This window comes from Rossellomorea oryzaecorticis, from assembly GCF_045897515.1.
GTDB lineage: Bacteria > Bacillota > Bacilli > Bacillales > Bacillaceae_B > Rossellomorea > Rossellomorea enclensis.
On record NZ_JBJOSA010000016.1, the window covers coordinates 1 to 57,671 of the forward strand.

The window sequence follows — 57,671 nt, forward strand, 5'->3', positions numbered from 1 at the left end:
TTAAAACGGGAAAACGGATGAACAGAAGGGTTTTAGAAAGCGACTTTTTCAGTGGTCCCTACCTGTCCCCCCGACCCACCACGGTCCAACCGGAATACCCCAAGGGACCCCAAGCCCACCCCATCCTACCCATCAACCTCCCATCGCTTTACATTACTACGTTTACACTGCCATCCAAGGAAACAATTCTCTCGTTTGAACAGCTCCAGCAAGGTGTAAAACCTAACAGCAGCACCCTGAGAGCTTGTTTATTTATACAAATTTTATTCATAAAGGAGAGTAACCCTTGGCAGAAAAGAGAATTCACAAACTATTTATCATTCTTTTATTTGGACTGATCGTGAGCATGTTAATCGTGGTCCGTAAATATGCGCATGGCGGGGTGGACTATACCCTGGGCGTGTACGGCTCAATCATGATTACATATTTACTTGGAAAGATGCTTCTTTCCTTTCGGTACAAGCCCAAAAACGGGACGCCACCTGACTTAAAAGTGTCAGTCGTCATCCCTTCTTATAATGAGAAGCCCGATGCCGTCATCAAGACGGTGGAGAGCATCCTACACCAGGATTACCCTGTTCACGAGATATTCTTTGTGGACGATGGCAGTAAAGATATTTCAGGTTATGAAGCCATTCTTCAGCTGAAAGAAAGCCGGAACATCGGAAACCTAATTGTTCACCGTCTGGAAAAAAATCAAGGGAAAAGGCATGCCCAGATCTGGGCGTTCAAGCGGGCGACGGGTGACATCATTTTCACCGTCGATTCCGATGGATATGTGTATCCGGATGCCACCCGCGAATTGCTGATTCCTTTCCACGACCCGGAAGTGCAGGCGGTGACCGGCCATATCAATGCCAGGAACCGGACCGATAACTGGTTTACAAAATTATTGGATATGCGCTACGAGAATGCCTTTCGAGTAGAAAGGGCCGCTCAGTCCGTGACGGGAAATGTCCTTGTCTGCTCCGGACCGATCAGCTGCTACAGGCGGGAAGTCATCATGGATAACATCTATGACTACGGCAATCAGACCTTCCTTGGGGAGCCTGTTCAATTCGGGGACGACCGCTGCCTGACGAACTACGCGATCCTCCGGGGAAAGACCGTCTATCAATCAAATGCCATGTGCCTCACGGATGTCCCGGATACCGTCCGTCAATTCATCAAACAGCAGATCCGTTGGAATAAGTCTTTCTTCCGTGAAAGCCTGAATGCGTTAAAAGTAGGATTGAAGAAACCGAGGACCCTCATTTGGGTGCTGCTGGAGCTGTCACTTTGGATCCTGTTCGGATTCGTCCTGCTATTTGCCTTTATTTTTAAAGCAAAAACGATCGGCCTGCTGCTGATGTTCTATTATTTCATCTACATCTGTCTGTCGGCTTATGCGAGAAACATCTACTATATCCTGAAGCACCCGATCGTGTTCCTGATGGCCCCTTTATACGGCCTGATTCACTTGGGACTGCTGTTCCCATTACGGATGTACGCACTTGCTACGCTTAAATCGAATGGATGGGGCACACGCTGACCCACCGATAAAAGGAGATTATATACATGAGTGTCAATCAACAAGACTTACTATCTATCTCACCCAATCATAAAGACTACCTTTATCATAAAATCAAAAACAAAACAGCCCGCATCGGAGTGATCGGGCTGGGCTATGTCGGCCTCCCCACTGCCTTTGAAAAAGCGGAAGAAGGGTACGACGTCATCGGTTTTGACGTATCTGATCTTAAAGTAAAACAAGTTAATGGCGGGAAGAATTATATCAATGATATTGATGACGCAAAGTTTAACGAAATTACAAAAGCAAGGAAGAAACTAAGCGCGACTACTGATTTTTCGAAACTGAACCAGGTGGACGTCGTACTTATTTGTGTACCGACCCCAATCGACGAATACAAGCAGCCGGACCTATATTTTGTAAGGTCAGCGACTGATTCGATTGCCGCGAATCTGCATCCCGGCATGCTTGTGATCCTGGAAAGCACCACGTACCCGGGAACGACAGAGGAAATCATGATGCCTTTATTTGCAGAAAAAGGATATACCGCCGGAAAGGACCTTTTCGTTGCCTATTCACCTGAACGAATAGATCCGGGTAACCGGAAGTTCGGCATTAAAAACACTCCTAAAATCGTTGGCGGGGTGACTGAACACTGCACATCGCTTGCTGCCGGATTTATCGGGGAGGTTGCCTATCCCGTTTCTTCCGTTAAAGTGGCTGAAATGGCCAAAGTCTATGAAAATACCTTCCGCTTCATCAACATCGCGTTTGCCAACGAAATGGCCGTGCTGGGTGAAAAAATGGACATCGATATGTGGGAAGTCATCGAGGCTTCAGGCACCAAACCATACGGATTCATGAAGTTCTTCCCCGGCCCGGGTGTCGGCGGACACTGCATTCCGGTGGATCCGTATTACCTGACATATAAGGCAAAAGAAATGAACCAGAACACCAAACTGATTGAACTGGCAGGCGAGATCAACAACAACATGAGTGAAGTCGTAGTCAACCGTGCAATGAAGGCACTCAATGAGCACGGAAAAGCGATTAACGGAAGCAAAGTAGTGTTATTGGGAGCAGCATACAAAAAAGACATTGGCGACATGCGTGAATCACCAATCCTGCCAATCCTTGATGAACTGGCAAACGCAAACGCCGAAATCAAAGTATGCGACCCTTTCATACACCAAGTCCCTATTAACAACAACATGCATCCAACAGTCAACTACTCAAAAAAACTGCTGCAAAACGCAGACCTGGTCATCATCGGAACCGACCACACCTGCTTCAACTACAAAGAAATCCTGGAACAATCCAAAATCGTCCTCGACACCAGGAACGCCTGTAAAAACATTGGGGAGAAGTATACGAATTATATTAGGTGAGCCACTTGGCTCATCTTTTTTCAAATGGGTCATGGGGTCTGGTCCCCGAGCCATGGGGACAGGTACCGTGACCCACCCGAACTTTCAAAGAGCCAGGGGGACAGGAACCGTGGCCCTCTTACTCCGACCCACGGCGACCAAGCCCGCCCCCTCAAATGAAATCACACAAAAAAGACTGCCTTTTCACTTTGAAAGGCAGTCTTTTTCTTAGAGTAAAGTGGGAATCTTCACTATTTAACTCATTAATCTATTCAAGATCTTTTCCAACTTCCCTGACTATCGCTTCTGCAGTCTGTTCGTCAATGATGAGGACATTGATGTAGCCGCCTCTTAAGGCTCCAAGAACGCTCTCCATTTTGTGGGATCCTTCTACAAGGGCTATGACGTTTTCCAGGGCCTTTAATTCCTCCAGTGTGATACCGATTACCTTATCAATCAAAGAATCACTTACCGGGACACCTTTTTCGTCAAAGAACCTGAATCCGATGTCTCCAACCGCTCCTTTTTTTCTAAGCTGGGAAAGGTCGGATTCTTTAAGGTAGCCCATTTTGGTGAGCGTAGACCCTTTGTGGGGATTACCGATACCTATCAGGGCCATGTCGACTTTGCGTCCGATTTTCAATACAGATTCAATATCCTGCATTTCCATTAACCGATTCTTCAGCTCTTCGGTTTCCACGATGGCAGGTGCGTATAGGTAGGAGCAGCTTCCATTCATTTTTTTGGCCAATTCATTGGCCAGTTGATTGGCGTGGATCTCCACGGACTGATTTCCCATTCCTCCTTCCATTGGTACGACCCTGATTCCATCCCTTCTTTCATATGGGTATTCCTGTACAAGATATCCTAAGGTTGTTCCCCATGAAATCCCGATATTTTTAATTCCCTTCATATTGTGGGAAATATAGTTGGCTCCAGCTTGGCCTACTGCCCGTTTGGCCATTTCATCGGTCATCCCGAGGCTCGGAACCACTACGGCATGATTCAGGTTAAAATGTTTTTCCAGCTGCTGTTCCAGCTCCACGGTGTGAACGCTTTCATCTTTAATGTAGATTTCTACAATGCCTGCGTCTTTTGCTTTCTGGATCATTTTGGATATGACCGGTCTTGATACATCCATTTTTTTAGCAATTTGCGCCTGAGTCCAGCCCTCTTTATAGTATAGGCTGGCCACTTTCACCAACTGCCGTTTCTCTTGCCACTCTATGTTCATCACCCTTTACTAACAGGTGTAATAGATGAAGATCATCCATTACACCTTAACGTTCTACTATGATTATGCCTGTATTTCCTTCTTTAGTCTATCATACATGGTATCTACATTAATGCCTGTTAATAAAGGGACTCCATCAATGACTCTTCCTTTTATGTTATCGGGTACAAGAGTGGTAGAAATGACGATATCATAATCATCTATACGGCTTAATTCTTCACTGATCTTTGACTGATATACTTTCACATCCCGGTCCAGGTTATTTTCTTTGAGCCAATTGTTGACCTTCCCAACGACCACTGTTGAAGTGGCGATTCCTGTACCACACATGATTAATAATTTTTTCATTTTCCTCTACCCCTTTGAAATTAATGATTTTTTTGACCATAACTGGTTTGATAATATTGATGCGAGACTTGAATGATGTCGTTATCCAAGGATGCCAACCCAGGGTTGTGCAGGGTGGCATAATGGGAATACTCAGCTACTTCTTCTAATATGACTGCCGCCTTCAATGCGGACTCCACATTTTTCCCTACCGTGAATACTCCATGATTCCTTAATAAAATGGCTGGAGATTCCCCGATATTGCTGACAATTTGTTCGCCGATTTCTTCTTCACCGATTGCCGCAAAGCCCGAACATGGAACCCCTTTACCAAAAATGTTAGCAGCCGTAGTGGCGTATGCCGGCAAGCTTTCACCTCTAATGGCGAAACTAGTGGCAAAGGGAGAATGAGTATGAACGATACTATGAATATCCTGACGGTGACGGTAAACGTACAAATGGCTGGCTGTATCAACAGATGGCTTTAAATCTCCTTTAATTACGTTTCCATCGAGATCGACCACCACCATTTTGTCTGCTGTCAGCTCTTCAAAATGTACGCCGCTTGGTTTGATGATCACCAGATTCCGATTTGGAATACGAAGGCTTACATTGCCGCTGGTCCACTTAACCAGACCGTTTTCTTTCAAGGCTTTATTTGCTTCACAGACTTTTCTTTTGAGCTCTTCCAAGGAATAACCCTCCTTACTCCTATCTACATTCCTAAATCGTTGTTATTGGTCACCGTTCTCTTCGGCTTAATTTTGTTCAGGTAAATCAAACCGCCCATAGCTACTGCACCGATAATCGTGATTCCTGTCCAGCTTAGTACTTTTGCCAGCCCTACAAACAAGTATGTCGTCCATACTGCTCCGTCGACTAATGCAGATACACTTGTACTGTCTCCAATATCGAAATTAGCATTTAAAGCAGCTTCAGTAATCAATGGTGCTGCCCAGGAAGCGATAAGGAGTCCGACCGCCATATAAAAAGTTCCTGCTACGACAGTCCTTACAATGTTCCCATTAAAAACAGGTGTCATCAAACAGATAAGGAAAGGAATTGTCGCTAAATCCCCAAATGGCAGAACGGTATTGCCAGGCAGAACGACTGCTAGGAAAAGCGTGATCGGCACAATGATCAGTGCAGAAGATAACACGGCGGGATGACCGACTGATAAGGCACTGTCCATACCGATATATAAATCACGGTTCGGCAGTCTTTTTCTGACAAATTCACTGGCAGCTTCCGAGATAGGAGAAAGTCCTTCCATCAGCAAGGCAACCATCCGCGGCATCAAGAGCATGACCGCTCCAGTCGAGACTGCAAGCTGAAGAATTTCTGTCACGTTGTATCCTGCTAAATATCCTATGACTAGCCCTATTAATACGCCCATCACCGTGGTATCACCGAAGATCCCCAGTCGTTTTTGGATTGTCTCAGGGTCAGCTTTCAGTTTGTTGAAAACCGGAATCCGGTCAAACACCCAATTCATCGGTAAAGCCAATAAATAAGAAGGAGCTGAAGCCCCGTGCGGGAACGTGATGTTAGGAAAACCGTAGAATCTGGAGATATCCTTTGCAATCAGATCTCCCAAGAAGAAAACAACGATGACATGAATCGCAATGGTGTAAAGTCCCAAGTAGAAGTTACCAGTCAACACATACACAAGTGAACCTGTAAAAGCACAATGCCAATAATCCCAGATATCAACATTCAGTGTTCTAGTTAATCCGAAGATCAGCAGCAGCACATTCAACCCGATCCCAACCGGGATGGCAAGACTCCCGAGTGCGGTCCCGTAAGAAATGGCAGCTGCTGCCGGCCATCCTACGTCAATGGTTTTCAGTGAAAACCCAAAGTTATCGACCATCGCCTTAGAAGCAGGTCCAAGACTATCCGTCAGTAAACCGATAACCAAGTTTAAACCGATGAACCCTATACCGACTGTTAATCCGGCTTTAAACGCTTTGCCGGGCTTCGTACCCAGAATAAGACCAAATATGAATAATAATATCGGCAGCATGACCGAAGGACCTAAATCAACAAACCATTGCAATACCTCCATGTTTCTCGTCCCCTTTTCTTCATTTTTTATTTATCACTACATTAACCCTGCAGCCTCCAATACATTGTTTAATTCATCCTGGCTGCTGCAGGCTGAGAAACTGTTAACCAAATGTTCCGATTGGAATATACCGATAAGTTTCTGAAGTGTGTCTAAATGATCATTCGGATTCTTAATTGCCAGGAGAAAAATAAGTTTCACTTGAACAGGCTCATTACTCCCCATCGCCTTGAACTCTACCGGGTTTTCCAGGGAAGCAAACCCAATTTGAGTCTGGAGAACATTTTCTGAGTCTGCATGAGGGATCGCGATCCCAAATGGCAGCGTTTGAAGTCCTGTAGGAAACTCCCTTTCTCTCTCTATCACGCTTTGTTTATACTCATTTGTTACCAGCTCTTTTTCTTCCATCCGGCTGACTAACTCTGCAATGACTTCTTCTCTATCCTTGAAATTTCTATTAAACAATGAGACTTCTTTATCAAAGAACATTTTCTCCCCCCTTGAACCTTCACTTCTTATAAATAGCCAATAAATAAAGCGCTTACAAATAATTTACATTTGTTCATGTATATTACTATTGTAAGAAATTTATGTTTTATTATGACTGCTGGATTTCATGTTCTATGGTGATCACTTTACAAAAAACAATTTAGTATTTGAAAAACTCTTATTCTAGTGATGCACCCCTTTCCCAAGCCATGAAGCTGCAGCTTCATATATACTTTCAGAAACAGTCGGATGTGGATGGATCATGGACGCCATTTCATCAACCGTTCCTTCAAGGTGAATGAATGCAGAAGGTTCACCAATCATTTCTGTCACATGCGGGCCAACCATTGTCACCCCTAGGATTTCTCCATGGGTTGTATCTGCAATCAATTTCACAAAGCCTTCCTTTTCATCCAGGGCCAGAGCCTTACCATTCCCGGAATGGTCGACTTTGACCACTTTGAAAGAAAGACCCTGTTCCTTTGCTTCTTCCTCTGTTATCCCCACACTTGCAATTTCAGGGCTGGTATATACGCAGCGCGGAACGACGTTGTATTGAACCTGGCCGGTACCCCCTGCTGCGTTTGCAGCGGCAGTCAACCCTTCGGCACTTGCAACATGTGCAAGCTGCCAGCCCCCGATGACATCACCAACTGCATAAACAGAAGAATCACTTGTCTTCAATTCAGAATCGACCTTGATATAAGGACCATTCATTTTAAGGTTCAAAGCTTCCACCGGGGAAGTCTGGGGACTTCTGCCAACAGAGAGTAGAATGGCATCAGCCAGAAGAGAATCATGCTCCCCTCCCGCCTTCTCGATTCCGACAGTCTGCTCGCCGGAGCTGGAGACAACCTCTTTCACCCTTGTATTCGTTAAGATCCGGATGCCTTTCTTTTTTAGAGACTTGGCCAGAGCACTGGATGCATCCGGGTCTTCACTGGGAACAATTCTGTCCCCCATCTCAACAATCGTGACCGGTACCTTTAAGCTTGAAAATATACAGGCAAACTCAACGCCGATTATCCCGCCGCCTACTATGACAAGCGACTTCGGGATGGATTCTATTGAAAAAATGGTGTCACTTGTATAATGGACTGCGTCTTGGAGCCCCGGAATCCCGGGAATGATCGGACTTGAACCTGTAGCAATAATCAGCTTGTCATAAGAAATACGCTCTTCCCCGTCACTCATGCTGATAAATAGTTCCCCATTTCCCCGTGCCGTTCCAAAGCCATTGTAGACATCAATTTTTCCCTTTTTTAATAAAAACCCTATCCCGTTCCTAAGTTTTTCAATGACCTGGTCTTTTCGTTGGAACATTTTCGCGAGCGATAACGTTACAGGTCCCGTTTCAATTCCCCAGCTTTTTGCTTTTTCAAGGTTATCTATTACTTCTGAATGCCTTAATAATGTTTTAGAAGGAATACACCCCCGATTAAGACAAGTGCCTCCTAATTCACGGGCCTCGACGATTGCTGTCTTCTTCCCGAGTTGAGCTGCCCGTATCGCCGCTACATATCCCCCGGGACCGCCGCCTAATACGACAATGTCATATTTTTTCACAGTTATCGACTCCTTAGACAAGTAGTTCAAAAGGCTGTTCGAGAACAGTCTTCAAATCTGTTAGAAAGGCAGCCGCCGGTGCACCGTCAATAACACGGTGATCGAATGATAAACTCACACTCATCATCGGCCGAAGCTCAATCTTTCCGTTTACACCGGCAGGCTTTTCCTGAATTCTGCCGACTCCCAGGATGGCTGATTCCGGTTGATTGATGACAGGGGTGAACGCATCAACCGCGTACATTCCAAGATTGCTGATTGTAAACGTTCCGCCTTTCATATCGTCAGGCTTCAATTTATTTTCCCTTGCAGCTTTCCCCAATGTTTTACATTTCTCAGTCAGAGCTGCCAGGCCTTTTTGATCTGCCTCTTTAACAACCGGTACAAGCAGGCCATTTTCAACTGCGACCGCAAGCCCTATATTGACTGATTCATGATACGTGATGTAATCCCCGTCCAGAGAAACATTGATGCCCGGATGGTCTTTCAAAACGTGAGCAGCCGCTTTCACGATGATTTCCGTGTAAGAAATCCGATAGCCGGTTTTCTTTTCAATCTTGGCTAATAGTTGTTCTCTCATCTTTATGGCCGCTGCCATATCCACTTCACTGGTTAAAGTAACATGGGGAGCGGAAGCCTTACTCTCTACCATTCGATTTGCAACTATCTTGCGGATGCCTTCCATTTTCACACGCGCAGGCTGTTGTTGTGCAGATGGTTCTTGGAGCTGCCGTTCAATATCTTTCCTGTAGACTTTCCCGCGGGGTCCCGAACCTTCGACGTCTGCTACGCTCACTCCTTTTGCCTTGGCTACTTTCCTGGCAAGCGGTGTGGCTTTCTTTACTTCACGTCCGGCATGCAAGAAGGCTGCAACATCTGTTTCGTGAATCCTTCCATTCGGACCGGAGCCTTCAACTTCCAAGAGTGCGACTCCCGATTCCCTCGCAGCTCGTCTTGCGGCAGGTGTTGCCCTGACTTTTCCTTTCTCTCCACTGGTTATTTCTTCTTCGGTTCGAACCTTCTCCGGAGCAGGTTGTGAACTCTCATTCACCTCTTGTTCAGTACCGTCCGACTCTCCAGGAGGAGCATCCGGCACTTTTTCTCCTTGAGTGCCTATATATCCAATTACATGATTAACGGCCACTTCATCATCTTCTTTAAAATAGCGCTTAATCAGTGTCCCTTCCTCATAAGCCTCTACTTCAATATTGATCTTATCTGTCATGATTTCGAATAACGGATCACCAATCTCCACAGAGTCCCCTTCTTCTTTAAACCATTGAAGAACCGTACCGACCTCCATGGTGGAACTGAGTTTCGGCATGAAAATTTCCTTGGCCATTTCTCTCCCCCTCTCTCTACACTTGGTTTAGCGTTTCTTTTACCGCATGTATGATATCTTCAACTTGCGGAACAGCTGCCTTTTCAAGTTCCGGATTATACGGGATAGGGACCGCTTTCCCGCCGAGGCGCTTAATGGGGGCATCAAGATAATCGAACGCTTCGCTTTCTGCAATCATGCCGGCAATTTCTCCACCAAAACCACCCCGTTTTACCGCTTCATGAACCACGATGACTCTGCCTGTCTTTCTCACTGACTGAACGATTGTTTCTTCATCCAGCGGCACCAGCGTACGAGGGTCGATGATTTCAACACTGATTCCTTCCTTATCCAGTTTCTCTGCTGCTTCCAGCGCTTTATGAACCATCATAGCAGTCGCTACAATCGTTACGTCTTTTCCTTCCTTTTTCACGTCTGCTTTTCCTAATGGGATGCTGTACTGCTCTTCAGGCACATCGGATTTGGTTTTATAACATAATTTGTGCTCATAAAAGATGACAGGATTGTCATCGTCCATTGCAGCTTTCAAAAGACCTTTTGCATCATAGGCAGTAGATGGCTGGACCACTTTTAAACCTGGAATATGAGTCATCCACGCTTCAAGACTTTGCGAGTGCTGGGCAGCAGCTCCAGTCCCTGAACCTGCCGGGGTCCTCAGCACCATGGGCACCTTTCCTTTACCACCGTACATATAACGGATTTTCGCAGCCTGATTGACCATATTATCCATCGCAATGGTAATGAAATCGGAGAATTGAAGCTCGAGGATCGGTCTCATCCCGGTTAACGCAGCCCCCACTGCCGTGCCTGAAATTGCCGCTTCAGAAATAGGAGTATTCCTCACTCGTTCTGGTCCGAATTCTTCAATCATTCCCCGAGTGACTCCGAAGGCTCCCCCATATACACCAATGTCCTCTCCAAGGATGAAGACGTCTTCGTTTTGTCGCATTTCCTGACTCATTGCTTCCCGCACTGCTTCTAAATATGTGATTTCTCTCACGCTTGGCTCCCCCTTATGCGTATATATCTTCCATTAAGGTATCAAGTGTCGGTTTAGGACTATTTTTGGCAAATTCTACAGACTCTTCAATCGATTCTTTTGCTTCATTTTTATAGAAATCCGCCTTCTCTTCAGTAAGAATCCCTTCTTCGATCAAAACCGATCGCAACCTCATAATCGGATCTTTTTGTTTCCATTCTTTTTCTTCTTCCCTGGTCCGGTACTTTTTCGCATCACTTTTCGAATGCCCTTTCCAGCGATAGGTCTTGGCTTCAATGATGGAAGGCCCTTTTCCGTTCCGGGCATATTGCACCGCCTCATTGACATTGTTCATGACGTCAAAGATGTCATTCCCATCGACTACCTTACCTGGGATCCCGTAGCTTTTTGCCCGTTCTGCAATATGTTCAATGTTTACCATGTCTTTTACCGGGCCAGACATTCCGTACTGGTTATTTTCACATATGAATACAACCGGAAGCTTCCAGATGGAAGCCAGGTTGACAGCTTCATGAAAACTGCCTTCATTCGAAGCTCCGTCCCCAAAGAAACAAAGGACAACATAGCCCAGTTTTTTCATCTGAGATGTCAGGGCTGCACCTGTCGCAATCGCAAAACCCCCGCCTACGATCCCATTCGCCCCGAGGTTTCCGATATCCAGGTCTGCGATGTGCATCGAACCGCCTTTTCCTTTACAGTATCCGGTTGTCCGTCCGAACAATTCAGCCATCATCCCATTAACCTCGGCACCTTTCGCAATACAGTGACCATGTCCTCTATGCGTGCTTGTTATTTTATCTCTTTGGTCGAGGACAGCAATCGCACCTGCGGCTGATGCCTCCTGTCCGACAGCTAAGTGAGTTGTTCCATGAATCATCCCTTTAGCAAAAAACTCATCTACCTTTTCTTCAAAATAACGAATCAGCCACATCTGGCGGTATAGATCCACTAACTTTTCTTCCGTGATCTGCTTAGGGATATCAACTGTTTTCAACATCTATATTCCCCCTCTTTTTACATTTGTTCTAAATTGGTACATTTGTAAACATCATAAAACCCATATCTCCAACAGTCAAGTTAATTTACAGAATTTTTATTATTTTCCAAACTTATCACCTTGGAGAAAGCTTACAACATAGGTGATTAAACATAAATCTCAAAATTTACTTAGTTAAAGAGTTCCATTTAAATTCTTTTAAAATTTTAAAAATTCAAAAATATATATTGATTTAATCTGTAAGCGCTTTTATAATCGAATTCAAAGGTAACGATATAGAACATATGTAAAAGGAGTTGGGGGAATGAATACTTGGGGATGGTTCATTGCCATCTTTATCGGGATGTGGCTGATACAGTTCTTGCTGACAAAGCTTCAGATGAAGAACTATCAAGCAACGATTCGTCGAATGAGCAAGCGGCCTTCTGGTTATCTTGGTGTCGGCATACAAAAACAAAAGATCGGCATCGGGGTGATCGCCATTGTTGTCACGAACGAAAATGGCACCATCGAAGAATGTGAAGTGATGCAGGGTGTCACGGTTTTCACTAGATTCAAACCATTTACAGCATATGAAGGAATGCATATTAACAAACTGAAGCAACAGTTAAAAGACGAACCAATCGATCAGGCTTTTAAAATGGCACTTGATAAGATTCAAAGTCAAAGAAAGAAAAAACAAGCAGGATAAAGAGGAGGAATTATTATGGATTTCCTGGTCATGATAGCAGAAGGCTTTATCGGGATGTTCCAAAAAGGCGGCGAAACTTTTATGGGGCTTCTCACCGGCATTATCCCGACCCTTATTTGTTTAATTACTGCAGTCAACGCAATCATCAAAATGGTTGGTGAAGAACGCATCAATAGACTCGCACAAAAATCCACCAAGAACATCATCTTGCGCTATACTCTCTTCCCCGTTCTGGCGGTATTCTTCTTAACAAACCCAATGGCCTATACTTTCGGTAAATTCCTGCCGGAAAAACAAAAACCGGCTTTCTACGATTCAGCCGTTTCCTTTGTTCATCCGATTACTGGATTATTCCCGCATGCGAACCCGGCAGAGCTGTTCGTCTATATGGGGATTGCCGCAGGGATCACTGAACTTGGCCTGTCACTCGGACCGCTCGCAATCCGTTTCTTCATTGTAGGAATCATCGTCATCTTAATCCGCGGCGTGGTCACTGAATTCCTGACCGTCCGCATGATGAAATCCAAAGGCATGGACACGACAAACAATAACTCGATGAGTGCATAGAGAGGGGGAAAACGAAATGAGTCAATATCAATCCGTTCAAATTTCAAAAGGTCCGGGAGGCTGGGGCGGTCCCCTGGTCATCCAGCCAACTGACACTAAAAAGTATGTCGTTTCTGTTACAGGCGGAGGCATCCATCCGGTGGCTGAGAAAATTGCCGAGTTAACGGGAGCTGAAGCCGTGGACGGTTTTAAGAAATCATATGAGAAGGAATCCATGGCCTGCGTCATCATCGACTGCGGCGGCACAGCGCGCTGCGGCGTTTATCCAAAGATGGGCGTGCTGACGATTAACGTCAATGCCACTTCCCCATCCGGTCCTTTGATGGCGTTCATAAATGAAGAGAATTTCGTTTCGGGTGTAAAGGAATCAACTATTTCTCCGTCAGATCAAGAAGATGCCGCTACAGGAGAAGCATCAGCTGCTGCCGAACCAATGAACACCCCACTCACCCAGAAAAAAACTCCTCAAGAGTTAAAAGAAGAAGCAAAACGGAAAGCGGCTCAATACCAGCAGCCTAAGAAAACCAATATCGTTGAAAAAGTAGGGCGCGGTGCAGGTAAAGTGGTCGGAGTCTTCTACCAGGCCGGCCGTGAAACGATCGAGCAGGTCATCAAGAACATCCTGCCGTTCATGGCATTTGTCAGTACCCTGATCGGAATCATCCTTTACACAGGGATAGGTGATGTGATTGCGAACGTCGTATCCCCGCTCGCAGGGAATATCGTTGGGCTTCTCATCATTTCAGTCGTATGTGCGATCCCGATCCTTTCCCCGCTGCTCGGCCCGGGTGCCGTCATTGCGCAGGTGGTCGGTGTACTCATCGGGGTTGAAATCGGTAGAGGCAACATCCCGCCTGAATTGGCACTGCCGGCATTATTCGCCATCAACCCTCAGGTTGGAGCGGACTTTGTACCGGTTGGATTAACACTCGGAGAAGCAACTCCGGAAACAATTGAAGTCGGTGTACCGGCGGTTCTTATGTCCCGCTTAATCACTGGACCACTGGCAGTCGTCATCGCATACCTATTCAGTTTCGGACTATACAGCTAATACACACAGGAGGTCATCACGTGGAGGGAATTATGATCAACAAATATCAATCAACCGTAACAGAAGTCGGTGCAGAGGCAGAAATCTTCTTTTCAGAAAATATGATGGTCATCTTCAATGACACCGCGCCGGCTGATCTGAGAACAATCGGAGTGATCCATAAAGAAGCACATCTGCTTGAAGACGTTGAAGCAGGTGATGTTCTGGAAGTAGCCGGAGAAGCCTATGAAATCCTGTTTGTAGGCAGCAAGGTGAATGACACACTGAAGGAGCTCGGTCACTGCACCATCATGTTCAACGGTGAAATCTCGGCTGATCTTCCGGGGACCATGACGGTGGAAAAGAAGCTACTTCCAAACGTAACAGTAGATTCAGAGATTCGTATTGTCAAAAAATAAAGGAGCGAGGTGAATCCTATGTTAGGAATCAATCGAAAGCTTGAAGAATTAGAACGCAGTGGAGAATTAATTAAAGTCGGTCTTGTCGGGGCAGGTCAGATGGGCCGCGGCATGATCTCGCAAATCGAAAGCATGGCAGGGATGAGGGTCGTCATCACCGCAGACATCCAAATCGATAACGTCACCAATGCTTATGTAAAAGCAGGCGTCGATGCCAAACAAATCGTCGTTACAAGTGAAGAAAAGAAAGCTGCCTCTGCGGTAAGGGCAGGGAAAGTTGTCGCCACCACGGCCGCAGGACTCGTGACCTCCCTTCCCGAAGTAGATGTGGTCGTAGATGCAACAGGCGTTCCAAACATAGGAGCCAAAATCGCCTGGGACACCATCCTCAATAAAAAACATATCGTCATGTTAAATGTAGAAGCAGATGTAACAGTCGGCCCGCTGCTCAAAAAGATGGCCGATTCATGCGGTGTCGTGTATACCGGCTCTGCAGGTGACGAACCAGGTGCCATTATGGAACTTTACGATTTCGCGGATGCACTCGGTTTTGAAGTAGTCGCGTTAGGAAAAGGAAAAAACAACCCTCTTAACCTGGCGGCTAATCCTGAGTCTGCGGCCGAAGAAGCTGCGAGAAAAGGTGCAAGCCCCAAAATGCTTGCCTCTTTCCAGGACGGCACCAAAACAATGGTTGAGATGACGGCAGTCGCCAATGCCACCGGCTTCCTTCCGGATCAGCCCGGCATGCACGGGTTTACTGGTTCAGTGGCTGAGCTTCCGGAGATATTCAAGCTGAAGGAAGACGGAGGCCAGGTGAACAATAAAAAGATTGTCGAATACATCAACGGTGTGGCACCGGGCGTATTCGCCATCATCTCTTCTGAAAAGGAAGAAGTCAATCATGAAATGAAATACCTGAGCATGGGTGAAGGACCGAACTACGTCCTCTACCGCCCTTATCACCTGACCAGCTTGGAAACCCCCATCTCAATTGCAAGGGCCCATATCTATAACGAAGCAACGATCGCTCCGTGGGAAGGGCTCCAGGCTGAAACGGTCACAGTCGCAAAAAAAGACCTGGAAGCAGGAGACTATCTTGACAGCATCGGCGGATTCACCGTCTACGGACATATTTTAACCGCTTCTGATGCAAAAGAGAAAAAAGCACTCCCACTCGGTTTGGTGGATCAGAACGTACAAATAAAGAGGAACATCAAAAAAGGGGAGATCATCACATATGATGATGTCGTTCAAATGAAGGAATCAACGATATGGCGGCTGCGCCGTATGCAGGACGAAACGATTGCTTCCGCTGCATCCTGCCCGGTAGAAGTGAACGCATGAAGCAAAGGGTGGATATGAGGTTTGTCTCATATCCATCCTTTATATTCTGAACTTTTTGTTAATAAAGTGAACAAACACCAAAAAACAAGATATACTATAAGAAATGGGGATTGCAGAATTTCCCTCTTTTTGGTTTAATGGAATATAATTCTATTCTGTCTTATATTCAAAACTCGAGAAGGTGGTTAGTATGAAAATAAAACAAATGGAAGCAGATTTATTTTGTGTACATTGTAAAGAAGAGGTCGAGCACCGCATCACATACGTCAATGAGAAGATCAAAAGCGTAGAATGCCTCGAGTGTCATCATAAAATGGACATCAACCTCGATGTAAACCGGGAATTCTACAAAGAAATCTACAAGCGCATCGCCACCAAGCCCGAACGCATCACAAAAGAGTACCAGGCAGACCTCAGCCATTTCTTATTTTCACTCCCTGTCCGCGTCGTAAGCAAACCTTATCGGATTTTGAAAGATATCAATGACTCCAGAAAAGTGATTAAAGGATTTAAAAGAAAAGGTTCTTAATATAGCAGATAGCTGGGTCCATCAGTTGAATGATGGGCTTTTTTGTTGTGGGTCATGTGAGCCAAGGGGTCTGGTCCCTTGGCCCGCTTCATGATCCATGGGGTGAGCCACGGGGACAGGAACCATGACCCACCCGCCTTTTCAAACGAGCCACCGTACCTGTCCCCTTGACCCACCCACTAATAACTTATTTTAAATTTTGTCTGGGAAGTGTAGGTGCTATTTGCTCGAAGAACAATGTCTCCAAAATCTTCAAACTCGATTGCACCTGGAGCAGCCTGAGTTTCAAAGGTAATCCCCCCATGTTGAACTAACTGCTCTCCGTGCATAAGCGGAGGCACATCATCCATAACATTTGCAGTATACACGACTATCGCTGGTTCTTCTGTATAGACCTCAATTGTTAGTTTTTCGTCAGGACTAATCAGCCTCGCAGCGATTTGGTCAAGTCCGGAGCTTGTGAGGAAAAATGGGTGATCGATCCCCTTCACCTTTTTAACCTCTGCATTATCTGAATCAAAGGTGGTTTTTAGTTTCTTCGGAGTTCGGAAATCATAGGATGTGCCACTAACGCTACACTTTTCGCCTGTTACCGTGGTATCTTCATTCACCGGTGCGAATTCATCAGCTGATATTTGTAAAGAATGATCATTGATCGGATTACTTGGATGTCCTGTTAAATTAAAATATACGTGATTGGTTGGATTGAAAATTGTATCTTTATCAGAAATTGCTTTATAGCTTACTGACCAAACATTATCATTGTCCAAGGTATAAGTTACTTTTATTTTTATATTGCCCGGAAAGCCATCCTTTCCATCAGGTAACTCGGTCGAAAAGATAATGGATATACCCTGATCCATCTCGATTACTTCATGAGACCAATACATCAAATCGAGCCCCGAATATCCTCCGTGTAAAGTGTTTCCTGACTGATTAATAGATGTTTGGTAGCGTGATTCATCTATCGTAAATTCACCATTTTTTATTCTTCCAGCGACCCTTCCTATCGTTGCTCCGTAGTATGATTCTTTTTTGTAATCCTCAATCGAATCAAATCCCAATATAACATTCTTACGCCCTGAATCCGTTGGGACAAAAAGGTTGATAATTCTAGCACCAAAATTTGTGACTTCAAGCGTCACTCCGTTATCATTTTCAATAGTAAACAGGAAAGCTTCATCACCAAATGGCCTTTGTGATACTTTCATTCTCCTGCCCCTTCCTCAAACGCTTTCAAAAATGAAAAAGTTGATTTAATAGTATTCCTAACCACCTTAAGGAGTTCAATTGTATCAGGATGACTAGCCGAACATCCACTGCAATTTATGTTAGTTTCTTTAAATTACAACCTTCATAGACCTATTTCCGCACTTTTCCCATGGACTTGTCTATCTTGTCCGATTTTTTCAATTTCCTCTAAACTACGACCGCGAGTTTCAGGAACACGTTTCCGGATAAATAATACTCCCAGTAAGCAAATAACACCGAAGATGGCAAAAACAGCTTCCTGAGCCATCGCAGCGGTCATGATTGGGAATAGCAATCCAACCAAGAAGGAACCGATCCAGTTAAAAGATGAAGCTAATCCTGAAGCACTTCCTCGGATGGCCAACGGAAAAATTTCACCAACTATCACCCAAGTTAATGGAGCCCAGGTGAATGAATAAAGTGCTACATAGATACTTAAAAATACAACCACCATCATCGGGTCTGCATTAGGAATGATTGCATTCAATATTGCCGGCAGAATAAAGGATAGCCCCATAATCGTTCCGCCAACCGTTAATAAAGTTCTGCGATTAAATTTATCAGCAATCACTAAGAATAGTAATGAACCCAGTACGAGAATAACTCCCTGGATAATTGGCCACATTAACGCTGAACTTGCTTCATGCCCTGTTGCATTTTCAACAATCAATGGAATGTAATAGAAAATTGCGTTTGCCCCCTGGAATTGTTGAAACGCAGCAACGCCGACACCGGCAATTACTAAATAACGGTATTTATCACTTAATAGCGTACCCCACGAGACCTTTTGATTTGTCTTTTTTTCTTCTCTGGCAGTTTCTTGAATCTGTTTGATTTCTGTATCAATCTCTTTCTTGTTTGAACGAATATAGCTCAGCACCCTGCGAGCTTCATCAAGTTTATTGTGCTTGATTAAAAAACGGGGTGATTCGGGTAACCTCACCATGCCAAAATATAAGATTATAGCAGGGACGGCAGCCATACCAAGCATCATCCTCCAGGCCATTGTCGCTGGTAAATCTTTTAATAAAAAATCGACAATGTAGGAAAGCAACATCCCAGAAACGATCATGGTTTGATTAATGCCTGATAGTCGTCCTCTTAAACGTGCTGGAGCCATTTCCGACATATAGGCTGGAACCAACGCAGAAGCAGCACCTACGGCCAATCCTAATAAGGTACGAGCAACAATCAGAAAAAGTATCCCATTATGCGGCGCTATTCCAGACAAAATGGATCCAACAACAAAGATCACAGCAGATATTAATATCATTTTGCGCCGTCCCAACCGGTCAGAAAGTTTCCCTGCCAGGACACCTCCAAAAATCGCTCCGAACATTACCGAAGAGGTAATCCAACCAATATGACTTGCGTTTTCAAGGTTCCAATCATGCTGCAAAAAAGGTAAAGCACCAGTCATAACGCCGATATCGTAACCGAAGAGAATGCCTGCGAAAGCACCGAAAAAGTATATGAAGCGACTTGAAATTTTCTTTTCATTAAGCAATATAGTTCCCCCCTCAAGGTTTCAAAAAATCATAATGTTTATAAACTCCACTGCTAAAATATAGTTTCACACCGATTTATTAAGCGTTTTCAATTGTTCTCAAAAAAATAATCCGCTCACAAAATGGAATTGTTTTATTGATGGTCTCCCAATCTTCCACTTTTTATCACCTCCAAGGAGCCCCCTCCTCAGAGGTGATAAGTGTTTTACTTGATCGTTACATACTCCAGATCAACCATTTTTGCATAAGCAATAATTTGATCTGTTGTCAGGTTTAATGAAACAACTGTATGGTGGCCGCCGCCATTTTCTATCCAAGTTTTTACCCCATCCTGAAAGTTTGGTTTAACCTCCCAAAGCACGCGGGCTACCGGAAGTTTTGGAGCTGGTACGGTTGGCTCAAAGGCAGAAATTTCGTTGATCAAAAGTTTGTAATGAGTACCAAAGTCAACCATTGAAACAACGACACCGTCCCCCGCTTTCCCGTCAAACACTAATCGTGCTGGATCTTCTCTATCACCAATACCTAGTGGAGAAACAGTGATTTTTGGTTTATTGCTTGCAAGAGTTGGATCTACTTCAAGCATATGTGATTGAAGAATTGATTCTTGGCCAGCTGCCAACTCATATGTGTAATCTTCCATAAAGCCTGTGGATTGATTATGACTCATCACTTTTAGTAAACGATCGAGCGCTGCCGTCTTCCAATCTCCTTCTGCAGCAAAGCCGTATCCTTGCGCCATTAAACGTTGAACAGCAAGACCAGGAAGCTGTTTCATTCCATACAAATCTTCGAAATTAGTAGTGAATGCATTGTAACCGCCTTCATCAAGGAAACGTTTAATCGCGATTTCATAGCTTGCTTGTACTTTTACACTGGCCTCCCAATCTTCTTTACTATACGTTCCATAATCAAACTCATAATGTTCTGCATATTCTTCAAATAGAGCATCAATTTCCTCGTCTTTGACAGCATCCACGTATTGGACAAGGTCTCCAATGCCGAAGTAGTCCACGGTCCATCCAAATTGAATTTGTGCTTCCACTTTATCTCCTTCAGTCACTCCCACATGACGCATATTGTCACCGAAGCGAGCGACCTTGAGGTTAAAACTCTCATTAAAAGCAATAGCTACGTCCATCCACTCTGCAATTTGCTTTTGGACTTCCGGACGTTCCCAATAACCGACGACCACTTTGTTTTTTTTATTCAAGCGGGCATTGATAAATCCATACTCTCGATCACCATGAGCAGCTTGGTTAAGGTTCATGAAATCCATATCGATTGATTCCCATGGAATACTTTCATTGAATTGTGTTGCTAGATGAAGTAATGGCTTTTGTAATAGTTTTGTTCCGCGGATCCACATTTTGGCAGGGGAGAAGGTATGCATCCAGGTCATAACACCTGCAACCTCGTCGCGATAATTAACTTCTTTCATTATATTTGTAATCTTATCTGCACTAACAGCTAAATCTTGCAATACAACCGGGTAAGGTAACATACCGCTTTCATTCAGTGCATCTGTCATTGTTTGAGCGTGTGCTTTGACCTCCGCTAATGCTTCTTCCCCATAAAGATGTTGCGAGCCTACGACAAACCAAAATTCTTTCTTTTCTATTGCTGACATAGTAATCCTCTTTTCTTTATTTAAGAATTTGTATTACTTTTGCCCGTAATAGGCATTTTCTCCATGTTTTCGTAAGTAGTGTTTATCTAAAATACGCTGTGGTAACTCTTGAGCAAAATGATTTAATTCCCTTGCAAATAAATTCATTTTCGAAATTTCCTCTAGTACCACACTATTCATTACCGCTGATTTCACATCTTTTCCCCAAGTAAAAGGAGCATGTCCATGGAGTAAGACACCGGGAACTGCTAAAACATCTAAGCCTCGCTCTTCAAACGTTTCGATGATAACTTTGCCAGTTTCAGCTTCATAACCCCGATCAATTTCTTCTTGAGTTAAAAAACGTGCACAGGGGACGGGACCATAGAATGTATCTGCATGAGTGGTCCCCATCGCTGGCACATCCAAACCTGCTTGAGCCCAGATCGTTGCCCATGTTGAATGTGTGTGTGCAATGCCGCCGATTTCTGGATAATGCTCATAAAGTACTGCATGAGTCGGTGTATCGGACGAAGGATTTAAATCTCCTTCTACGACATTGCCTTTTAAATCAACCACTACCATATCACTGGCTTTCATGGTTTCATAATCGACGCCACTTGGTTTAATCACGAATAGGCCGCTTTCACGATCAATCGCACTTGCATTTCCCCACGTGTATTTCACCAGACCCTGCTTTGTTAATTCTAAGTTCGCTTGAACCACTTCTTCTTTTAATTCTTCTAACACTTCAACCCCTCCAGTTTTCCACTAGATTATCTACAGCGGTCCGCTCAATCACTAATCCTTCTTTATATCGTTCGATAAATTTCCCAAAACCCTCCACATCAGATCGATCCGGATGAATTTCTTGTACCTCAATTCCGGAAAAAACTCTTTTATCGAGGAAATCTTCTAAACTTTCATCTTTCTCTTTGTTCATCATGTAAGAAGCTAGAATAGCAATCCCCCAGGCACCACCTTCTCCAGCTGTATCCATAACGGAAATCGGAGTATTCATGGCAGCTGCCACCATTTTTTGACCGACAATAGGGGTTTTAAATAAACCACCATGTCCCAGGATGCTATCAATGGTTGCATTTTCTTCCTTAATCAAACTGTCCATTCCAATTTTCAAAGCACCAAAAGCAGTAAAAAGATGGGTTCGCATAAAGTTGGGTAAGTTAAAATTACTCTCAGGCGAACGAACAAATAGAGGGCGGCCTTCCTCTAACCCCGTTATATTCTCACCTGAGAAGTATCCGTAGCTGAGCAATCCACCACCATCCGGATCAGCCTCAAGCGCCAGATTGAACATCACAGTGAATAACTCATCCGTTTCAACCTTTTGCCCCATTGCTTCATAAAATTCATGGAACAATCCCATCCAGGCATTGATATCACTTGAGCAGTTATTCGCATGAACCATTGCAACCGGACTTCCGTTTGGTGTAGTAACCAAATCGATTTCCGGATATACCTTTGAAAGTTCCTTCTCTAACACGATCATGGCGAAAACTGAGGTTCCTACTGAAATGTTTCCTGTACGTTTCTTTACACTATTCGTAGCAACCATCCCTGTCCCGGCATCACCTTCAGGCGGGCAAAATGGGATACCTGGTTGTAAATTTTCTGATCTATCGAGAAATTTTGCTCCCATATCCGTCAATTCACCGGCTTCCTCGCCAGACAGATAAACTTTAGGAAGGATATCTTCCAGCTTCCAGGAATAACCTTTGGAAGCGATTAATTCATCGAACTGCTTCACCATCGAGGCATTGTAGTCTTGTGTTAATTCATCAATCGGGAACATTCCCGAAGCGTCCCCAATTCCGATCACTTTTTTACCAGTCAGTAACCAGTGAATAAATCCAGCTAATGTAGTGATATAGTCAACGCGCGGTAAATGTTTCTCCTCATCTAAAATCGCTTGATAAAGGTGGGCGATACTCCATCGTTCCGGAATATTAAATTGAAACTCATTCGTTAATTCATTGGCTGCAACACTGGTTGTTCCATTACGCCAAGTCCGAAATGGAACAAGCAGCTCCCCTGTGTTGTCAAAAGCCATATAGCCGTGCATCATTGCAGAAATCCCAATGGAGCCGATGTTCCGAATAGTAATTCCATATAGCCGTTCAACTTCTTGTTTCATTTCACTATAAGCTGTTTGCAATCCGGTGATCACGTCTACCAAGTTGTACGTCCAAATTCCGTTTTCCAATCGGTTTTCCCAAGCATAACTCCCAGTTGCAATCGTTTTAAAATCTTTATCGATCAATACTGCTTTAATACGTGTCGACCCAAATTCGAGTCCAAGTGATGTCTCACCTCTAGTAATCTTTTGCTTAATATCTGTTCGATTATTTTTCAAGGTACTCCCCCTCTGACAGCGGTTTCAATTTCTTCAATGGTAAGGAGGCGCCTTTCCATTTTAATTAACGTTAATTGCCACTTCAGTGTAATATTTGTACGTACATATGTCAACACTTAAAAATATATGTACGTACAAATATTCAAATGGTATGTCTTTTATTCACTCATTAATATAGGCAACAATTTATCACTGACATTTTATAAAAATGCAAGGAACCATATCCCTTGTCTCAAACATGAGGAAACATATAAATCCTTTTGAAATCATGATATAATCTGTACGTACAAATAATTAAAAGAACAAATTTTAATGGTGAACAACTATGAAAAAGGTGATTGAAATGAAACCAAAATATCAAATCCTCATTGATGATATAAAAAGTAAGATCCTTTCAGCAGAATATGACATAGGAGAACGAATTCCTACGGAATCCTCCTTGCAGGAAATCTACAGTGTGAGTAGACAAACCGTTCGAAAAGCTATTTTAGAACTATCAAATGAAGGGTTCCTAAAAAGTGAAAAGGGATCAGGGACTTTTGTAAGTAATCAATATCAGGCAAAATCCAGCGGAAAATCCAATAATAAAACAATAGGGGTAATAACCACCTACATTTCAGATTACATTTTTCCCTCTATCATTCGTGGTATTGAAGGAAGGTTGAACGAAGAAAATTTTTCGTTACTGTTAGCCAGTACAAATAATGATATAGAACAAGAAAAGAAGGCTTTGGAGATGATGTTGTCATTCGGGGTGGATGGGTTGATTGTCGAACCTACGAAAAGCAATCTGTACAATCCAAATATCGCTTATTACCTATCATTCAAGGAACATGATATTCCTTTCACCATGATTAACGCTTATTATGAAGAATTAGAGGTGCCTTTCTTTTGTCTTGATGACGTCAAATCCAGCTATATCGCTACAAAAGAGTTGATTTCTAAAGGACATACACAAATCGGACTCATTTCAAAAATAGATGATTTACAAGGAAAGTATCGAATGAAGGGCTATATTAAAGCGCTCGGAGAAGCAAAATTACGGTTTCAACCAGAGCATGTGCTTTCTTTCGATACAGAAACAAAACTGGACTTATACACATACTTAAAAGACTTTCTAACCAATAATAGAGACGAATTGACTGCCATTGTTTGCTACAATGATGAAGTTGGATTAGAAGTAGTAAATGTATGCAGTCAACTTGGTATTTCTATCCCAGAGGAGTTGTCAATAATTGGCCAAGACAACTCCTATATTGCAAGAAACGCTAATATTAAATTAACAACATTAACACACCCACAAGAACAAATGGGGCGCGACGCAGCAGATTGGATTATAAAAAAACTACAAGGAAACAAGGATTTGCCAAACGAAACCTATTATCAACCAATATTAATAGAAGGCGTTACTGTAAAAGAGTTAGAATGAAAATCAGATCCTCTATAACTGGGTCAAGGGGTTTGGTCCCTCGACCCACCCCGATATAAAACTCCCTCATGGCGAATATACTCAAAGAAAAAGACAAAATCTCAGGGGGTACAGCCATGAACACTTATATCGAAGTGGATCCGGGGATCGAATTATATGTAGAGGATTCCGGCAGCGGTGATCCGATTGTTTTTATTCCAGGGTTTACGTTTACGACGGAAGTCTTTTCCGAGCAGGTGAAACATTTCTCAAAAACTCGCCGGACGATTGTGATTGATCCCAGGAGTCACGGACGCTCCACCATGACGGTTCACGGAAATGACTATGTGACGCATGGAACGGATCTTCAGAAGGTTTTGAAGCAGTTAAACGTCATCAACCCTACCCTTGTCGGCTGGTCTTTTGGATGCCTGACGGTTTGGGAGTATATCCGCCAATTTGGTACCGGTGACATAAAATCGCTAGTCCTAATCGATATGCCGCCAAAATCTTTATCTTTGCATGAAGACCAGGATTGGGTGGAAGGCCCGCTGGATGACATGGCAGCCGCTTATACGAACTACCTCAGAAATCTAAAAGGGCAGCGTGATTTCATTTCTGCTTACGCCACCGGAGTCATGGTTCAACGGGAACTGAAGCAAGAAGAGCTGACATGGATCGTCGAACAATCACTGAAGACACCTTACTACATTGCCGCCAATCTGTTTTCTTCCGGGCTTTTTTCCGATTATCGGGTCGAGGCTTCGGAGAGCAGTGCAACAGTCCCGACCCTATATGTCGTGGCAGAGCACTGGGCAGTAACGGCGACCCCCTATATAAACAAGCTGGCTCCTAAAGCGTCGGTGGAAGTTCTGGGAGGACATCTTATGTTTTGGGAACATAGTGAAAAATTTAATGAGATGGTGGAGTGGTTTTTGAAAAGAATTATCTAATCATTTTCTTACTACATTTCTCCCGTTCTTCCTCGAACAAAAAGCCACACAAAAGACTGCCTTTTTTGCTTAGAAGGCAGTCTTTTCATTGGCATTATGTTAAATTGTTTTATTTGATATTCTCAATATAATTAGAATCTTCGTCTTGTTACGGGCAAAACTTCCACTTCAAGAACCGTCCACAACCACCCAACCGAGTAAGACCGCTACAAGAATATCACCTAAACCCCCTCAACCCATCATTCAGTTCCTTCGTTTGCTGATATACCTTTTTATATAATGCATATAACCTTTCATAAGTTTCGACATTTTCAGGTATGGGTAAATAGGACTCTTCATATGATATAAAAACTCTAGCGCAATCTTGAAGAGAGCTATACCATCCGCAGCCATATGCTGCGAGTATGGCTGCACCTAAAGCTGGACCTTGCTCATTTGATAAAGTAATGATTTCTGTATTGAAAATATCAGCTTGCATTTGGAGCCATTCTTTATTTTTTGTCCCACCACCGATTGAGATAATGGTCTCGATAGAAGGATTGCTTTCTCTTAATATATCAAGCGCTTCTTTTAGGGAGAAAGTTACCCCTTCCAGCACGGAACGGATGAAATGCTTCTTTGTATGGTTCGCGTCCATTCCGATAAAGCTCGCACGAATGGAGGCATCAGCATGCGGTGTTCTCTCCCCTGCCAAATAAGGCGAGAACAGGAGTCCGTTCGACCCGGGTGGGATGTCGTCTATTCCATCCAGAAGTGAGTTAAATGAATCCTTTTCAGCAAAAACGTCCCGGAACCAGCTCAGGCTGTAGCCTGCTGACAGGGTCACCCCCATGCTGTAGAAGGCGTTTTCCTTTCCATGGTTAAAATAATGGACTTTCCCTTGGTAATCTTTATGATTGGGTTCCTCATAGGAAAGCACGACCCCTGATGTTCCAATGCTGCATAATGTTTTACCGCCGGTCAGGATCCCAGCCCCTATGGCACCGCAAGCATTATCCGCACCACCCGCAAATACTTTCGCAGAAACAGGAAGTCCCGTTTCCTGAGCGAATGTTTCCGTAATATTCCCCACATAAGCGTGAGATTCCACTAAGGGTGGCAATATGTTCTCATCGATTTGAAAGACTTCGCAGACTTCTTTACTCCATTCTTTTTTTTCTACATTTAGTAGAAGCGTTCCGGCTGCATCAGAATAATCCATCGCGATATTTCCTGTAAGCCGATAACGAAGATAATCTTTAGGCAGCAGAAGGCAGTGTGCCCTCTTATAGATATCCGGCTCGTTTTCTTTTACCCATAGTAACTTGGGCAGTGTAAAACCTTCTAAAGCCTGGTTTTTTGTGATGGCAAGAAGCCGATCCCGACCGAGTGCCTCCACCACTTCTTCACATTGCTTGTACGTGCGCGTATCGTTCCACAAGATGGCATTACGAAGAACGTGATGGTTTTCATCGAGAAGAACCAGACCGTGCATTTGACCTGAAAAACTGATTCCTTCGATATCTTCCTTTTTTCCGTTAAATTTCTTCACGACTTCTGTGAGAATTTCCTTTGTTTTTATGTACCATTGTTCTGTATCTTGCTCACTGAAGCCTGATTTTTCTTGAATCATTGGGTACTGTTTGGATAAGGTTAGGTGAACAATACCCCCTCGATCCACTACTATTGCTTTGACAGCACTTGAACCCAAATCAATTCCTATTACATATTTCATAAACTTCCCCCCGTTGTCAGTCATTCCGCCTGTAGAATTAACTTTTTTCTATGAAACACGATCAGTATTTGTGGTAATATTCTAATAACTAAAAGATATGAACTTTGAACTACAAAAGAGGTGAATGACGTGTTACGTGATGAGCAATTGCGTGTTTTCTGGATGTCCCGTATAGATTATGAAAAAAACACGGGTGTCAAAAGCCATTTTCATGATGATTTATACCAGTTCCTCTATCTAATAGATGGAGAAGGAACAATTCATATCAATGAGGATTCATTTGAGTTACGTCCAAAACACGCATATTTCATTTCAAAAAGATTTAAGCATCATTTTTACTTTACCTGCCCCTCCTCCACCATCGATCTTAAGTTCGATATAATTAATAACGATTTAGAAAACCTTATTAGTACAGACCGGTTTCCGCTACCTTATTTCATGGGTGATTCACCCAAATTGAAAGAATTGTTCAAACTGTCGGTTGTAAACCTTAAGAATTCCAGCCCCCTGATTCCTTACCGGATTGATGTTGGATTTAAGGATATATTGCTTGCCATGATTCAGGAGAATCCTTCTACACAGAATATCAGTCCCCCTTCCTTGTATTCATTGAAGAGTGAGTTCCATCCAGACTTTCCTGTGATTGACTACATGGCGGAGAATCTTCAATCTAGAATTACTCTTGAAGATATTGCGAAACACTTCAACTTTCATCCGCACTATATCATCGACTTGTTCAGGAAAAAGTTTGATACAACCCCCATGAAACTGCTTCAGGAGTTGCGGATCGAGAAGTCAAAAGAATATCTGGAATTCAGCAATTATACTGTAACAGAAATTGCGGAACTTGTTGGTTTATCTGCCCCATATTTCTCGAGGCTATTCCATTTAAAAGAAGGAGTCTCCCCAACTGAATATAGAGAACAAGCACGGACTGTGGTCGGGAAACATATCCTTCTTGAAGAAGAATTCTCGCCTTCTTTAAAAAAGCAACCGAAGATTTCTAAAGATATCCAATAAAGCCTATTCAAATATGCTTGGTATATATAAAGTTAAATGTGGCACAAACGCAACCAACATTAAGATGGCAATCATACTAATATAAAATGGAAGCAAAGCCTTAACAGCTCCTTCAATCGGTATCTTTGCAATGGCACTACCAATAAACAAAGCTCCTCCAACCGGGGGAGTGACTAACCCAATTGCCATACAAATCATCATTACAATTCCATAATGTATAGGGTCCATCCCGATGCTTGTTGCAATAGGCAAAAGGATTGGTGTGGTAATCAAAATGATAGGAGCAACGTCTAAAATCATACCAAGCAGCAGCAAAATAAAAATAATGATGAGAGTAATCAGGATGGGGTTGCTCGTTAAACTTAATAGATTTTCTGAGATAAGGGAAGGAACCCTCAACAATGCCAGTAACCAGGCAAAACCGCTTGATGTCGCAATTAAAAACAAAACCAAGGCCAGAGTTTTAAATGTACGCCTCAATACAGGGACAATCATGGACAAAGGAACTTCCTTATTGAAAACAAAGCTTACAATAAACGCATATACAACCGCAATGGCAGCAGATTCTGTAACCGTGAAAATCCCCGTCATGATACCTCCTATAATGATGACCCCTGTCATTAACCCCGGGATGCTTCCCTTAAGGGCAGCCAGAAATTCTGTAAAAGAGGATGGTTTTTCAGCCGGATAATTTCTTTTGACTGCAATCAGATAAGCGGTCACCATAAGTCCGAGACCAAGGAGAATCCCAGGAATGATTCCTCCAAGGAATAATGAGCTGATAGAGAGCCCTCCTCCAGCCGCCAATGCATAAATAATCATGTTGTGGCTTGGTGGAATGACAATGCCCTGGGTTGCAGAGGTTACCGTGACTGCCACGGAATAATCAGCGTCATATCCCTTTTTTTTCATCATCGGAATCATGACAGACCCCGTCGATGAAGTGTCAGCAAGTGCAGATCCTGAAATCCCGCCAAAGAGCATACTTGAGCTGACATTCACCATGCCCAGCCCCCCGCGGAACCTTCCGATCACCACATCCGAAAGCTTGATCAGCCGCTGTGAAATCCCGCCAGCGTTCATGATTTCACCTGCCAGGATAAAGAAAGGGATGGCCAACAACGGAAAGCTGTTTACCCCTGCCACCATACGCTGGGCAAGAACGGACATGGGAATATCGAGAAGAAAGGCAACGACCATGGATGTCAGGCCCATTGCTAAAGCCACCGGTACCCCAATAACTAAAAAGACAAGAAATAATACAATCAAAGTGGCGATAGCCATTATCCGTCTACCTCACTTTCTTCTTTTACGCCCTGCCAAAACCCGAGAAATTCGGAAACCAGATAGATGATGACCAGCGCGCCTGCTGCTGGTACAACAACATATAAGAGCGCTGAGGGTACGCCGATACCAGGGATACTGGAGTCCAGCATTTTATATGAAAACTTGCTGCCTTCAATCAGCATGAAAAAACCGAATAATATGGCTAATAGTCGCTGGAGCACATTCAATACACGCTGGAACATACGGGGCATTTTATTTTCAAAAAGAGTGATTCTAATGTGAATGTTATCCTGGAATCCAATGGCTATCCCTAGAAAGCCAATCCACACCATCAATAATAAGGAAAGGGGCTGAATCCAGGTTGGTGTATAGTTCAATCCAAATCTCGAGATAACCTGGTAGCTAATGATAATGGTCATTCCTACAATCATTAGCAGGACAAAGGATTCTGTTATCTTCCTTACTGTTACAAGAGTTCTGTTAATCATACAGTCTCCTCCTCAATTATTTCTTAAAATGGGCAAAGAGTACGAAACCCTTTGCCCAGCGTTCTATCGTGTGTCCTCAATTGCCTTAAACAAATCTCCATAAGTGGACTCATATTCTTTATAAAGCGGTTGGACCTTCTCCCTGAATTCGGAGCGTTCTTTATCGGATAATTCCACTACGTTATTTCCGGCCTCCATTACACGATCCATGGAGGTTTGGGCATATTTATCGTACTCTTCCAACTGCGTTTTTTCCGACTCCAATGCAGCTTCTTTAATTATTTTCTGATCGTCTTCTGAAAGCTGATCCCAAGAACTTTTACTCATGAATAATACTCCCGGGATCCGTAAATGTTCGGAGAGTGTGAAGTTCTTTGCTACTTCAAAATGACCGTCTGCTACATAAGTGCTGACATTATTCTCTCCACCCTCGATGACACCCATTTGCAGTGCACTGTATACCTCAGATGCAGCAAGTGGTGTTGGCGATGTTCCCAGCTTTTTAAAAGCGTCAATAAGAATATCATTTTGCATCACTCGAATCTTTTTCCCTTTTAAATCCTTGACCGTTTCAATTGGGTCTGTGGAATAAAAGCTTCTAGCACCTGCGTCATAAAAAGCAAGACAAATCAAATCGGATTCTTCTAAATCGGAAAATAGATCTTCTCTTAACGAAGATTCTAGTGCATTCCACATATGTTCCCTGCTATCAAATAAGAAAGGGAAACTAAAGATTCCCAGACTATCTGCGAATTGCGTTAAGGGACCTGCGTTTGCTCTTCCAATATCAATGATGCCTACTTGCGTTTGTTCAATGGTGGTTGTTTCATCTCCAAGCTGGCCGCCAGTATACACTTCCACTTTTATTCTTCCATCAGAGAGTTCCTCTACTTTTTTAGCAAACTCTTTTTCTGCTATGGAATCCGGATAATCATCTACCTGAGGTTCAGAGAGTTTCAAAACAATTTCTTCACCAGATTTGACAGCGCTCTCATTTTTAGCGGTGCCAGCGGAGGAAGAACAACCTGCAATACCAAATATCATCAGCACTGCAGCCATAAACACAACAAGCTTTCTACTTAACCTTTTCATTTTCCGAAAACCTCCTCATTTATAATTGATCTTTAATCATTTTGATTAATTGCCCATATTCAGCTTCATTCATAAACTTCTTGTGTGTCGGGGCATTCACAAACGCTTCACCCCACTCTTCTCCATTTTCATATTTTGGAACAAGATGAAAATGGAGATGGGAAACGACATCCCCATAGATAGCATAATTGATTTTCTGCGGCTGAAAGGCCTCCTGTAGCGCTTTCGCCGCCTTTGCTACATCCTCCGTAAACATTCGGAGTTCTTCAGGTGTCAGTTCAAACAATTCTCTTTTATGATGATGTAAAGCCAGAATCGATCTGCCCCGATGGGTCTGATCCATATTCAGATAGAAGACCGAAGTGGTCAAGTCTTCTATCTTTTTCATCAGATCATGTAATCTCTCATCTTTTTCGCAGTAAAAACAGGTGTCACCCATTGGTTTCATCCACTTCACAATCGATCATCACATGGATGGTGTCCCCGCGATGGTTATTCCTTGTCTTGAAAGCTTCATCGACCCTGGACAATGGGAAAATGTGAGTGATAGTTTCCTTTGTATTCACAAGACCGTCCATTACCAGCTTCAGTCCCTCATCAAAATAACGACGGTTGTCTATATCCCTTTTAGGTTCAGTCGATAAAATATCAAGTCGCTTCTTATGAACCTTAAAGAAATCAATCGGCTCATGACAGGTTCCGATACAGCCATACATGACGATTCTTCCGTTTTGCGCAGCAGCATCAATTGCGTCCACCATTCCAGAACCTTCGAGGAGGCAAGGTATGACGATATCAAATCCTTCCGGGAAATCCTCTCCGACTACATCCATGGTCTTTGCATCAGCTGACGGCATTTTATACGTATGGGTGGCTCCATATTTCTTTGCCAGCCCCAATTTTTCATCAAACAAGTCGGTTACCACTAAATTTTTCGGGCTGTAAAGCTTCACCACTTGAGTCAATGCAAGCCCGCTTACTCCCTGTCCCATGATAAGGACATTTTTATTTGGCGATATATCAGCGTTTTCAGCGGCGGATAGTAATGCCGGCACCACTTCAATCAATGATCCCTCTATCAATGGAAGTTCCTTAGGAAGCACCTTTACGGAAAAAGGCTTGCAGCACACGTATTCTGCGAAGGCTCCCCAGATATAACGAAGGGCTACATGGTCCCCGACATTCAATCCCAGGACATTTTCACCGACTTTGTCAATGACACCTGCTACTTCATGGCCCAGCCGTGTTGGATAAGAAATAAATTCTGGCTCACGTGCCCCGCGGTATACTTCAACGTCACTGCCGCAAATACCGACCCACTTCACCTTGATTCTGACTTCCCCTTCAGCCGGCTCAGGGATTTCTGCCCGCTTAATTTCAATATTTTCTATGTCAGATAATACTGCACACATCTGTGTCCCTGCTCCATCATGTTCCACCAATTGCATTGGAGGTACGGTCATTTTACTTACCATAATTTCAACTCTCCCCATAATCGTTTTTATTTTGTAACCACTTACATTTGTATTTCTACTATAGGTGAGGTCGAGGAATTGTTCTATGGAGAGAATTCAAATGAATTTAACCAATATTCAGATTTTCACTAACAGACACTCTAACTGCCCCAATCCAACAGCCTTTTCTGAGCGAGCCAAATCTATGGACATCTGAATATCAGATAAGAGAATACTCATATCTGTCATAGAAAAATGGTGAATGGTACTTTATGCTTCAAGTAGCCATATTACTACAATAGGAGGGGTATTAATGATTTCACGTGAAGAATTTAATCAAATAAGGATCGAAACACTGGCTTATTTTCAGAAGGCAAGCATTAAATTAACGGATAAAGAAATGGAAAGAATTGAAGTAGCGGATTTTGGCCTCAACCGAATAAGAGAATTAGGTTTACAATTAATTGAATACGTAAACACAGAACGCTGTTGTGCAAAAGACCTTGTACTTTTACCAAGGCAAACATGCCCTGAGCATTTACATCCCCCTGTAGGTGAATCGCCAGGGAAAGAGGAAACCTTCAGATGCCGATTCGGCACCGTCTACTTATATGTTCCCGGTCCAAGAACACAACATCCTAGCGCAATTATTCCCCAAGATAAACAAGATACTTTTACTGTCTGGAATGAAATCATCCTTAAGGAAGGAGAACAATATACATTGTATCCAAACACATTGCACTGGTTTCAAGCAGGAGAGGACGGAGCCATTGTATCTGAATTTTCGACAAAGAGTACAGATGAAAACGATATATTTACAGACGGAAACATTGAGAGGGTTCCGGAAGTGGCGGAATGAATTGATTACGACTAACGAAAGATTGAGGCTGGAAGGTCTTAATAAACAACTAAGGGTTGTCGGAAGGGGATTTTCATTACTTATCTTGAATGCATAATCTAATTCAACACAAAAGACTGCCTTCTTTCGATTTGAAGGCAGTCTCTTCTTTAACAGTCTATTAGATTGTCTGTACTGTGTTGTTTACTTTCATAACTTGATAGTTAAAGCACATTTCTACTTTTTAACAAATCATCGTATTAAAGTATCCTCAGTAGTTCACGAAGATCACTCCAACTGGATCTTATCCCATTCTCACTAAAGAAACAGGATGAAAATTACTTCTTTTCCCCCCTAACAGACGTCTCTATCACTAAATATAATTTAGTATTTATAATCGCTTTACCTTACCGACTTCACCAGTTTAGTCTCTAAACCAATAAATTCTGCTGTATCTATGACTGGCATCATTTGAATTCCGTCTGTCCCCCTTGCTTTATCCTCTCCTTCACAGGAATGTCTGAGCTCCCACTCTCATAGACTTATTGAAAAGAAGGGAGCTGGTCTCAATGCTTGAGTGGAGTGCTGTTATTGCAGCCGTCGCGTTTACCATTCTCGTCATCTATTTGATTTTGACATTAAGAAAAGTAATGACAACACTTGTTGAAACGAAAAAGACGCTGTCTGACACCCGGACAGCTGTGAATGGCATTACAGAAGAAGCAGAAGAACTGATTCATACAGCCAACCAGATTTCTGTAGATGTAAAAGGAAAAATGAAAGCTGTTGACCCTTTGGTTGAGTCCGCTCATGATGTGGGGGAAATCATACACAATGTTACCAGCTCGGTAAAGAGAACATCTTTGCAAAAGAACACTCCCAAAACCATTCATGCGCATGAAAGCAAGCCTGTACAAATTAAATTGAAGTAAGCAAAAAGAGGCCGGGCGATCCGGCCTCTTTTTATTTGGTAGGGGGCTTCACGCGATTGCCTACGCTTGATCACCCATACAAGAAAAAGGCACCGGTTCAAAAGGAATCAGTATTTCATTTACTTGTACCGCTCCGCCCAATTCAGTTATATAATAATGTGGTGTGAACCATCAAGATACTTATAAAAAAGCGGGGTGCATTGGCTTGGAGCCGTGTGATGTTTGTGAACAAAGAGAGGCCAGGATAAGATTGACTTCTGCACAGGGAGATAAAGAATTTTGTGAAACCTGCTACAATAAGCAAATGGAATCGGAATTGGACGTCCAACTTGAGTCCATCGTCCAGTCTTTCACAGTAGAAAGCCACGATGGGAATAAAAGAACCTTCGAAGTACATAGACGACTGGACCCCTTGGGGATTTTCCTCAAAGCGGAAGAAAGCACCATCCATGGTTATCGTTTCGCTGTTCATGGTGAGCTGCACTGTAACCAAAAAGAATTATTTAACCTCTTGATGGATAAAACCATACAAGGCGTAAATACTTCGAACCTCAAAATGCATCGTTTTCCAAACGGTCATCAAACTGAAGGCATTGCTGCCGACCAAGTAATTGGCAGAGTCGAATACGATGAGAAATCACATGGAAACACCCCATTGGTCATCATAGATGGAAAACCCTATACATGGGTACAATTCGGACGAATGGTGACATCGTTTGAAGGATTTCAAATGAAAATCGAATGGCTGGATATGACGGAGGATGCAGAATAACAGAACCTAGCCGGGTGGGGGCCAGACACGAATCCCCCCCGTCCCCCCATCTTAACCAACCTTCCCTAATCCCTTCCCATCCCCTATAACAGAGAATATATGGAATAACAGATAAACAGATGGGGAGGTCCTCTGATTTGATGCAAGAAAAACATTTGTACGGCTTACCCAGAGATAGTTTTTATAAGCTCATCAACACGTTTAAAAATTTCTCTTCCATCATAGAGCTCTTACTAAATTGAAGAAGAGCCTTTCAAGGGATCCTGAAAAGGATGATATTGTAATCGACGCTACCATTCAGCGCTTCGAATTCACTTATGAACTATCCTGGGAAATTTTGAAATCTTATTTAGAATATAACGGCGTAACAGATATCTCAAGTCCCAGAAGCACAATAAAAACAGCATTCAAAGAAGGGCTCATAAAAGAAAAGATGGTGAGCTCTGGCTTAAAATGCTGGAAGACCGCAACCGGACCTCACTTACATACGATGAAGCAACAGCGTTAGACATTTATAACAATATTAAACATGCATATATCACCTTATTAGATCAGGCCTATGAGACTTTAAGTAAAAATATCATCCAGGAATAAAAAAACAATGGGATAGAAACTGCGGTTAAAAACCTGAGTTCCTGTCCCCTTGTTTCTGATTCTGTTCAAAATATATTGTCGTTTAAACTATACCATATTAACGCGGGGACACTTTAGCTGAGTGGGGGTCAGACCCCAATATGCACCTCCAGAGGTGGGGCTTTGTCACGATACCTGCTTTAACGGGGTTTTGGTGAATGTACCGGGTGACGGTGAGGAGGTATTCCACGGTTTCGACATTCTCGCTTTTGAACCGGTCCTGAAAGAGGTGACCGGTTGTTTTGTACTTCCAGTTATAGTAGTTGGCATAGCTCACACCGATCCGTTTCATTACGATTGAAATGCTTTCGCTGCCTTCTTTGACCAGAAGATGGACATGATTCCCCATCAGACACCAGGCATAGAATTTCAGTCCTGATTTTGTCTTATATTTCTGCAGGATATCAAGGAACTTGATCCGGTCTTCCTCATCATGAAAGATTTCCTGCCTGTTCGCACCCCTCACAATCACATGATACACTCCGCTGTTGCTCTTCTTCCTCGCATGCCGGGCCATCCGCTTCACCTTCTTATGAAAAATTAGTTATAGATCATTCCGCTATCTTCCCCCGTCAATGAAACAGGGGAAGTCCGTGACAACTTGCGAAATGACAGGGCTTCGGTAAGGGCGGCTTCGGTTACGGCCTCCTCCCCCATCAAGTCGGAGATCGTGCGTGCCAGCCTGATGATTTTGATTTGAACACGGTTACTCAGACCGTATTGTATAGACAGTTCCTGAATGTCCTTCTGTTGCTGGGGAGTCAAGGGGCTCTTTTTAATCAGCTCCTCGAAAGGGACGCTGCCGTTGCATATTTCTCTTCCGTAACGGAGATATTGTCTTTCCCTCGCCTGGCGTACCCGTTCCATGATGTCTTTCGATGACTCCATACCCGCAAAATCATGATCTTTCAGATTCACCGCTTTCAATGAAAGCAGAAGGTCCATCCTATCCAAAATCGGTCCCGACACGCGGCTTTTGTACGCTTTTATTTGTTTATCCGAACAGGTACAATATTGGTCCTTGGATCCATAATAGCCACAGGGGCAGGGGTTCATGGCAGCGAGGAAGATAAACTTCGCGGGGTAAGTGACAGTTGAGTGGGCACGGCTGATCGTGACGGTTTCGTTCTCAAGGGGCTGCCTTAACATATCCAGCGTCTTCTTTGAAAATTCCCCGAGCTCATCAAGGAACAGGACGCCGCGGTGGGCAAGCGAAACTTCTCCGGGCTTAGGGTTTGTTCCCCCGCCAATAATTGATACGGCTGAAGCGGAGTGATGGGGATGACGGTAAGGAGGCAGCGTGATGGAGGTATACGGAGCACCGGCTAATTGATAGAGGCTGATCTTTTCGAGCTGTGCTTCTTTCGTCAACGGGGGCAAGATCGAATGGAACGTTTCTGCGAGCAGGCTTTTCCCGCAGCCGGGAGGACCGTCCATCAAGAGGAAATGCTCACCGCTCGCTGCTATCTCCATTGCGCGCTTGGCGAATTCATGGCCGATGATTTGATTGAAATCTCTATCGATCGTCTGTTTTTCCTCTCTTTTCTCTTCAGTCCGTGCGAACGGAATCAGCTGCTGTCCGGAAAGGACATCAAGTACATCCCGGATCGTTTCTATGTAAACCAACTCCAGCCCGGGGATGTCGATGGACGGGATCGAAGGATCATATGGCAGGTATAATGTTCTCAGCTTCAGCTTCTTTGCCGCCAAAATGGCGGCAATCATTCCTTCTACCGGAAGCACGCTCCCATCCAACGACAATGCCCCGATAAAACCGGCATTCTTTGGAACCTCATCCTTCAGGAAATCTCCGCTCTTCAGTACCCCGATCGCAATCGCCAAATCAAACAACGGACCGTTTTTCTTCTGCTCGGCAGGTGACAAGTTAATGATCACTTTCATATCCACCAGCGAAAAGCCCAAACTGCGCAAAGCCGCCGACACCCGCTCTTTAGACTCCTTCACCGATGCATCAGGAAGCCCGACCACCACGATCGATTCCATCCCCTCCACCACCTGGACCTCTACCTGAACGGCGTAACCTTCCAGACCTTTCAAACCAATACTGGTAACGTTTGCTGACATGAGTAGCATTCCTCCGTTCTTTTTGTATTTGGAGATTAGTAAACTATTTAGATATAAAAGATTTATCAGTAGAATGAGAGCACATAGAGCGTAAATGTGAGAAATAAGAGTTTTGAGGTGTGACTTGAAAGATGGGATAAAGATGGGATAATGGGTGAGATCAATTAATGAAAGAGATTTTTAAGAGGTGACTATGAGGAGTACACTAAATTTAACATATAATTTTAAATATTACAAAAATTTATTTTGGATATATTTAAAACGTTTTTATAGCAGCTTTTGTCTTTAGAACATTTTCCGCGAATATGAAAAGCGAGGCAAGTGGCTCACTACTTCGCACTTGGGGGCTTTCTCCTCCGCATTAGGTGGCTCAAAAGTATGCATACCTGGTTCATAATCATTACAATATTCGTAAGGTATGCTCAATAATTATTCAAGGAGGAAAAGTGGTAACCAACGTGTCATCTATTGGTACATTCGTTGGCGTTAAGTGGTAAATAGAATGTCATCTACTTAGTACATATCATTTGCTGTGATAAGTTAACCACCAATTCTATAACCCAGTCTCCATTTCCATATTTATGTAAAAAGAAGCAAAAGAACCGTCCCCTTGCTTCCTAGGAAATGAAACAATTGCGGAAGCAATTTTAGATCGTATTATTCATGACTCCTATCAAATTCTACTAGACGGAGAAGTTTCTATGCGTGAGCGTCATGGGTTAGGCAGGTAACCATGATATGACCACTTTAACGCCAAAAGAGATTCAGAAGATGGAAGAAAACTATTATTGGCTAGGTTTTAAAAGCTGGATTCCTTTCCCAAAGGAACTAATTGAAAAGCTTTTAAAGGTTTATGGCGAGGACCCTGTCCCTTATTGTTGGACCGAGCAAGATATTTATGAAGGATCTAGAAAGATAATCTTCGATTACTTCAGTAACAAATCTAAGTAGTTAATTACAATAATAGCCCTATCAGATTACTAGATTGTTAATCTGTAGGGCTTTTTTATCCATTGGTAAATGTGTTGGCGTAGCCTGGTAAATTCCTTGGCGGAGAGTGGTAAAAAAGATGGCAAGGGTGGTAAGATCTTTTGGCTGTATTCAATATAATTTTAAATATTACAAAAATTTACTTTAGATATATTTAAAACGTTTTCATAGCAGCTTTTGTATTTAGAACATTTTCCGTGAATATGAAAAGTGAGGCAAGTGGCTCACTACTTGGTACTTGGGGGCTTTCTCCTCCGCATTAGGTGGCTCAAAAGTATGCATACCTGGTTCATAATCATTACAATATTCGTAAGGTATGCTCAATAATTATTCAAGGAGGAAAAGTGGTAACCAACGTGTCATCTATTGGTACATTCGTTGGCGTTAAGTGGTAAATAGAATGTCATCTACTTAGTACATATCATTTGCTGTGATAAGTTAACCACCAATTCTATAACCTAGTCTCCATTTCCATATTTATGTAAAAAGAAGCAAGAGAACCGTCCCCTTGCTTCCCAAATATGAAGATGCAAAAGGCTTACGCGACTTAAATTATAAATCTTCTTTCTTAACTCAATTAAATAATTCAGACAGCAAATTTAATTGCTATAATAAATATTTTTCTTTAGCAGGAGATTACTTTTTTGGAAGAAGTGATATAGTTGTATCGGTCAATAAAATAAGTCGTATTCAAGTTCACAATACAAAATACAGTTTTGGAAGTATAGTGAATGACTGGCATCATTTTAATTATTATAAAAACTTAGATGACAAATTACTTGACGCTTTAGATACAGCTAGACATAGCTTGAATTTTTAAATCATTTCCCCAAAAATTTATTAAGTGTATTTTAATTTGCCTGAATTCAGAGGTAAAGTGTACGGCTCTATTAACAGACCCTAGATTATTACAAAAATAATAATCTGTAGGCTTCTTTATGTATTTGAGTATTGCATTAGGAAAGAGCCACTTGAGCGGACTTTTGAGCCTTGACTCAATAATCTCTAATATAAGCATCACGTGTTCTTCCGGGAGTTTTGATAATAACCACTCATCCAGTATTAATACATCTACTTTCCGGTATTTTTGAATCAACTTCCGAAAGCTTCCGTCTGCTTCGAACTTGGCCACTGTCAGTTCATCTAATAGTTCAGGAAGACGAATATACTTAACGTTATAAAACTGACGACAAGCTTGAACACCAAAGGCATTTGCGATCCATGTTTTTCCGTTCCTTGAAGCGCCCATAAGGATAATGTTATGGTGTCGTTGAATATAATTTCCTGTTGCTAATTCTAAGATGAGTTGCTTATTCAGTTTTCGATCTGGATTATATTCGATATCTTCAATGGCAGCTGCTGGTTCATTCAATGTTGCTTGTTTAATCAGACGTTCTAACTTATTTGAACGTCTGCGATCATACTCATGATCCACTAAAAGCTGAAAACGATCATCAAAGTCCATTTTTTGATATTCACGGTTTTGGCTCTGTTGCTGATAAATATCCGCCATACCACCCATTTTCATTTCGGTTAATTTTCTTATGGTTTCCTGATTCATTTAGAACGCTCCTTTCCAAAATATGCTGCACCACGCACAAATCCATAATCATTAGCCATATGTTTTGACTTTTCTGCAGGTGATTCCGGTGGAATCCTTTTAGCCTCTCGGTCTAGAATACTCTTAAGAACTGAAAGGGTTGGGTTACTTGATATGGCTAGTAAAGTTTCAACCGAATTTTCTAACGAGATTGGCGCATATTTTTCTGCAATATTTCTCAGAGCGCTCAAAATAGACAATGCTTTTTTCTCTGCGTTTTGTTCGAGCGTTTTATCAACAAACTTTTCCATGGATGGCCCAATGCTTTTGGCCCAATCCCGGTTATTCTCAGGGTTGTGATCTAAATATAAACGATGATCGGGCATATGTTCTATAGATGTCGAATATTGACCAATATCGCCTGTTAATCGTTTATGGGATGCAATCCGTACATCTTTGAAGTAAAATTCAAGTAGATCTGGTGTCAGGCGAATTTCGACCTACTCCCGGACGTACTCATATAGGACGGAATAATACATGCGATCAACCTGGATGTGGTAGTTCGGTTGAACTTTCGCTGTTTTCCATTCCGTCAATTTGTAACGTGTGCGAGGAAGAGAGCGAAGGTAGGGCTTCTCCTCTTCCTCAAATACCTCTCTACGAGATCCTGGATGCTTCTGGAAAGCAGTAGTATAAATCTCTTCAAGCTTTTCGAAAATGTGATGGTTCAAATCTTCCAAATGGAAAAAAGGATAATTGCGTAAAGCAGCTATAACCTGTCTGGATATATAGCCCACTGTTCCTTCAACACTTGCTTTGTCCTTAGGTTTTCGGACGCGACTTGGAACTATCACTGTATGATAATAGTCAGCCAGCTCTCGATATGCTTCCTGCAAAATAGGTTCACCTCGTAGAGGTTTGGTCACACCTGTTTTCAGGTTGTCAGGTACCATCGTTTCAGGTACGCCACCAAAATACTCTAAAGCATGAATGTGGGCGGTAAGCCAGCTCGGAGACTTCATGTCTATAAACCCCTCAACATAACTGTACTGACTGTAAGGAAGTGTAGCGATAAACACATAGACTGGTATCTTTTCCCCTGTTGCCCGGTCTTGAAGGGTAAGCGTAGACCCTGCCCAGTCAACCTCCATAATTTCACCTGGTTTACGACGTATCGGCATTGTCGTTTTATATTTCTTTGCGTAGTTCCCGTATTTTTCCGTAAACGTACGGTAAGCATAGGGGACCTTCTTTCCTAGGCGTGCTTCAGTGGCATATTCGTAATGTAATAGTTTCAATGTAACGTTTTTCTTTTGAAGTTCTTTGTGAACCTTTTCCCAGTCCACTGGGTAATATCCTTTCTCGACAGCTTGTTTCTCAGGAAACAGAAAATCATTTAGCCAGGAATTCGTCATGGTGTCGTTTAGTTCTTGTATCCCTCTTGATTTTGCCGTTTGAATGACACTAGCTACCGTATTTCTTGAATGACCCGTGCTCGCACTGATTGTACGCTGACTCATCCCCTCAAAGTGAAGATCTAGAATCTTCCGACAATTGGATCACAATAAAACCTCCCTATAAAAGATTTGTCATGCGGTAACGCATACTTCTCAATTATACAGAGAGGTATTTATTTATATAGCACAAGTGGCTCCATACTCCGCACTTGGTGGCTTTCTCTTCCGCATTAGGTGGCTCAAAAGTATGCACTAATGGCTCATTCTGTCTGCAATAATCAGGAACCTCGCCCTTCAGGAAATCCGTACTCTTCAGTACCCCGATCGCAATCGCCATATCAAACAACGGACCGTTTTTCTTCTGCTCTGCAGGTGACAAGTTGATGATCACTTTCATATCCACCAGCGAAAATCCCAGACTGCGCAAAGCCGCCGAAACCCGCTCCTTCGATTCCTTCACCGAAGCATCCGGAAGTCCGACCACCACGATCGATTCCAACCCCTCCACCACCTGGACCTGTACCTGAACGGCATAACCTTCCAGGCTTTTAAACCAATACTGGTAACCTTCGCTGACATGAGTAGCATTCCTCCGTTCTTTTTATGTTATTGAGATTCGTAAACTATTTAGACATAGAACAATCAAGGAAGATTTATTATTAGTAGGATGAGAGCATAATTGTAAGAATAAGAGTTTTAAGGAGGTTCTTGATAGATGGAATATTGGGTAAGTTCAATTAGTTGTGGCTTTATAAGAGGATGTTGTGAGTATACTTTAATTTAACATAAAATTATAAATATTACAAAAAATGTTTAAGATTTATTTAAAAAGCCTTTTTATTCGCCCTAATAATTAAAGTGAGGAAAGCGGCTTACTCCTTCGCACTTAGTGGCTTTCTCACCCGCATAGGTGGCTCAACAGTATACACAGCCGGTTCATTCTGTTTGCAATAATTCAACAGAAGGAAAAGTGGTAAACACCTTGTCTTTTACTGGTACTTTGGGTTGTCATCAGGTAATAACTTATATGTATTGGTGCTACTTTTCTTTCTCTTTAATCAGATGATAAAAAACAAGTAAAAGTGTTCAGTCTTATTTAGCAAAAACTGTTTCATCTTATTTGACGATACTACCTCATGCATTCTTCCATATTTATGAAAAAAGAAGCAAGAGAACCGTCCCCTTGCTTCCCTGAACTATCCTGGAAACTTTTGAAATCTTATTTAGAATATAACGGCGTAACAGACATCTCAAGTCCCAGAAGCACAATAAAAACAGCATTCAAAGAAGGGCTCATAAAAGATGGTGAGCTCTGGCTTAAAATGCTGGAAGACCGCAACCGGACCTCACTTACATACGATGAAGCAACAGCGTTAGACATTTATAACAATATTAAACATGCATATATCACCTTATTAGATCGGGCCTATGAGACTTTAAGTAAAAAATATCACCCAGGAATAAAAAAACAATGGGATAGAAACTGCGGTTAAAAACCTAGCTGAGTGGGGGTCAGACCCCATTATTGAAACGTCCCCTTGCTTGCACCAATCACACCAAAAAGGCGCCCCCTTTCCAAAAAAGAAGCACCTCCTCAATCCACACAAAATGCACTTTCATGCATTAACGCTGGATACTTTAACTGGGTGGGGGTCAGACCCCCATATTGAGATAAATTATAGATATACTGTAAAAATAGAATTTTGCACATCATTTCCGGCTCTTTTGCTGGTCTGCCAAAGTTCTTAAAATAAGAGCTCTCTAGTAGACTATTAATAAAACTGAAATCTACCGCTTTCAGAACTTTTCTAAGTATATGTTTTTCAGGAATTTTATTGTATAATTCAGAATGAAAGCTATATTGCTTTGGCTCTGGTCGAAGCATAGAAAGGCCCCCTAGTATGGTTTGTGTTTGGTCGCACTAATTATACCATTAGGGGGCTTTTTGATTTTGAAAACCGAAGGTTCTTAAATATAATTCACATGCCAGTTAAAAACCGACTTTTTCATCGGTCTCGATACGTCCCCTTGCTTCCTTGTTTCCTTGCTACCCTTATCCTCTTCAATTTGAAAGTACTAAACTTGTAAATTATCGTAGGCCTTACTTATGTGTAAAGTTTTATAGATTAACCACATGTTAAGAATGGCACCTGATACCCCAAATAAGGCAATAGCAACTATATCACTTCTAAATATAAAGTAACCAATTGCCAAGGCAATAATTCTGGTTATCAGCAATATAGAAGTAAACTTAAGATGAAAAGCTTGTGCTGACAACACAGGTAAAGTCCTTATTGAAGGAATATTCATAAATACAAAGAAAGACCAAATAGCTATCCATCTCGCATATTCTCCAGCCATTAACCAGTTTTGACCAAATACAAAGCTAAATAACCAAGGACCAAACATAATAACTGATCCAAAAGGAATTATTCCTATTAAGCCGAGTATTAAAGTAGCCTTCCTAATTAAACTTGTTAATTCCTTACCCTCATTTGCAGCTTGATTTATTTTAGGATAGAACACGTCTCCCACTGATAGACCAATAAGTTGAGATGGAGCGCCTAATACAGTTCTACCGATTGAGTAGAAACCTGCAGAGGCAGGGCCAAAGAAAATTGTTAATAGTAATATGGGTAAGCTTTGTGAAGCCGCATTGATTAAAACTTCAGGAGCTCTATATTTAGGAAAATCATTATATTTTTCAGCTATTTTTTTTAGTGAGACTTTTTCACCTTTTTTATTTGTCATAGAAAATTGTTTATAGTTAGATATTCTTGTGAAAATAAATAGCATAAAAGCCTTTATACCATTACTTAGAGTCGTCATAACTACTAGTACTGTAGCTACAGGATAAAATATACCAACCCCCACCATACTACCATGAAAAATTAAAGCATGAAGAAAAGATACTTTGGCAGTTATACTAAATTGTTTTGTACGAATAAGCCATTGTTGTAGAACTTGTAAATATCCTGAAAACATCACAACTAATGGGATTAAATATAAAAATTGAGCAACCTCATTAATTTGAAATAACTCAATTAAATTATTATTAAAAAGCAACAGAATGAAAGTCACTAAAATAGCTATCAAAGAAGTTATATATAATGAAAGTCTAATTAAACCTTTTGCTTCGCTATCACTCTTAGGAAGAACAATTGCTATGGGATAAGTTAAGGCTGCAACGGGAGTAATAATTGCTATAATACTAATAAAAACTCCCATAATACCATAAGCTTCTGGTCCATATAAACGAGTAATAATTGGTGACAATGCAACAGCGATAAGTTGAGCTGTGGCTGTACCAGTTGCCATTATAAATACATTCCGTATGAATGGCTGTTTACTTAATTTAAGAAATTTTTGTGTCATCTTTTTTCCTTCTCACTGTCGTAACTTTTAATAAATCATTTTAACCCAATCTCGTTTTTAACATCTTGTGCCACTCCCCAAAGGTCAAAATTTGGGTAAGTATCCTCTCATGATCTTTTATTCCTTGTATATGTTGATTAAATTTTTCTAATAGAATTTCTCGATCAAAAAGATCGTCGCTTAAAATATCTTCATCTTTAATAATAGATAAAATAGTTTGTTTAATTTTCTCATTTTCTATAATCAGCCTTGAATAATTTGGCCACGAATAATTTTTAGATTTATAGTTTTTAGATTTAAATAACTTATTATAAGCTCTATGATAGTTTGTAGCTAACCATTGCATATTATAGTTTCTTTTTAAACTTAATCTTGAGCTTGATAAAGGTATTCTTCCAATTTCCGGATCCAATTGATTGATAGCTTTTCTTAACAAATCTCCTGTAGATCTGTATTTAATAGGAACCTGCAATAATAAATCAATAAGTCTGTTATCATATATAGTTCTATAGTTAATTTCATTATTAATACATAGTTGATTTAGATGTGAGCTGTATCTTCCATAACTATCACAAGCTAAGTAGTCTATCGCTTCTTGTGGGTCTACGTCTCTTGTATTAAAATTTTTCTCAAGCATTTCTTTAAAAGTTTCTTTTACTAAAAGATTTATATCTAAGTCTAAATCCTTGTTAAAAATTTCGTCTATCTCTGGAACCTTCCGTGGAAAATTATCCAGTACTTTTTCTATTGCATTTTCTTTATTCTTGTCAATAAGCGGTAATGATAATTTAAATTGACGTAAGTAAAGATTTTTTTTTATGAATTTGCTCCCTTGCCAAAACTGTTCTATTAGTGAGCCATTAAAAATAATATCTATATCTTGATTAATTCGATCTAAATATCCAATAAAATGACCATTTAGATAATTATGCATCCCATCTCCGATTTCAACTGAATCTTTAATAATATTGTAATAATGATTTGAATCTCTTTCTAGATAATTGAATTTTGCTCCTTTGTGTTCTGCTATACTTTTAGATATCTCACATTCAATATTGAAAGAATCTCCTAGCGTATAAACTTGTGAGATTTTATTTTCTATGTCAGCTGCCATAATTGCTCGCGAGTCTAATCCCCCACTAAGGAATATTCCATACTTCTTATCATCTTTCGTTTTATAACTCATAATCTGTTTCATAAGATTACTTAAACTACAAATGTATCTTTTTTCACTAAAATCCTCATCTATATTTTGTTTAAAAGACCAATATCTAAAGTTTGTCATTTTACCATTACTAATTTTATTCAGAGTTGCCTTTTCTAAAGAATATATATTTTCAATAAAAGTCTTAGTGCCAAATACCATCTGCAATTTAAAGAACTCAATGATTGCTTTATGATTCAAGCTAATTTTCGAATTTTTGTAAATTGCTATTTCGGACATTCTGTTAGAAAAGATAAACCTGTTTTCATCAAGAAAGTAATAAAACGGCCTGGTGGCAAACCTATCATTTATAATCTTTACTTCTTTGTTATTATGAGAGAAAAGAAGTAAGTTAAATGAACCATTTAATTCACCAATTATATTATCGTTATTTTTATTAATATTTAAAACAACTTTTTTTAGGAAGTTTTTATCATTGGTTTTTAAATTAAAGTCATTACTATATAATTCACCATCTACAATAAGAGTAGTTTCTAAATCAGCATAATGGTATATATTAAAATCATTCGTATTAATTACATAATCCACCCTGAATTTATTATCTATAATTTTATTTTTTGAATTTGGAATCAAATTTTTAGTGGATAATGTGTCATTAAAAAGCAATTCGCCAATATATTTCCTCATAATAACCCCTCTTTAAATTATTGTTATATTACAAGCCTTTTACTTATACCTAAAAATCTGCTTCATGAATATATAGTAGGAAGCCTACTCCAGTCTATTTAACATTCTGTTGTCATTAGGAATAAATAAATAAGCAAATAATATATAAAATAGTAAACCATGCGTGAATAATAAAGTTTCGAAAAAGGATGTATTGATAATATAGAGATAACTAAACACAATTCCAAAATATGAAGGATGAAGATTTAGTTGCTTAATTAAATAAATAATGAATCCAAATATACACGAACTAATAAAAACTCCTAATGTGCCTAAGCTAAAAAAACCCTCAGTAAAAATACCTACATTAGCATATAATCCTTTTGATCCTATTACGTTTTCACCGATAAATTGAGGTATGAAGAAATCATATTCATTTTGACCTAATAGTTCTGCTACATTAGAGTGTTTATAAAAGGTGAAATTCCCATTAAAATAATCATAATACACTTGGAATAATCGGGAAGGTGTTAAAAATATTCTTCTAATGTAATCTGCTAATAAATAGGAATCTGCTAAAATATACTGAAATATGGATATAGTAAAAGTAGCCAGTATTGCAAATAGAAAATTTGAACTTTTTTTAAAATAATCTCCTCTAAGAAAAAATAGAGAAGCAATAAAACCTATTAAGATGCTTTTTAAGGCTCCATTTAATAAAAAAATTAGTAAAATACTTATTACAGAAAAGATTGCTAATACTCTCTTTTTATTGTTAATTGAATAAATAAGGAGAAACGGCAACAATACTCGAGAAAGAGGAGAAAAGATATATCCCATTATAAAGTTAGTACTGTTGTTTGCTGCTCTAGATTCGTAAACATCCATAAACAATAGATTTTTGATGTTTATATTAGCTATATTTTGTAAATAAGGAGCTATTAATATTATAGTTACAATCACTAAGGTAATATAAGTTAATGTATCTTTTAAATCTATCTTAATACTTTTCAACCTATTTTTATTACTTCTATCGATTTTATCAATAATATATATTATCCAAAGTGGTATAGCCATATAAATTGCTAAAATAAAATTGGAATTATTATAGACATAAAAAATTGTTTGTCCAAAAAATAATAGAGTTAACGATATGATGTAAACAATACTATAAAGTTTATTTCTAATAAATAAACTAAGACAAATCATAAATAAAACAAAAATTGAAGCAATAGATAATTTATATATTGAAAAATATTGAGTGTGAAACCCTAAGTAGTCAAAATGAATAGCAATAATAAACCTATAATTAATTATCAAAGCTAAATAAATCATTGATAATAGAAGGCTTCTCTTTAATTTACCTTTCATTTATTTTCCCTTCCAGATATAATTTTTGATATTTCTCAGCGACATTCTTCCATTGAAATTTATTTGCTCGCTTCAGGCAGTTTTGAGACATATTGTTATAATTTTTAATTATTTTGGAAACCACATTACATAGCATTTCTGAATTATTTGGATCTACTGAATAACCAACTTCTCCATTTTCAAAGAAACCATCAATCCCTTGGCCTTCAGAATATATAACAGGTATACCTCTTGACATAACTTCAATATATACAAGGCCAAAAGTTTCTTTGAATGATGGCATAACAAATATGTCACAATTATCCATAACTCTTGTAATGGATTTCATATCAGTAATATATCCATGGAAAATAATATCTTTCTCCATATTCAGTTTATTAGATAATTCTTTGCAATGCTTTTCCAGTGGCCCATCCCCTATTACGTCTAAGGATACATTGTACCCTCTGCTATTAAGGACTTGGCAAGCTTGTATTACAGTTTTTAAGTTCTTATTTTTATTGATCGATCCAATAAACAATAATTTTACTTTCTTAGATATAGAAGTGTTCTTTTGTATTAACGCGTTTTCATGCCAATAATCATGTATCCCATTAGGAACCACATAACACTTATTTTCAATTTGATTCAAAATATATGAAGGTAAAACGGAGAGTGTTTGATTTTTATACGCATGAGATAAAAAAATAATAGCTTTAGCATTTAATAGTATCTTATACATAAATAATCTTAAGTGTACTCCGTATTTATAAAATACGTTAATATCAGTATTACGTACATTAACAATATAATTAATACCATATTTTTGATGTAACTTATATGCTGTACCGCCATCACTAAAAAGTGTATGAGCATGTACAAAATCAATTTTACTATCTGACATTATTGAACGCTCTATTACATGCAGTTGTTTTCTAGTTTTATTAAAATAAAAAAATCTATCGTATCTTTTTAAAATATTTTTATAATAGTAATCAACTGTCTTATACTTAGAAGGTAATTGGTTACTCCCAGTAAAACTATCATTCTTTAATGGAACAAATACATGCTGATTTATTTCACTTTTTGAAAGTTCTTTGATCAAATTAGCATAAAGTTTATTACCTATGTAATAAGAACAAATATGCAATAATTCCATTGTCAACCTCCCTAGAAATATCTCAAAAAGAGATACTTAATTTTTATAAGTTCCAATAACTATAACCAACTTGTTTAATCTTTTCTTTGTCTAAAATACTCTTAACATCAACAATAACTCTTTCTTCATTTGGAAATTCTCCAAACATGCTGTCTATTTGCTCCAAAGAAATATCCTTAAATATGTCGTGTGCAACAGCAAAGACAAGGCAATCCGCATCATTTATCATATCGAAGGGCACTAAATCTACTCCGTACTCAGTCTTTGCATCAGCTGGATCTGCATATGGATCGACTACAATTGGTTCAATTTCATAATCATTAAGACGTCTAAGGATATCGTCTACTTTTGAATTTCTGGTATCAGGGCAATTCTCTTTGAATGTGATTCCTAAAATAACAACCTTTGCTTTCTTTACTACCTTGTTTGCAAGAATTAATTCTTTTATAATTGCGTCCGCAATAAATGCACCCATTCCATCGTTAATTTTTCTACCGGATAAAATGATTTGGGAATGATATCCAAGTTTCTCAGCTTCGTACAAGAAATAATAAGGGTCAACACCAATACAGTGACCGCCAACTAATCCAGGAGTAAACTTAAGGGCATTCCATTTAGTGTTCATGGCCTCTACAACTTCTTGTGTATCAATTCCCATGCGATCAAATACCATCGCAAGCTCATTCATAAATGCAATATTGATATCACGTTGACTGTTTTCAACAACCTTAGCTGCTTCAGCTACTTTAATAGCACTCGCGCGATGAACCCCTACTTCAACGACAAGTTCATAAACTTTAGCAATTTCCTCTAAAGATTCTTCATCCATACCCGAAACGATTTTAATGATATTTTCCAATCGATGTACCTTATCTCCTGGGTTAATTCGTTCTGGAGAATAGCCTATTTTAAAATCCACTCCACACTTTAAACCTGACTCCCTTTCAAGAATAGGAACACATATATCCTCAGTCACTCCTGGATAGACTGTAGATTCATATACTACAATTGATCCTTTGGAGAGATTCTTTCCAATAGTTCTACTAACACCTTCTATAGGACTTAAGTTTGGAGTTTTATCAGCGTTTACAGGTGTTGGAACTGCGACAACAAGAAATTTAGCCTCTTGAAGCTTAGCTGGATCTGAAGTAAAATCTACTGTCGATTGACCTATTGTCTCATCACCAACCTCATTGGTAGGATCTATTCCATTCTTATACTGTTCAATTTTTTGAGTATTAAGGTCGAAGCCAATAACGTTAACTTTCTTGGCAAAAGCAACCGCTATGGGCATACCTACATATCCTAATCCTACAACTGCTATTTTTTCCTCTTTATTAACTAGTTTTTCGTACAGGCTCATTTGATTGTTCCTCTCTTTCATTTACATTCTCGAAAATATCGATCAACTTCTCTGTTAATTTATTAAAGTCAAATTGATAAGCGGCTTCACGAGCATTTTTCCCCATCAATTTATTCTTACTCTCATCACTACTTGCTGTAATTATGGCTTTAGCAATTTCTTCTGGATTTTGTACTGGAGCGCTAATTCCACATCCGAATTTATCACAAATACTATAACCAGTTTTATAGGTTTGTACGATACATTTTCCGGCTGCCAAATACTCAAAAAATTTATTCTGACTTTGACCATACTTATCAAGTGATGTACTAGAGTTATGGAGTATATTTATATAAGATTTTTTTAGTATAGCCGGTACATACTTCTTTTCAACTCGGCCTTTAAATAAAACATTATTAATTCCTTCTTCTTTGCAACGTTCTTTAAGTGAATCAGTTTCATCCCCAGACCCATATATTAGGAATCTAATATCTTTCTTACCTTGATTTTGAATTATCTTGGCAGCATCCAACAACATTCCTAGGTTATTAACTTTTCTAATAGAACCAGCATATACAACATTTTTATAATCTTTATTATCTAAATCTGAATCTACTATTTTATGTTCTTCACTATTTTTGTCGAATGTATCGATAACTACTCCATTACTTATATGCTTTACTTTATTTAGATTTATTTTGTTATCCCAATTTTGATCGATAATATATTCTCTTCCACCTTCCCATGTCATTATGACTATGTCGGCATTTTTATATATCCATTTCTCCCCTTGGTATAACACTTTAGCGATTACACTATTTCTTTTTAAAGCACCATACGCCACAATACTTTCTGGCCAAAGATCTCTTACTTCACAAATACACGGTATCCCAAATTTTTTTGCTATCTTTATCCCTGCAACTAAAGTAAGAGGATGAACACTTGAAGCTAAGATCACATCTGGCTTACCATGTATTTTTGCATATTCTTTAGATACAGAAAAAAGATTCTTATAAAAGGTAATCATATTAGTGATTCGTTGTCGCCCATTACCAAAATAACTAGGTGTTTTCACAAAAGTAAAGGGTATTTCATCAATTATTTTTGTAGTGTACTTTTGACTACCTGTATCTATATTTTCATTAGAATTATGAATAGTTGATGCACAAAATATAGTGGGGTTATACCCTTGTTTTTTTAGATTTTCAGCAAACCAATAATGTCTCCCAGCTTGGTCTTTATACATATTTGAAGCATAATGATTCCAAATCCAAATATTCTTTTTCATACTTAAACTCTCCTAACTGGAGCACCAACATAAACTCCTGGGTCTGTTATATCTTTAATCACCACAGATCCTGCCCCTAACTTGCAATCACTAGTTATGTTAATGTTATTACTTACAACACTACCAATCCCTAACCACGATCTTTTCCCGATATATACGGTCCCTGCTAAATTTGCTCCTGGTGAAACATGTACAAAATCTTCAATACAATTATCATGGTCAATAGTAGAACCAGTATTAACAATGCACCCTCTACCAATTCTTGTACAGCAATTGACAATAGTTCCTGCCATAAGAGCTGTGCCATTTTCAATTTCTACTTGCTCACCAATTACTGCAGTAGGATGAATTAATACAGGTATTTCCGCACCTAATGTCTCCAGCTTTTCCTGAACCTTTTGTCTGGTTACATTGTTACCTATTCCTACAAATACTTCGTATTCCTCTATGTACTTTGAGACTTCACTAGAAGTATCTATCACTTCTAAACCCAAAGAAGAATTAATATTTTCATTATCATCCAAAAAAGCAACACTCTGCCATCTATTCATTTTCAAAGCTATATTCGCAACCACTTTCCCATGACCACTAGCACCAATAATTAAAAGCTTCTCTTTCATAGTTCTATTCTTTCCTTTTCATTTCCCTTAAATGGCTCCATAGTAGCTGCAGTCTCCGAATTGATACCTTCTCTAACCAAAGCAGTCTTCAGTGTAAGGAGAATAACCTTCCAATCCCCTCTAAAACTCACATTATCAACGTAATACACATCTAGATTAAACTTCTCTTCCCAGCTAATAGCATTCCGACCATTCACCTGAGCCAATCCAGACAACCCCGGCCGAACTTCATGTCTCCGTTTTTGATGCTCATTATAAAGGGGCAGATATTGTACCAATAAAGGCCTCGGACCGATTATCGACATATCCCCTTTAAGAATATTAAAAAGCTCCGGAAGTTCATCCATTGAGGTAGAACGCAGAAACCTTCCAAACTTCGTTAGTCTCACACTGTCCGGCAACAACTCTCCATTCTGATCCTTTTCGTCGGTCATTGTACGGAACTTATACATCATAAAGACCTTTTCATTAAGCCCTGGCCGTTTTTGTTTAAAAAGTACCGGGCTGCCCAACTTCGTTTTAACAAGTAAAGCTACAATTGGCAACACAGGTATAATAGTAAGAATAATAATAGCAAGTAACGAAAGAGTGAAATCCATCGGTCTTTTTACAAATCTTCTATAAGTACCGCCTTTGGTCTTCATTATTTCAACCACAATCCTTTTATAGTATTAACAACCCTCGTTAAATCCTCATCCGTCATCTTCGTATCAGAAGGCAAACAAACCCCATTCTCAAACAACTTCTCAGAAACACCTGTACCAACGAAAGCATACTTCTCAAAGAAAGGCTGCATATGCATCGGCTTCCAAATAGGTCTGGATTCAATATTCTCCTTTTCAAGAGCTTCCATCACATCTATAGGTCTGACTTGTCCACTCAGTGTCATTGCACTCAACCAATAGTTCGGCTTATCCCAATCATTAACGGGCATGAATTCTACACCTTCGAGACTCTCTAGCTCTCGTTTATAAAAGTCGAAAATATATTTCTTCTTTTCTACTCTTTTCTCTAAGACCTTTAGCTGTCCCCTTCCAATCCCAGCAACAACATTACTCATCCTGTAGTTGAACCCTAATTCGCTATGCTGATAATGTCTCGCTTGATCTCTTGACTGAGTAGCCCAAAATCTAACCTTGGATACTTTGTCTTCATTATTAGATACGAGCATTCCGCCTCCGGAAGTAGTAATGATTTTATTTCCATTAAAGGAGAAGATACCGTAATCACCGAAGGTTCCTGTATGCTGTCCTTTATAATACCCGCCTAATGACTCTGCAGCATCTTCGATAACTGCCACATTATGTTTCCTGCATATTTCCATAATCTTATCCATATCTGCAGAAAGACCATAAAGATGAACCACAATCACGGCTTTAACTTCGGGATACTTTTCGAAAGCTTCTTCTAGAGCTTCAGGGCAAATATTCCATGTTTCTTCGTTACTATCAATAAAAACAGGAATAGCATTTTGATAAATGATTGGATTAGCTGTTGCTGAGAAAGTCAGAGTTGGACAGAATACGATATCTCCCTCGCCAACACCGGCTGCTCGTAATGCCAGATGGATGGCCCCGGTCCCAGAAGATAAGGCGGCAGCCGCTTTGCTACCGACTTTTGCTGCAAGTTCTTTTTCAAATTCATTAACATTTGTCCCAAGAGGAGCAATCCAGTTGGTATCAAACGCTTCTTGTACATATTGCATCTCATAGCCTTCATCACTCATATGGGGTGATGAAAGAAATATTCTGTCTCTCATTATTCAACTCTTCCTTCCAGTATGTAGATCAGTTGCTTATTACTTAACTAGATTTATTCATGTATCTATGTAACTAATAAACAACTAAAGATTTGTCGGCACTGCACCTTTATGCACAGTACCGACAGCATTTAGTTTACATTCGATATCAAAACTTCTTTATTCTTGTTTGCTAAGCTCAGCACATACTGAGATAAGTAATTTTGATCAAATGCTTGATGGTTTTCTACCAGATTAGTTACACGCCCATAATCAAACTCCACCGTCTTCCCAATAAAAATCTTAGGAAATATCGCCTCACCATGAACCTCATTCTCCCCAAGAAGCTCCTCATACATCTTTTCGCCCGGACGAATACCTGCATACTTAATCCCAATCTCATCAATCGTATAACCGGACAATTTAATAAGGTTCTTAGCCAAATCAACGATTTTAACTGGCTCACCCATATCCAAAACGAATATCTCTCCGCCCCGTGCTAGAGCACCCGCCTGCATAACAAGTCTGGATGCTTCCGGAATCGTCATAAAGTAACGAGTCATATCCGGGTGAGTAACCGTAACCGGCCCCCCTGCCTGAATCTGCTTTTTAAACAACGGAATTACCGAACCCCGGCTCCCCAATACGTTTCCGAACCGCACAGCCACAAAGTTTGTCTTACTGTTCTTATCAAGATTCTGAATCACCATCTCCGCAATGCGCTTCGTCGATCCCATCACGTTCGTTGGGTTAACGGCTTTATCAGAAGAAACAAGAACGAATGTACCAACTCCGAATGTATCAGCGGCTTCCGCCACATTCTTCGTACCGATGACATTGTTCTTGACAGCTTCTTTGGGGTTATATTCCATTAAAGGCACATGCTTATGCGCCGCTGCATGATAGACGACATCCGGTTTATGAGTCTCCATTACTTCAAAAATGCGGTTTCTGTCCTGTATGTCTGCAATTATTGGAATAATCTCGAATTCTTCTTTATGTTTGTTGCGAAGTTCCATATCAATCAAATAGATGGAGTTTTCACCATGACCTAATAAAAGAAGCTTTTTAGGCTTGAATTTGCTCACCTGCCGGCAGATTTCAGAACCAATCGATCCTCCTGCTCCCGTAACAAGAATTGTTTTTCCTGTGAGTTTTTCAGAGATACTCTTTATATCAAGCTCCACCGGTTCACGTCCCAGCAGATCTTCAACCTGCACTTCACGGAACTGGTTGACCGATACTTTTCCAGACACGATATCCTCGATCATCGGCATGATCTGCGTCTTGGCGTTAGTCTTGCTGCACTCCTGATAAACATCCTGCAGCTGTCCCTTTTTAAGTGAAGGGATGGCGATGATGATGTTTTCAATATTATATTTTTCTACAATGCTCGGGATATCCTTCGTTCCTCCCAGCACGGTCACTCCATAGATTTGAAGTTTTTGCTTTTTAGCATCGTCATCGATGAAACCGATTGGCTCAAGATCCGTGTCATGGCTCTTGATCAATTGTCTGACGAGCATGGATCCGGCTGAGCCTGCCCCTATGATCAAGGCACGTTTTTTCTCATTTTTCGCCTTCATATAGTAGTCTCGGTACATTCTCCAGGAGAATCTGGAACCCCCGATAAGGATGACATGAAGCATCCATGTAACAAGCAGCACGCGTATGTAGACATTTCCGTTCACTAATAACTGCACAATTCCTGTGACAATGATAGAGAATGTGACGGCCCTGATGATGGCCATCATCTCCCCAACACTTGCGTATTCCCAGGCCTTCTGATAGAGCCTGTATATGAACGCAAACAAGTGATGGCTTGCGAGCAGCGCGATCGAGCTGATGATCAGCGTCGGCAGTGTGTACAGGCTGAATGATGCGAGAAGAATATAATATCCGATATAAATGGCAGTCAACACAATGATAGAATCCAGCAGCATCAGCAGTGACACTCGTTTCGTATAACTCAAATTGATCCCTTCTTTTCTGTTTTTTTCTGACAAAATAAATACCTAAGGAAAATGTACGGCATACCCTTTCCTTAGGCATTTAATCTATTTCTTTTCCTTTAACCGTTGATCAATGGCTTGGTTCAAAAGGATTTGTATTTCTTTCAGGTTTTCAAGCGGTGCGTCCTGATAAATGTAGCGGACGGCTTTCTTGATGCTTTTCGGCATGGTTTTGAAGGTGTTCATGTGGTCTCCTTTAAAATAATGGTGCTTCATGCATATATGTACTGTTCATCATTTTATTTACTTTCAATGAAACAATTACATAAAGCGTTTTCATTGTTTCTCTTTACTTATTTCTTTTAAAATAATAAATGTGGGCATCTAACCCTTCCTCACATCCCGCCACCGACGACCGGCGTCTAAGGTAAGCCTTGTCCTTACCCACGGCGTGACCGAGTGCCTCCATTGATAATGGTTAGGAGACATTCCCAAAATATCTACTGTTGTCTTGTTGACTTCATATCTATGCTCTCAACGACAATAGTACCTTGGAACCTTATTAGAAATTTGACAGACTAGAAGATCCCGAGGAATTTTTTCTTTTTAATCTCTTCTGGAATCTCTTTATAGATCACTTTATTTTCAACGAGCATCTCAGCATTTTCTGTAAAGTAATAGACACTGTCTATTCCGTACTTTTTCTCTATATAGTCCATTGCTTCTTCCATTTTGAACGTGCGGTTGTTGATGTTATGAGCATCAGATGCAATGAAATGGGTCAGGTTTGCTTCTATGATCTGCTGTGAAAACTTTTGGATGTTCTTTCCGAAATAACCTGTGAGGCTGGATGCTGTCACTTGGGTGGCGGCACCGTTCTTGACGAACTTATAGAGCTTGTCCGGCCGCTCGATCAACTCTGCATTCCGCTCCGGATGAACAATTACAGGCGTCAGGCCTTCCACCTGGATGTCATAAAGCAGCCGCTCCGTATAACGAGGAACAGAGCTCGATGGAAACTCTATAAATAAGTATTGAGAATCCTGGTTTAAAGTTAGTATTTCATTCTTTTGATAATCTTCTAAGATTTCACCGTATATTCTGCATTCCTGACCAGGCAGTACTTCCAGG

Annotated in this window: 55 protein-coding genes and 3 pseudogenes (1 of these 58 running past the window's edge); 19 read left to right on the forward strand and 39 right to left on the reverse strand. The window is 40.8% G+C overall.

The features are described from left to right. Positions 1-286: 286 nt before the first annotated feature. Complete coding sequence (locus ACKA06_RS16140; RefSeq protein WP_411160133.1) at positions 287-1,531, forward strand: glycosyltransferase; 1,245 nt, start codon at positions 287-289, stop codon at positions 1,529-1,531. A 26-nt stretch (positions 1,532-1,557) separates the two neighbouring features. Continuing rightward, complete coding sequence (locus ACKA06_RS16145; RefSeq protein ID WP_411160134.1) at positions 1,558-2,898, forward strand: nucleotide sugar dehydrogenase; 1,341 nt, start codon at positions 1,558-1,560, stop codon at positions 2,896-2,898. Positions 2,899-3,145: 247 nt separating this feature from the next. Here the strand turns inward: ACKA06_RS16145 and ACKA06_RS16150 are convergent, their stop codons facing one another. From ACKA06_RS16150 to ACKA06_RS16190, 9 genes are all read right to left on the reverse strand, one after another. After that, positions 3,146-4,111: a sugar-binding transcriptional regulator gene (locus ACKA06_RS16150; RefSeq protein ID WP_411160135.1), complete on the reverse strand. Its 966-nt coding sequence runs from the start codon at positions 4,109-4,111 to the stop codon at positions 3,146-3,148. Between the two features lie 63 nt (positions 4,112-4,174). Next, complete coding sequence (locus ACKA06_RS16155; RefSeq protein ID WP_411160136.1) at positions 4,175-4,459, reverse strand: PTS sugar transporter subunit IIB; 285 nt, start codon at positions 4,457-4,459, stop codon at positions 4,175-4,177. 20 nt (positions 4,460-4,479) lie between these two features. Beyond that, positions 4,480-5,130: an L-ribulose-5-phosphate 4-epimerase gene (locus ACKA06_RS16160; protein WP_411160137.1), complete on the reverse strand. Its 651-nt coding sequence runs from the start codon at positions 5,128-5,130 to the stop codon at positions 4,480-4,482. Between the two features lie 23 nt (positions 5,131-5,153). Beyond that, positions 5,154-6,506 (reverse strand): PTS galactitol transporter subunit IIC, encoded by a 1,353-nt coding sequence (locus tag ACKA06_RS16165; RefSeq protein ID WP_411160138.1) that lies wholly within the window; start codon positions 6,504-6,506, stop codon positions 5,154-5,156. A 36-nt stretch (positions 6,507-6,542) separates the two neighbouring features. After that, positions 6,543-6,995 (reverse strand): PTS sugar transporter subunit IIA, encoded by a 453-nt coding sequence (locus tag ACKA06_RS16170; protein ID WP_411160139.1) that lies wholly within the window; start codon positions 6,993-6,995, stop codon positions 6,543-6,545. Between the two features lie 183 nt (positions 6,996-7,178). After that, entirely contained in the window at positions 7,179-8,561 is a 1,383-nt protein-coding gene (gene lpdA, locus ACKA06_RS16175) for a dihydrolipoyl dehydrogenase (RefSeq protein WP_411160140.1), read from the reverse strand. A 13-nt stretch (positions 8,562-8,574) separates the two neighbouring features. Beyond that, complete coding sequence (locus ACKA06_RS16180; RefSeq protein ID WP_411160141.1) at positions 8,575-9,903, reverse strand: 2-oxo acid dehydrogenase subunit E2; 1,329 nt, start codon at positions 9,901-9,903, stop codon at positions 8,575-8,577. A 16-nt stretch (positions 9,904-9,919) separates the two neighbouring features. Beyond that, positions 9,920-10,903 carry an alpha-ketoacid dehydrogenase subunit beta gene (locus ACKA06_RS16185; RefSeq protein ID WP_411160142.1) on the reverse strand — a complete coding sequence of 328 codons (984 nt, stop codon included), beginning with the start codon at positions 10,901-10,903 and terminating at the stop codon, positions 9,920-9,922. A gap of 13 nt (positions 10,904-10,916) precedes the next feature. After that, complete coding sequence (locus ACKA06_RS16190) at positions 10,917-11,900, reverse strand: thiamine pyrophosphate-dependent dehydrogenase E1 component subunit alpha (protein ID WP_411160143.1); 984 nt, start codon at positions 11,898-11,900, stop codon at positions 10,917-10,919. Between the two features lie 304 nt (positions 11,901-12,204). Between ACKA06_RS16190 and ACKA06_RS16195 the strand changes: the two genes are divergently transcribed. From ACKA06_RS16195 to ACKA06_RS16220, 6 genes are all read left to right on the forward strand, one after another. Next, the gene (locus ACKA06_RS16195; RefSeq protein ID WP_058299272.1) at positions 12,205-12,591 is read left to right on the forward strand and encodes a transcriptional regulator GutM; all 387 of its coding nucleotides are present in this window, start codon (positions 12,205-12,207) and stop codon (positions 12,589-12,591) included. Between the two features lie 15 nt (positions 12,592-12,606). Beyond that, positions 12,607-13,158 (forward strand): PTS glucitol/sorbitol transporter subunit IIC, encoded by a 552-nt coding sequence (gene srlA / locus ACKA06_RS16200; protein ID WP_032086821.1) that lies wholly within the window; start codon positions 12,607-12,609, stop codon positions 13,156-13,158. 16 nt (positions 13,159-13,174) lie between these two features. Next, positions 13,175-14,209, forward strand: a complete 1,035-nt coding sequence (srlE, locus tag ACKA06_RS16205) for a PTS glucitol/sorbitol transporter subunit IIB (protein ID WP_411160144.1) — start codon at positions 13,175-13,177, stop codon at positions 14,207-14,209. 20 nt (positions 14,210-14,229) lie between these two features. Next, complete coding sequence (locus ACKA06_RS16210; protein WP_411160145.1) at positions 14,230-14,607, forward strand: PTS glucitol/sorbitol transporter subunit IIA; 378 nt, start codon at positions 14,230-14,232, stop codon at positions 14,605-14,607. Positions 14,608-14,625: 18 nt separating this feature from the next. Continuing rightward, positions 14,626-15,951, forward strand: coding sequence for an NAD(P)H-dependent oxidoreductase (locus ACKA06_RS16215; RefSeq protein WP_411160146.1), 1,326 nt, complete (start codon positions 14,626-14,628; stop codon positions 15,949-15,951). A gap of 190 nt (positions 15,952-16,141) precedes the next feature. Further along, a complete protein-coding gene (locus ACKA06_RS16220) occupies positions 16,142-16,480 on the forward strand; it encodes a bh protein (RefSeq protein ID WP_411160147.1) in 339 nt (112 codons plus the stop codon). Between the two features lie 179 nt (positions 16,481-16,659). On the opposite strand, the gene ACKA06_RS16225 is transcribed toward ACKA06_RS16220, so the two are convergent. The 5 genes from ACKA06_RS16225 to ACKA06_RS16245 all read right to left on the reverse strand — a co-directional run bounded on the left by ACKA06_RS16225 (position 16,660) and on the right by ACKA06_RS16245 (position 23,222). After that, positions 16,660-17,691, reverse strand: a complete 1,032-nt coding sequence (locus ACKA06_RS16225) for an aldose epimerase family protein (protein WP_411160148.1) — start codon at positions 17,689-17,691, stop codon at positions 16,660-16,662. 143 nt (positions 17,692-17,834) lie between these two features. After that, positions 17,835-19,238: a sugar porter family MFS transporter gene (locus ACKA06_RS16230; RefSeq protein WP_411160149.1), complete on the reverse strand. Its 1,404-nt coding sequence runs from the start codon at positions 19,236-19,238 to the stop codon at positions 17,835-17,837. 206 nt (positions 19,239-19,444) lie between these two features. Beyond that, entirely contained in the window at positions 19,445-20,869 is a 1,425-nt protein-coding gene (araA, locus tag ACKA06_RS16235) for an L-arabinose isomerase (protein WP_411160150.1), read from the reverse strand. 33 nt (positions 20,870-20,902) lie between these two features. Continuing rightward, positions 20,903-21,598, reverse strand: a complete 696-nt coding sequence (locus ACKA06_RS16240; RefSeq protein ID WP_411160151.1) for an L-ribulose-5-phosphate 4-epimerase — start codon at positions 21,596-21,598, stop codon at positions 20,903-20,905. A 1-nt stretch (position 21,599) separates the two neighbouring features. Further along, entirely contained in the window at positions 21,600-23,222 is a 1,623-nt protein-coding gene (locus ACKA06_RS16245) for a xylulokinase (protein WP_411160152.1), read from the reverse strand. Positions 23,223-23,565: 343 nt separating this feature from the next. On the opposite strand from ACKA06_RS16245, the gene ACKA06_RS16250 reads away from it, so the two are divergent. Then, positions 23,566-24,651 carry a GntR family transcriptional regulator gene (locus ACKA06_RS16250; RefSeq protein WP_411160201.1) on the forward strand — a complete coding sequence of 362 codons (1,086 nt, stop codon included), beginning with the start codon at positions 23,566-23,568 and terminating at the stop codon, positions 24,649-24,651. A gap of 116 nt (positions 24,652-24,767) precedes the next feature. Further along, complete coding sequence (locus ACKA06_RS16255) at positions 24,768-25,583, forward strand: alpha/beta fold hydrolase (protein ID WP_411160153.1); 816 nt, start codon at positions 24,768-24,770, stop codon at positions 25,581-25,583. Between the two features lie 217 nt (positions 25,584-25,800). Here ACKA06_RS16255 and xylB read toward each other — a convergent pair whose 3' ends face one another. Continuing rightward, the gene (gene xylB, locus ACKA06_RS16260) at positions 25,801-27,297 is read right to left on the reverse strand and encodes a xylulokinase (protein ID WP_411160154.1); all 1,497 of its coding nucleotides are present in this window, start codon (positions 27,295-27,297) and stop codon (positions 25,801-25,803) included. Between the two features lie 129 nt (positions 27,298-27,426). Between xylB and ACKA06_RS16265 the strand changes: the two genes are divergently transcribed. Then, entirely contained in the window at positions 27,427-28,317 is an 891-nt protein-coding gene (locus tag ACKA06_RS16265) for an AraC family transcriptional regulator (protein ID WP_411160155.1), read from the forward strand. Positions 28,318-28,320: 3 nt separating this feature from the next. Here ACKA06_RS16265 and ACKA06_RS16270 read toward each other — a convergent pair whose 3' ends face one another. The 5 genes from ACKA06_RS16270 to ACKA06_RS16290 form a co-directional block, all read right to left on the reverse strand. Continuing rightward, positions 28,321-29,601 carry a TRAP transporter large permease gene (locus ACKA06_RS16270; RefSeq protein ID WP_411160156.1) on the reverse strand — a complete coding sequence of 427 codons (1,281 nt, stop codon included), beginning with the start codon at positions 29,599-29,601 and terminating at the stop codon, positions 28,321-28,323. Next, positions 29,601-30,092, reverse strand: a complete 492-nt coding sequence (locus ACKA06_RS16275) for a TRAP transporter small permease (protein WP_411160157.1) — start codon at positions 30,090-30,092, stop codon at positions 29,601-29,603. The genes ACKA06_RS16270 and ACKA06_RS16275 overlap by 1 nt, the downstream gene beginning before the upstream one ends. Before the next feature lie 63 nt (positions 30,093-30,155). Continuing rightward, a complete protein-coding gene (locus ACKA06_RS16280; protein WP_411160158.1) occupies positions 30,156-31,184 on the reverse strand; it encodes a TRAP transporter substrate-binding protein in 1,029 nt (342 codons plus the stop codon). Positions 31,185-31,203: 19 nt separating this feature from the next. Further along, a complete protein-coding gene (locus ACKA06_RS16285; protein WP_411160159.1) occupies positions 31,204-31,623 on the reverse strand; it encodes an HIT family protein in 420 nt (139 codons plus the stop codon). Beyond that, entirely contained in the window at positions 31,616-32,659 is a 1,044-nt protein-coding gene (locus ACKA06_RS16290) for a zinc-dependent alcohol dehydrogenase (RefSeq protein ID WP_411160160.1), read from the reverse strand. The genes ACKA06_RS16285 and ACKA06_RS16290 overlap by 8 nt, the downstream gene beginning before the upstream one ends. Before the next feature lie 292 nt (positions 32,660-32,951). Between ACKA06_RS16290 and ACKA06_RS16295 the strand changes: the two genes are divergently transcribed. The 5 genes and pseudogenes from ACKA06_RS16295 (at position 32,952) to ACKA06_RS16315 (ending at position 35,774) form a co-directional block, all read left to right on the forward strand. Next, positions 32,952-33,497 carry a D-lyxose/D-mannose family sugar isomerase gene (locus ACKA06_RS16295; protein WP_411160161.1) on the forward strand — a complete coding sequence of 182 codons (546 nt, stop codon included), beginning with the start codon at positions 32,952-32,954 and terminating at the stop codon, positions 33,495-33,497. Between the two features lie 548 nt (positions 33,498-34,045). Further along, positions 34,046-34,408 carry a DUF948 domain-containing protein gene (locus ACKA06_RS16300; protein ID WP_411160162.1) on the forward strand — a complete coding sequence of 121 codons (363 nt, stop codon included), beginning with the start codon at positions 34,046-34,048 and terminating at the stop codon, positions 34,406-34,408. 163 nt (positions 34,409-34,571) lie between these two features. Beyond that, positions 34,572-35,180 carry a DUF7713 domain-containing protein gene (locus ACKA06_RS16305; RefSeq protein WP_456153947.1) on the forward strand — a complete coding sequence of 203 codons (609 nt, stop codon included), beginning with the start codon at positions 34,572-34,574 and terminating at the stop codon, positions 35,178-35,180. 238 nt (positions 35,181-35,418) lie between these two features. After that, positions 35,419-35,553 (forward strand): annotated as a pseudogene (locus ACKA06_RS16310) (nucleotidyltransferase substrate binding protein); the annotation flags it as partial. 32 nt (positions 35,554-35,585) lie between these two features. Continuing rightward, complete coding sequence (locus ACKA06_RS16315; protein WP_411160202.1) at positions 35,586-35,774, forward strand: nucleotidyltransferase substrate binding protein; 189 nt, start codon at positions 35,586-35,588, stop codon at positions 35,772-35,774. Between the two features lie 97 nt (positions 35,775-35,871). Here ACKA06_RS16315 and ACKA06_RS16320 read toward each other — a convergent pair whose 3' ends face one another. Beyond that, a complete protein-coding gene (locus ACKA06_RS16320) occupies positions 35,872-36,330 on the reverse strand; it encodes a transposase (RefSeq protein ID WP_411160164.1) in 459 nt (152 codons plus the stop codon). A 23-nt stretch (positions 36,331-36,353) separates the two neighbouring features. Continuing rightward, on the reverse strand, positions 36,354-37,898 hold the full coding sequence (locus ACKA06_RS16325; protein ID WP_411160165.1) for a YifB family Mg chelatase-like AAA ATPase: 1,545 nt from the start codon (positions 37,896-37,898) through the stop codon (positions 36,354-36,356). Between the two features lie 617 nt (positions 37,899-38,515). On the opposite strand from ACKA06_RS16325, the pseudogene ACKA06_RS16330 reads away from it, so the two are divergent. Both ACKA06_RS16330 and ACKA06_RS16335 read left to right on the forward strand, forming a co-directional pair. Continuing rightward, positions 38,516-38,629 (forward strand): annotated as a pseudogene (locus tag ACKA06_RS16330) (AAA family ATPase); the annotation flags it as partial. A gap of 767 nt (positions 38,630-39,396) precedes the next feature. Further along, on the forward strand, positions 39,397-39,708 hold the full coding sequence (locus ACKA06_RS16335) for a hypothetical protein (RefSeq protein ID WP_411160166.1): 312 nt from the start codon (positions 39,397-39,399) through the stop codon (positions 39,706-39,708). Here the strand turns inward: ACKA06_RS16335 and ACKA06_RS16340 are convergent. The 4 genes from ACKA06_RS16340 to ACKA06_RS16355 all read right to left on the reverse strand — a co-directional run bounded on the left by ACKA06_RS16340 (position 39,676) and on the right by ACKA06_RS16355 (position 42,384). Next, a complete protein-coding gene (locus ACKA06_RS16340) occupies positions 39,676-40,449 on the reverse strand; it encodes an ATP-binding protein (protein ID WP_411160167.1) in 774 nt (257 codons plus the stop codon). The genes ACKA06_RS16335 and ACKA06_RS16340 overlap by 33 nt on opposite strands. Further along, positions 40,446-40,739: a hypothetical protein gene (locus ACKA06_RS16345; protein ID WP_411160168.1), complete on the reverse strand. Its 294-nt coding sequence runs from the start codon at positions 40,737-40,739 to the stop codon at positions 40,446-40,448. Before ACKA06_RS16345 ends, ACKA06_RS16340 begins: the two co-directional genes overlap by 4 nt. 189 nt (positions 40,740-40,928) lie before the next feature. Then, positions 40,929-41,972 carry an IS21 family transposase gene (gene istA / locus ACKA06_RS16350; RefSeq protein WP_411160203.1) on the reverse strand — a complete coding sequence of 348 codons (1,044 nt, stop codon included), beginning with the start codon at positions 41,970-41,972 and terminating at the stop codon, positions 40,929-40,931. A 70-nt stretch (positions 41,973-42,042) separates the two neighbouring features. Beyond that, positions 42,043-42,384 (reverse strand): magnesium chelatase domain-containing protein, encoded by a 342-nt coding sequence (locus ACKA06_RS16355; RefSeq protein WP_411160169.1) that lies wholly within the window; start codon positions 42,382-42,384, stop codon positions 42,043-42,045. 655 nt (positions 42,385-43,039) lie between these two features. On the opposite strand from ACKA06_RS16355, the gene ACKA06_RS16360 reads away from it, so the two are divergent. After that, positions 43,040-43,378: an HI0074 family nucleotidyltransferase substrate-binding subunit gene (locus tag ACKA06_RS16360; RefSeq protein WP_411160170.1), complete on the forward strand. Its 339-nt coding sequence runs from the start codon at positions 43,040-43,042 to the stop codon at positions 43,376-43,378. A gap of 176 nt (positions 43,379-43,554) precedes the next feature. Here ACKA06_RS16360 and ACKA06_RS16365 read toward each other — a convergent pair. The 13 genes and pseudogenes from ACKA06_RS16365 to ACKA06_RS16425 all read right to left on the reverse strand — a co-directional run. Continuing rightward, positions 43,555-43,770: pseudogene (locus tag ACKA06_RS16365) on the reverse strand (transposase); the annotation flags it as partial. A gap of 191 nt (positions 43,771-43,961) precedes the next feature. After that, entirely contained in the window at positions 43,962-45,260 is a 1,299-nt protein-coding gene (locus ACKA06_RS16370) for a lipopolysaccharide biosynthesis protein (protein ID WP_411160171.1), read from the reverse strand. A 40-nt stretch (positions 45,261-45,300) separates the two neighbouring features. After that, positions 45,301-47,112, reverse strand: a complete 1,812-nt coding sequence (locus tag ACKA06_RS16375) for an asparagine synthase-related protein (RefSeq protein WP_411160172.1) — start codon at positions 47,110-47,112, stop codon at positions 45,301-45,303. 84 nt (positions 47,113-47,196) lie between these two features. Next, a complete protein-coding gene (locus ACKA06_RS16380) occupies positions 47,197-48,462 on the reverse strand; it encodes an O-antigen polymerase (RefSeq protein ID WP_411160173.1) in 1,266 nt (421 codons plus the stop codon). Further along, a complete protein-coding gene (locus ACKA06_RS16385; RefSeq protein WP_411160174.1) occupies positions 48,452-49,600 on the reverse strand; it encodes a glycosyltransferase in 1,149 nt (382 codons plus the stop codon). Before ACKA06_RS16385 ends, ACKA06_RS16380 begins: the two co-directional genes overlap by 11 nt. Before the next feature lie 43 nt (positions 49,601-49,643). Beyond that, positions 49,644-50,963, reverse strand: coding sequence for a nucleotide sugar dehydrogenase (locus ACKA06_RS16390; protein WP_411160175.1), 1,320 nt, complete (start codon positions 50,961-50,963; stop codon positions 49,644-49,646). Beyond that, complete coding sequence (locus ACKA06_RS16395; protein ID WP_411160176.1) at positions 50,938-52,230, reverse strand: glycosyltransferase family 4 protein; 1,293 nt, start codon at positions 52,228-52,230, stop codon at positions 50,938-50,940. Before ACKA06_RS16395 ends, ACKA06_RS16390 begins: the two co-directional genes overlap by 26 nt. A 2-nt stretch (positions 52,231-52,232) precedes the next feature. Continuing rightward, complete coding sequence (locus ACKA06_RS16400) at positions 52,233-52,850, reverse strand: acetyltransferase (RefSeq protein ID WP_411160177.1); 618 nt, start codon at positions 52,848-52,850, stop codon at positions 52,233-52,235. Continuing rightward, positions 52,847-53,494 (reverse strand): sugar transferase, encoded by a 648-nt coding sequence (locus ACKA06_RS16405; protein WP_411160178.1) that lies wholly within the window; start codon positions 53,492-53,494, stop codon positions 52,847-52,849. Before ACKA06_RS16405 ends, ACKA06_RS16400 begins: the two co-directional genes overlap by 4 nt. Next, on the reverse strand, positions 53,494-54,609 hold the full coding sequence (locus ACKA06_RS16410) for a DegT/DnrJ/EryC1/StrS family aminotransferase (protein ID WP_411160179.1): 1,116 nt from the start codon (positions 54,607-54,609) through the stop codon (positions 53,494-53,496). Before ACKA06_RS16410 ends, ACKA06_RS16405 begins: the two co-directional genes overlap by 1 nt. Positions 54,610-54,740: 131 nt before the next feature. After that, entirely contained in the window at positions 54,741-56,561 is a 1,821-nt protein-coding gene (locus tag ACKA06_RS16415; protein ID WP_411160180.1) for a polysaccharide biosynthesis protein, read from the reverse strand. 84 nt (positions 56,562-56,645) lie between these two features. Then, positions 56,646-56,786, reverse strand: a complete 141-nt coding sequence (locus tag ACKA06_RS16420; protein WP_411160181.1) for a hypothetical protein — start codon at positions 56,784-56,786, stop codon at positions 56,646-56,648. 332 nt (positions 56,787-57,118) lie between these two features. Further along, positions 57,119-57,671, reverse strand: partial view of a tyrosine-protein phosphatase gene (locus ACKA06_RS16425; protein ID WP_411160182.1) — the 3' portion only. It continues 215 nt past the right edge of the window; only the last 553 of its 768 coding nucleotides appear in the window; the start codon falls outside the window, past its right edge — the gene reads right to left on this strand; its stop codon occupies positions 57,119-57,121.

Coding starts and splice junctions, on each gene's coding strand:
- ACKA06_RS16195 (WP_058299272.1), top strand. CDS start 12,205: ATGAATACTTGGGGATGGTTCATTGCCATCTTTATCGGGATGTGGCTG.
- ACKA06_RS16390 (WP_411160175.1), bottom strand. CDS start 50,963: ATGAGCCTGTACGAAAAACTAGTTAATAAAGAGGAAAAAATAGCAGTT.
- ACKA06_RS16270 (WP_411160156.1), bottom strand. CDS start 29,601: ATGGCTATCGCCACTTTGATTGTATTATTTCTTGTCTTTTTAGTTATT.
- ACKA06_RS16150 (WP_411160135.1), bottom strand. CDS start 4,111: ATGAACATAGAGTGGCAAGAGAAACGGCAGTTGGTGAAAGTGGCCAGC.
- ACKA06_RS16375 (WP_411160172.1), bottom strand. CDS start 47,112: ATGAGGAAATATATTGGCGAATTGCTTTTTAATGACACATTATCCACT.
- ACKA06_RS16405 (WP_411160178.1), bottom strand. CDS start 53,494: ATGAAGACCAAAGGCGGTACTTATAGAAGATTTGTAAAAAGACCGATG.
- ACKA06_RS16255 (WP_411160153.1), top strand. CDS start 24,768: ATGAACACTTATATCGAAGTGGATCCGGGGATCGAATTATATGTAGAG.
- ACKA06_RS16170 (WP_411160139.1), bottom strand. CDS start 6,995: ATGTTCTTTGATAAAGAAGTCTCATTGTTTAATAGAAATTTCAAGGAT.
- ACKA06_RS16275 (WP_411160157.1), bottom strand. CDS start 30,092: ATGATTAACAGAACTCTTGTAACAGTAAGGAAGATAACAGAATCCTTT.
- ACKA06_RS16400 (WP_411160177.1), bottom strand. CDS start 52,850: ATGAAAGAGAAGCTTTTAATTATTGGTGCTAGTGGTCATGGGAAAGTG.
- ACKA06_RS16325 (WP_411160165.1), bottom strand. CDS start 37,898: ATGTCAGCAAACGTTACCAGTATTGGTTTGAAAGGTCTGGAAGGTTAC.
- ACKA06_RS16290 (WP_411160160.1), bottom strand. CDS start 32,659: ATGGTAAGTAAAATGACCGTACCTCCAATGCAATTGGTGGAACATGAT.
- ACKA06_RS16380 (WP_411160173.1), bottom strand. CDS start 48,462: ATGAAAGGTAAATTAAAGAGAAGCCTTCTATTATCAATGATTTATTTA.
- ACKA06_RS16165 (WP_411160138.1), bottom strand. CDS start 6,506: ATGGAGGTATTGCAATGGTTTGTTGATTTAGGTCCTTCGGTCATGCTG.
- ACKA06_RS16190 (WP_411160143.1), bottom strand. CDS start 11,900: ATGTTGAAAACAGTTGATATCCCTAAGCAGATCACGGAAGAAAAGTTA.
- srlA (WP_032086821.1), top strand. CDS start 12,607: ATGGATTTCCTGGTCATGATAGCAGAAGGCTTTATCGGGATGTTCCAA.
- ACKA06_RS16215 (WP_411160146.1), top strand. CDS start 14,626: ATGTTAGGAATCAATCGAAAGCTTGAAGAATTAGAACGCAGTGGAGAA.
- ACKA06_RS16320 (WP_411160164.1), bottom strand. CDS start 36,330: ATGGCCCGGCATGCGAGGAAGAAGAGCAACAGCGGAGTGTATCATGTG.
- ACKA06_RS16295 (WP_411160161.1), top strand. CDS start 32,952: ATGATTTCACGTGAAGAATTTAATCAAATAAGGATCGAAACACTGGCT.
- xylB (WP_411160154.1), bottom strand. CDS start 27,297: ATGAAATATGTAATAGGAATTGATTTGGGTTCAAGTGCTGTCAAAGCA.
- ACKA06_RS16300 (WP_411160162.1), top strand. CDS start 34,046: ATGCTTGAGTGGAGTGCTGTTATTGCAGCCGTCGCGTTTACCATTCTC.
- ACKA06_RS16345 (WP_411160168.1), bottom strand. CDS start 40,739: ATGGAAAAGTTTGTTGATAAAACGCTCGAACAAAACGCAGAGAAAAAA.
- ACKA06_RS16395 (WP_411160176.1), bottom strand. CDS start 52,230: ATGAAAAAGAATATTTGGATTTGGAATCATTATGCTTCAAATATGTAT.
- ACKA06_RS16285 (WP_411160159.1), bottom strand. CDS start 31,623: ATGGGTGACACCTGTTTTTACTGCGAAAAAGATGAGAGATTACATGAT.
- ACKA06_RS16155 (WP_411160136.1), bottom strand. CDS start 4,459: ATGAAAAAATTATTAATCATGTGTGGTACAGGAATCGCCACTTCAACA.
- araA (WP_411160150.1), bottom strand. CDS start 20,869: ATGTCAGCAATAGAAAAGAAAGAATTTTGGTTTGTCGTAGGCTCGCAA.
- ACKA06_RS16370 (WP_411160171.1), bottom strand. CDS start 45,260: ATGACACAAAAATTTCTTAAATTAAGTAAACAGCCATTCATACGGAAT.
- ACKA06_RS16220 (WP_411160147.1), top strand. CDS start 16,142: ATGAAAATAAAACAAATGGAAGCAGATTTATTTTGTGTACATTGTAAA.
- ACKA06_RS16385 (WP_411160174.1), bottom strand. CDS start 49,600: ATGGAATTATTGCATATTTGTTCTTATTACATAGGTAATAAACTTTAT.
- ACKA06_RS16340 (WP_411160167.1), bottom strand. CDS start 40,449: ATGAATCAGGAAACCATAAGAAAATTAACCGAAATGAAAATGGGTGGT.
- ACKA06_RS16360 (WP_411160170.1), top strand. CDS start 43,040: ATGAAAAAAGAAGCAAGAGAACCGTCCCCTTGCTTCCCTGAACTATCC.
- ACKA06_RS16420 (WP_411160181.1), bottom strand. CDS start 56,786: ATGAACACCTTCAAAACCATGCCGAAAAGCATCAAGAAAGCCGTCCGC.
- ACKA06_RS16145 (WP_411160134.1), top strand. CDS start 1,558: ATGAGTGTCAATCAACAAGACTTACTATCTATCTCACCCAATCATAAA.
- ACKA06_RS16250 (WP_411160201.1), top strand. CDS start 23,566: ATGAAACCAAAATATCAAATCCTCATTGATGATATAAAAAGTAAGATC.
- ACKA06_RS16180 (WP_411160141.1), bottom strand. CDS start 9,903: ATGGCCAAGGAAATTTTCATGCCGAAACTCAGTTCCACCATGGAGGTC.
- srlE (WP_411160144.1), top strand. CDS start 13,175: ATGAGTCAATATCAATCCGTTCAAATTTCAAAAGGTCCGGGAGGCTGG.
- ACKA06_RS16280 (WP_411160158.1), bottom strand. CDS start 31,184: ATGAAAAGGTTAAGTAGAAAGCTTGTTGTGTTTATGGCTGCAGTGCTG.
- ACKA06_RS16225 (WP_411160148.1), bottom strand. CDS start 17,691: ATGAAAGTATCACAAAGGCCATTTGGTGATGAAGCTTTCCTGTTTACT.
- ACKA06_RS16410 (WP_411160179.1), bottom strand. CDS start 54,609: ATGAGAGACAGAATATTTCTTTCATCACCCCATATGAGTGATGAAGGC.